We start from the raw sequence: 56,657 nt of genomic DNA on the forward strand, positions 1-56,657 counted from the left end.
CGTCAGCTCCGCGATCTGCTGCAACGTCGCACCGATGTCCGACGTACGCGTCGTCGTCATCGACTGCACCGACACCGGGGCCCCGCCCCCGACCGCCACGGATCCGACCTGGATCTGCCGGCTCTTGCGGCGCTCGGCGAGCTTGGTCGGAACGGACGGCATGCCGAGAGAAATCGCAGTCATCTGCTGTGCAACCCCAAGTCGTGGATCAGGATCCGGCCCCGTCAGCAGCGGGCTCCAGGCTCCGAGATTACGGCACGGCGGGTCGCCCGAGCACATCCCGCCCGGCAAACCCACTCAATGGAAGACGGCCGGGCAGGAACCCTGCCCGGCCGCCGTGAACTTCGCGTGACTACGAGATGCGCACGGGGTTCACCACGTCCGCGATCAGGACGAGGAGGGTGAAACAGACGAAGATCCCGGCCACCACGTAGGCCACCGGCATCAGCTTCGCCACGTCGAACGGGCCCGGGTCCGGGCGGCGCAGGACCCTGGCCACCTGCCGGCGCAGGGCCTCCCACACGGCGCCCGCGATGTGCCCGCCGTCGAGCGGGAGGAGCGGGAGCATGTTGAAGAGGAACAGGGAGAGGTTGAAGCCGGCGACCAGCATCACGGCCATCGCGAGCTGCTGGCTGGGCGGGATGTCCAGGGTGAAGATCTCACCGCCGACGCGGGCCGCGCCGACCACGCCCATCGGGGAGTCGGGCGCCCGGGGGGCGCCGTCGAAGACCGCGTTCCACAGGGCGGGGATCTTGGACGGCAGTGCCGCGAGGGAGTCCACGGCGTCGCCCACCCGGTCGGTCATCCAGGTCACGGACTGCCCGAAGTCCTGCTTGACCACGCCGGTGGCCGCGCTGAAGCCGAGGAAGCCCGCCTTGACGTACTGGCCCTGGACGTAGGCGCCGCTGGAGTCCTTCTTCGCCACCTGGTTGGTGGCGATCCTGGCGTGCAGGGTCAGCTCGCGGCCGTGGCGGTCGACGACGACCGGGACGTCCTTGCCCGCGCTGACGCGGATGCGGTCGGAGAGCGTGTTCCAGTCCTCGGTGCGCACCCCGTCGAAGGAGACGATCCTGTCCCCCGGCTTCATGCCGGCGGCAGCCGCCGGGGAGGCGGGGTCGGACTTCTTGCAGGTGTCGCGGTTCTGGCTCTGCGCGATGACGCACGGGGAGATGGAGCTGACCGTGGTGGTCTGCTGCTGGAGGCCGAAGCCCATGAGGACGGTGAGGAACAGCGCGACGGCGAGGATCAGGTTCATGAAGGGGCCCGCGAACATCACGATGATCCGCTTCCACGGAGCGCGTGTGTAGAACAGGCGGGACTCGTCGCCGGGCTGGAGCTCCTCGAAGGCCGCCGACCGGGCGTCCTCGATCATGCCGCGCCAGGGCGAGGTGGAGCGTGCGGTGATGCGCCCGTCCTCGCCCGGCGGGAACATGCCGATCATGCGGATGTAGCCGCCGAGCGGGACGGCCTTGACGCCGTACTCCGTCTCGCCCTTCTTCCGCGACCAGACGGTCGGGCCGAAGCCGACCATGTACTGGGGCACGCGGATGCCGAAGAGCTTGGCGGTGGACAGATGCCCCAGCTCGTGCCACGCGATGGAGACCAGCAGGCCGATCACGAAGACGACTATGCCGAGGATCATCATCAGGGACGTCATGCACGCGCCTCCGCGGTCGCCGTCTGCGCTGTCAGTTCACGGGCCCGGGCCCGGGCCCAGGTCTCCGCTTCGAGGACGTCCGGCACGGTCAGGGAAGTTCCCGTACGGGGTGTGCCGTGCTCCTCGACCACTCGTGTCACGGTGTCCATGATCCCGTTGAAGGGCAGCGCTCCGCGCAGGAACGCGTCGACGCATTCCTCGTTCGCCGCGTTGAACACGGCCGGGGCGGTGCCCCCGAGGCCGCCCACGTGCCGGGCGAGGCCGACCGAGGGGAAGGCCTCGGTGTCGAGGGGGAAGAACTCCCAGGTCGAAGCGGTGCTCCAGTCGAAGGCGGGCGCGGCGTCGGGGACGCGTTCGGGCCAGCCGAGGCCGATGGCGATGGGCCCGCTCATGTCGGGGGGCGTCGCCTGGGCGAGTGTCGATCCGTCGGTGAATTCAACCATCGAGTGGACATACGACTGCGGGTGCACGACGACCTCAATGCGGTCGAAGGGAATGTCGTACAGCAGGTGCGCCTCGATGACCTCCAGCCCCTTGTTGACGAGGGTGGCGGAGTTGATCGTGATCACCGGGCCCATGGCCCAGGTGGGGTGGGCGAGGGCGTCCTCGACGGTGACGTCCGCCAGCTCCTGCCTGGTCCGGCCGCGGAAGGGGCCGCCGGAGGCGGTGACGACGAGTTTGCGCACGTCGGCGCGGGTTCCGGCGGCGAGGGCCTGGAAGAGGGCGGCGTGCTCGGAGTCGACCGGGATGATCTGGCCGGGCTTGGCCACGGCCTTGACCAGCGGACCGCCGACGATGAGCGACTCCTTGTTGGCGAGCGCGAGGGTGCGGCCCGCCTCCAGGGCGGCGAGGGTCGGGGCGAGGCCGATGGAGCCGGTGATGCCGTTGAGGACCGTGTGGCAGTCGGAGGCGGCGAGCAGGGTCGCGGCGTCCGGTCCGGCGAGGATCTCGGGGAGCGGCTCCGTCGTCCCGTACTGCGCCCCCAGCGCCTCGCGCAGCGCCGGTACGACGTCCTCGCGGGCGACGGCGACGGTCCGCACGCGGAGCCGGTACGCCTGCTCGGCGAGGAGGCCGACCCGTCCGCCGTTGGCGGAGAGTCCGGTGACCCGGAAACGGTCCGGGTTGCGCAGCACGAGGTCGGTGGCCTGGGTGCCGATGGACCCGGTGGAACCCAGGATCACCACGTCCTTGGGGCCGTCTGCGGCGACGGGGTCGAAGACGAGGTGCGGGTCGGCGAGAGGGGATGGGCTGTCGCTCATCCCCCCATTGTGGCCGCATCCGCGGCCCGGGAGGACAGCGCGTCCCCCGGGAGGGTGGCGGGCGCCGCCGGTACCGGGCCGCACCCCCGGTGCCCGTGGCGGGGCGGCCCGGGGGCGGGGGCGGTGGTGACCGCGAGGGGACGGGGTGCGGGGCGGCTACGGGATGGGGCGGTGCAGGTTCTCGTGCCGGCTCGCGCCGGGGGTGGCGTCCGCGATCCAGGGGCCGTCGCCCGAGGGGTCGATGACGCCCTGCTCCAGCCACTCGTAGGCGCCGCCGAGGACTCCCTTGACGACCTTGCGGTCGACGTCGTCGGTGTTGGTCCACAGCCGGTCGAAGAGTTCCGCGACGCGGATGCGGGCCTGGCGGCAGAAGGCGTCGGCGAGCTGGTAGGCCTCGCGTCCGTGGTCGCCCTGACCGCGCAGGAGTTCGGCGCGGACGCAGGCGGCGCTCATCGCGAACAGCTCGGCGCCGATGTCGACGACCCGGCCCAGGAAGCCCTGCTTGGTCTCCATCCGGCCCTGCCAGCGGGACATGGCGTAGAAGGTGGAGCGGGCGAGTTTGCGGGCGTGACGCTCGACGTACCGCAGGTGCGTGGAGAGGTCGACGTGGCCCGCCGGGTGGAACTCGGCGTACGAGCGCGGGAGCTGGCCCGGGCCCGCGACCAGCTTCGGCAGCCACTTGGCGTAGAAGACACCGGCGTTGGCGCCGGCCCGCGCCTTGTCCGCCAGGGACTTGTCGGGGTCGATGAGGTCGCCGGCGACCGACAGGTGCGCGTCGACCGCCTCGCGCGCGATCAGCAGGTGCATGATCTCGGTGGAGCCCTCGAAGATGCGGTTGATGCGCAGGTCGCGCAGCATCTGCTCGGCGGGGACCGCGCGTTCGCCGCGGGCCGCGAGGGACTCGGCGGTCTCGAAGCCGCGGCCGCCGCGGATCTGGACCAGCTCGTCGGCCATCTTCCAGGCCATCTCGGAACCGTAGAGCTTGGCGAGGGCGGCCTCGATGCGGATGTCGTTGCGGTTCTCGTCGGCCATCTGCGAGGAGAGGTCGAGCACGGCCTCCAGCGCGAAGGTGGTGGCCGCGATGAAGGAGATCTTCGAGCCGACCGCCTCGTGCAGGGCGACCGGCCTGCCCCACTGCTCCCGGGCGGCGGACCACTCGCGGGCGATCTTCAGGCACCACTTGCCGGCGCCGGCGCACATCGCGGGCAGCGACAGCCGGCCGGTGTTCAGGGTGGTCAGGGCGATCTTCAGACCCTGCCCCTCCTCGCCGATGCGGTGCGCGGCCGGGACGCGCACCTGGTGGAAGCGGGTGACGCCGTTCTCGATGCCGCGCAGGCCCATGAAGGCGTTGCGATTCTCGACCGTGACGCCCTCGGAGGCGGCCTCGACGACGAAGGCGGTGATGCCGCCGCGGTGCCCCTCGGACTTCGGCACCCGCGCCATGACGACGAGGAGGTCGGCCACCACCCCGTTGGTCGTCCACAGCTTGACCCCGTCGAGGACGTAGTCGTCCCCGTCGGGGACCGCCGAGGTGGCCAGGCGTGCCGGGTCGGAGCCCACGTCGGGCTCGGTGAGGAGGAAGGCCGAGATGTCGGTGCGGGCGCAGCGCGGCAGGAAGGTGTCCTTCTGCTCCTGGGTGCCGAAGATCTTCAGCGGCTGCGGTACGCCGATCGACTGATGCGCGGAGAGCAGGGCGCCTATCGCGGGGCTCGCCGAGCCGGCCAGGGCGAGGGCCTTGTTGTAGTAGACCTGGGTCAGGCCGAGGCCGCCGTACTTGGTGTCGATCTTCATGCCGAGGGCGCCGAGCTCCTTGAGCCCGGTGATGACCTCGTCCGGGATCCGCGCGTCGCGTTCGATGCGGGCCGAGTCGATCTTCGTCTCGCAGAAGTCGCGCAGCTTCGCGAGGAACTCCTCGCCGCGCTGGGCGTCCTGGTCGGCGGGCAGCGGGTGCGGGTGGACGAGGTCCAGCCGCAGGCGGCCGAGGAAGAGTTCCTTGGCGAAGCTGGGCTTGCGCCAGTCCTGCTCCCGGGCGGCCTCCGCCACCTGGCGGGCCTCACGCTCGGTGACACTGGGCCGGTTGCTCGTTGGTGCGGGCATGAGGCTCACCTCGCCGCGAATAGGGATCTGGGGGCTGTACGTTACTGACCGGTCCTACTGGATCGTATGTACCCGATACCGGGTGGACCCACCACCCCTCGGGCGGGACGCTCGCGGTCGTCCGTCTGTTTCGGGGTGGTTTCACCCAGCATCACGTGACCGTGGCGTGAAGGCCAGTTGTGAACTTCTTCACCGGATTCCTATGAATTTCTCGAAAACGCCGGTGAGCGTGCGCAGTTGTGCCATAGGGTCCTCGATCACTTGGGCACGTCCGTTCGGTGGGGAACGGCAGGAGACGGACGGGCCCGTGACGGCGACGTATGGCTGGGGGGCACATGCGGGATGTCGGCGTGTCGGAGTCCGCCGGAGAACCGGGGGCTCAGGCGTCCGGGAACGGGACCGGGACGACGCGGACGGCCAGAACGGCCGGAACGGACGGACTCGACGGGGAAACGATTCGGCGAAGAGGCCGAACGGGTGACGGCACGGCCCACCGGCACCGGACGGGCGACGGTAGGGCCGACTGGGACCGAATGGGTGACGGCCCGGCCCGCGGGCACCGGCCGGGGGACGGCAAGGCCCGCTGGTACCGTCCGCTCGCCGTGCTCACCGACACCTGCGGGGTCGGAGGCCCACTGGCCGTGGCCCTGGACGCCGACGGCCGGGACCTGCCGCTCGTCGGCGGGCTGCTGGGCGCGGCCGTGTGGACGGCCATCCGGGCGATGCGGCGCCGCTACGCCGTCCAGCGCCTCGGGGAGTCGTGGGGCGTGCTGGCCGCCTTACGCGACTGGGTGCTGCTGGCCGGGGTCCTGGCGCTGGCGCTGATCCTCTCCGGCGTGGAGAACGGGCCGCGGCCGAGTCTGACGCTGGCCGCTCTGGTGCCGGGGCTCCTGACCGCGGCGGCGGTGGCACCGATGACGAAGCTCCATCTGAACCGGCAGCGGCGCGAGGCACGCGCGGTTCGCCGGGCGCTGGTGGTGGGCGAGCCGGCCGCCGTGGACCATGTGGTCGGACGGCTCGCCTCGCGTACCGACCACGCGTACGTGGTGGTGGGCGTGGTGCCGGTCGGCGACCGGGCCGTGCGGTGCGGGATGCCGGTCGCGGGCCGGCTGGCGGACACCGCCGAGGACGAGGTGCAGGACGCGGACGCGGTACTGCGGGCCGTGGCGGACTCCGGCGCGGACGTGGCCCTGGTCGCGCCGGGCCTGCGGATGACCGGCGAGCGGCTGCGGCACGTGGGCTGGGCGCTGCACGGCGCCGGGCTCCAGCTCGCGGTGGTGCCCGGTCTCACGGAGGTCGCCGAGGCGCGGGTGCGGCCCACCACGGCGGCCGGGTTGACGGTACTTCAGGTGACTCCGCCCGCCCAGCAGTTCGGGCAGCCGTGGCTGAAGTCGCTGCTCGACCGGCTCGGCGCCGCGCTCGGGCTGCTGGTGCTGTCCCCGGTGTTCGCGGCGCTGGCGCTGGCCGTGCGCGGCTCGTCGCCGGGGCCGGTCTTCCACCGGCAGACGCGCTGCGGAGCCGGCGGTCGGCCGTTCACCATGTGGAAGTTCCGCACCATGGTCGCCGACGCGGAGGCCCGCCGGGCCGAACTCGCGCGCTCCGGGGCCAACCAGCACGACGGACACATGTTCAAAATGCGGCGCGATCCCCGGGTCACCCCGCTCGGCGCCGTGCTGCGCCGGCTGTCCCTGGACGAGCTGCCGCAACTGCTCAACGTGCTTACGGGTGACATGTCCCTGATTGGGCCGCGTCCACCGCTGCCCGACGAGGTGGCCCACTACAGCCCGACGGAGCTGCGGCGGCTGGCCGTCAAGCCGGGCATGACCGGGTTGTGGCAGGTCAGCGGGCGCTCGGACCTGTCCTGGGACGAGACGGTCGCGCTCGACCTCTGGTACGTGGACAACTGGTCGGTCGCCACCGACGTGGAGATCATGACCCGTACCCTGCGCGCCGTCGTCGACGGCCGCGGGGCGTACTGAGGGGGCTGCCGGTGCCCCGCACCCTTTCCGGGCCGCCGCGCGCCTCGCGCACCGGCGCCGGGTCCCCGGGCACACGCCCGACCCGGCCCGCGGGGGCCGCGCGCCCAACGGGCGCTGATGTCAGGGCCGTAGGTCACTCCCGATCCGGCGCCACGGCCGTGCGCCCGGCCGACCCCGAGATCGCGGCCGCACGCCACACCCGCTCCGGGATCACCTCCACGAGCCGCACCCGCTCCGAGGTCACGGCCACGAGCCGCATCCGAACCGGAGCCACGGCCGCGCGCAGAAGTCCTGCCGGGGTCGGGGCCGCGCGTCGCCTCCATCTCCCGGTCGCGGCTCCTCGCAGCCGCTCCGGGGCCGCCGGGCGGAGCCCCGGGGCCGGGCGGTCAGGTGCCGTGCCGGTGCTCCAGCCACCACGCGTAGGTCGAGGCGATGCCGTCGCGCAGGGAGACGGCGGGCTTGAAGCCGAGGGCGGTCAGGCGGGAGACGTCCAGGAGCTTGCGCGGGGTGCCGTCGGGCTTGCCGGTGTCCCACACGATCTCGCCCTGGTACTCCGTCACCTTCCGAACAATTTCGGCCAGTTCGCTGATCGGCAGGTCCTCGCCGCAGCCGATGTTGACCGGGCTGTCGCCGTCGTAGCGCTCCAGGAGCAGCGCGCAGGCCGAGGCGACGTCGTCGACGTGCAGGAACTCGCGGCGCGGGGTTCCGGTGCCCCACAGCACGACCTCGGGGGCACCGGTCTCGCGGGCCTCGTGGAAGCGGCGGACGAGGGCCGGGAGCACGTGCGAGGTGGCCAGGTCGAAGTTGTCGCCGGGACCGTAGAGGTTGGTCGGCATGGCGCTGACGTACGCGGCGCCGTACTGGCGGCGGTAGGACTGGACCTGGGTGATGCCGGCGATCTTGGCGATGGCGTAGGCCTCGTTGGTCGGCTCCAGCGGGCCGGTGAGCAGCGACTCCTCGCGGATCGGCTGCTCGGCGAGCTTCGGGTAGATGCAGGACGAGCCGAGGAACAGCAGACGCGGCACCCCGGCGGCGTGCGCGCCGGCGACGACGCTCAGCTGTATGCGCAGGTTGTCCTCCAGGAACTGCACCGGAGAGGTGCTGTTGGCCATGATGCCGCCCACCTTGGCGGCGGCCAGCACGACGGCGTCCGGATGGACGTCGCGCAGGAAGGCCTCGGTGCGCGCCGCGTCGCGCAGATCGAGCTGCTCCCGGCCGCGGGTGACCACCTCGTGTCCGTCGGCCTGGAGCCGGCGGGTCACCGCGGACCCGACCAGGCCGCGGTGACCGGCAACGAAGACACGCGCCGAACGCGGGAGCAACGGGGTCGTGAGCTTGAGCGAAGCGTCAGCTGTCATGCGCGGATTGTGCCAGCGGCCGGCGGCTCCGGGGAACGTTCCACGGGAAGTCAGGTCAATTCATAGGAAAACGCGACCCGTCGGTCGCGTCTGAGGGGGTACTGCATGGGCAAGTCGGCACTCATCACCGGGGTGACCGGGCAGGACGGCTCTTATCTCGCGGAGCTGCTGCTGAGCAAGGGCTACACCGTGCACGGGCTGATCCGCCGTTCGTCGAGTTTCAACACCGAGCGGATCGACCACATCTACCAGGGCCCCGACGAGCCGGAACGGTCCTTCGTCCTGCACCACGCCGACCTCTCGGACGGGGTGGCGCTGGTGAACCTGCTGCGCGACCTCAGACCGGACGAGGTCTACAACCTGGGCGCGCAGTCCCACGTCCGCGTCTCCTTCGACGCGCCGCTCTACACGGGGGACGTCACGGGCCTCAGCACGATCCGGCTGCTGGAGGCGGTGCGCGCCAGCGGCATCGAGACCCGGCTCTATCAGGCCTCGTCGTCGGAGATGTTCGGCGCGACCCCTCCCCCGCAGAACGAGCGGACGCCGTTCCACCCGCGCAGCCCGTACGGCTGCGCGAAGGTCTTCGGCTACTGGGCGACCGTCAACTACCGCGAGGCGTACGACATGTTCGCGGTCAACGGCATCCTCTTCAACCACGAGTCCCCGCGCCGCGGCGAGACCTTCGTGACCCGCAAGATCACGCGTGCGGTGGCCCGGATCAAGGCCGGTCTGCAGGACCGTCTCTATCTCGGCAACCTCGACGCGGTGCGCGACTGGGGCTACGCGCCCGAGTACGTCGAGGCGATGTGGCGGATGCTCCAGCGCGACCAGCCCGACGACTACGTGGTGGCGACCGGCGAGGCGGCGAGCGTCCGGCAGTTCCTGGAAGTCGCCTTCTCCCACGCGGGCCTGGACTGGACGGAGTTCGTCCGTTACGACCCCAAGTACGAGCGCCCCAGCGAGGTCGACGCGCTGATCGGGGACGCCTCCAAGGCGGCCGAACTGCTCGGCTGGACGCCCGCGGTGAGGGTGCGGGAACTGGCCCGGATCATGGTCGACGCCGATGTGGCCCGGCTGGAGGACGAGTTGGCCGGCACCGCCGTCCGCGTGGACCGCTGAGGCACGACTGGCCGCCGCCCCACGTGCGCCACTTGCCCCACCCCACACCGCCCCACACACCCAGGGACGCCCCCCACGCAGCACCACGTACCACCCGCTCGCACCGCTAGGAGAAGGAATGCACCGCAGATCCAAACAGCCCGGACTCCCCGGCCGCAGGTCCAGACACCGCCGGAGCCTCACCGCGCTCGCCGTCGCGTGCGCCGCTCCGCTGCTCTGCCTGCCGCTCACCGCCACCGACGCCGGCGCGCTCACCCCGCCGGTCTCCCTGACCGCCGACGACCTCTCCACCTGGCAGACGAACGGCGTCGTGTACGCCCTCGCCCAGGCGGACGGCACCGTGTTCGCCGGCGGCACCTTCTCGGCGATCCGCCCCGAGGGCACCGGCGCCGGGGACGCCGCGGAGCGGTCGGCGGTGAACTTCGCCGCGTTCGACGCGGCGACCGGCGCGCCCACCGGCTGCTCGCTGTCCTTCACGGTCGGCAGCGGCACCGCCACGGTCCGGGCGCTCGCGGTGTCCCCCGACGGCAGAACTCTGTACGTCGGTGGGTACTTCGGCGCCGTCAACGGAGTCGGCGCGAGCAGCCTGGCCGCCATCGACATCGCCAGCTGCACGCCGCGCGCCGACTTCCGTCCCTCGGTGCCCGCGACCGTGCGGGCGCTCGCCGTGACCGGCTCGACGGTGTACTTCGGCGGCGACTTCACCAGCGTCAACGGCAGCACCCGGCAGCGGTTCGCCGCCGTCGACACCGGCGGCGACCTCACCTCCTGGACCGCGAACGCGGACGCTCCGGGGCGGGCGGTGGAGGTCACCGCGGACGGGCAGCACGTGGCGGTCGGCGGCGACTTCTTCACCGTCAACGGCAGCGACTCGCACGCCCTGGCCATCACCGACGCCACCAGCGGCGCGGTGACCCGGGCGTACCCGCGGGGCTTCTTCCCGGACACCTCCGTCGTCAAGGACATCACCGCCGACGCCACCGGTGTCTACACCGCCAACGAGGGCACCGGCGGCGGCGTGTTCGACGGGCGGACGGCGTTCGAGCCGGACACCTTCGCGCAGCGCTGGCGCGACACCTGCCTGGGCGCCACCCAGGCCCTGCAGCTCTACAAGGGCCTGGTCTACAGCGCCTCGCACGCGCACGACTGCTCCTCGATGGGCGAGTACCCGGACGGACAGCGCCGCCATCTGCTCGCCGAGGGCGTGAGCGACCCGCGCCTGGTGGGCTGGGCCCCGGACACCAACGACGGCATCGGAGAGGGCATCGGCCCGCGCGTGTTCGCCCTCGCCCCCAAGGGCGGGACGGACTACCTGTGGGTGGGCGGCGAGTTCACCACCGTCAACGGCACCGCCCAGCAGTCGCTGACCCGGGTCTCCTCCGGCCCGGACACCGGCGCGCCGACCGTGCCGCAGGTGCGGGTGGAGAGCCTCGATCCCGGCAGGGTCGCCGTCCACTGGCGCTCCAGCTACGACACCGACGACAGCGACCTGACGTACCGGATCTACAAGGACGGGGGCACCACCCCGGTCCAGGAGATCCCGGCGTCCTCGCTGCCGTGGTCGCGCCCGCAACTGACCTGGACGGACACGGACGTGTCGGCCGGGGAGACGCACTCGTACCGGATCAGCGCCTCCGACGGCACCAACACCTCCGGCAAGTCGGCCGCGCAGTCGGTGCAGGTGGCGTCCGCCGCTGCCGCGTACCCCTCGGCCGTCCGCGGTGACGGCGCCTCGCTGTACTGGCGCTTCAACGAGACGTCGGGCGCGTACGCGGCCGACAGCTCCAGCGGCGACGACAGCGGTGTGCACTGGAACGCGCCGAGCCAGGCGGTCGCCGACGCGGCGGCCGGGTCCGGCTCGTCGGTCGGCTACACGGGCTCGCAGAGCGAGTGGACCTACAGCGACAAGCTGCACGACGCTCCGTCGGCGTTCTCGCTGGAGCTGTGGTTCAAGACCACGTCCACCAACGGCGGCAAGCTCATCGGCTTCGCCAACAAGGTGCAGCTGGCCTCCACCCGCTACGACAAGCACGTCTACATGACCAACGGCGGGCAGCTCGTCTTCGGCGTCTACCCCGGGTCGGTCCGCACCATCAGCACCCTGCAGGGGTACAACGACGGCAAATGGCACCACGTGGTCGCCACCGAGGGCGGCGACGGCATGAAGCTGTACGTCGACGGCTCGCTGCGCGCCTCAAACTCCTTCGTCACGGGCAACCAGCCGGGCTCGGGCTACTGGCGGGTCGGCGGTGACAACCTGGACTCCTGGACGAGCAAGCCGACGAGCCGGTACTACACCGGCCTGATCGACGAGGTGGCCGTGTACGGCAAGGTCCTGTCGTCGAGTCAGGTGCTCGCCCACTACAAGCTCGGGACGGGCGCTTCATGAAGAGAAGTGCGCTCGCGGCACTTGCCCTCCTGCCGCTGCTAGCCGCCTGCGGCAGCTCGGGCGGAGGCGGGGCGCGCCCCGCGGCGGCCGGCAGCGGCACCCCGCTCCCGGCCGCTCCGGCGGTGTCCGCCCCGGCGGCCGACGCTCCCGCGGCGACGCCGTCCGGCAAGGCGCCGGCGGGCGGCGCCGCGCGGGGCCCGCGGCACACCGTGCCCGACGGGAAGATCACCCCGGCCACCGGGTCGTTCACGAAGAAGGAGAGGAAGTACCTGGCGGGCCGGGTGCCCGAGGGCACCGATCCGGCGGCGATCCTGCAGGCCGGGCAGGACACCTGCGACCGGCTCGCGTACACCGCCAGGATCGACCGGGACGCGGCCGTCGGCGCGGTCATCGCCGGTGACATCAAGGGGGCCGACGCCGCCGTGGACGGCCTCTGCCCGGACCTGAAGCCCCTCGTCGCGGCCACCCGGGGCGGCTATCCGGACGGCACCCACACCGCTCCGGCACCGGGCACCTACCGGGCGCTGACCCCGTCGAAGGACTGCTCCTGGTCCCTCGACGGCGCCGGCGGCAGCACGCACACGATCACCGTGCGCAAGGGCACCAGGACCTTCACGTCCACCGGGTGCTACGCCTGGGCCCGCGCCTGACCCGTCCCACCGCGGGGGCCGCCACCCGGCGGCCCCCGTATGACGGGCTTGCGGCGGTGCCCGCCGTCCCGTCACACCCGCTCGGGACGCGCGGACCGTGTCCTGCGGGTGTGGGCGTCAGGGGCGGGAGAGGGATCCGTACAACGTGTGGAGGCGGTCGGTGACCGCGTCCAGGGAGAAGGACGTGCGGGAGAGCTGCCAAGCCGCCTGCGAGGCACGGTCGTTGGCGTCCGGGTCCAGGAGGGAGAGGATCTCCGCCGCGAGGTGGTCCGGGGTGCGGGCGACGCGGCCGGCGCCGGAGCGGGCGAGGTCGTCGGCGAGCCCGTTGGTCGGGGTGACGACCGAGGGCACGCCCACCGACAGCGCCTCCAGCACCGACATCGGGAACGGCTCGTCGACCGAGGGCAGTACGTGCACATGGCTGCGGCGCAGTTCGCCGAGGACGGCGCCCGGGGCGAGGGTGCCGAGGTAGTCGACGGAGCCCGCGACGCCGAGGGACGCGGCCAGCTTCAGCGCCGTGTCCAGCTCGCCCTCGTCCGCCCCGGCCAGCACGAAGCGGGCGCCGGGGTGACGACGCAGCACCTCGGGGGCGGCGGCGACGAAGTCCGCGGGACGTTTGCGGGCCTGCATCCGGGCCAGGTAGAGCAGCCGGGGCGGCCCGTCCGGGCGGGGGCGGCGCTCCTGCGCCGGCACGCCGTTGACCAGCCGTACGTGGTTGCCGGGATCGGTGCCGCCCAGCACCGCGTCCAGGGCCTTGCGTTCGTACGACGTCAGGTGCAGGAGCGCGTCCGCGCGGCGCAGCACACGGCGCACCGCCACGGCGTCGAGCAGCCTGGCGAGGACCTTGTCGCTGGGGTCGACCATGCCGTGGGTCTGCACCACCAGCGGGCGGCCGGCGCTCAGCGCGGCCAGCGCGACCGGCAGGGTGACCAGGTCGCGGGCGAGGTGCACGTGGACGACGTCGGCGGCGCGCACCAGGCGGCGGGCGCCGGCCAGCAGCGCCGGCGAGGTGATGCCGCTGAACCCGGCGCCGGGCAGGACACGGCGGGCCGGGTAGAGGCGGGCGGGGCGGCCGTCCACGTCGGACGGGAGCGGCCCGTCGAAGCCGGAGCCGAGGGCGACGATACGGCTGTCGACGCCGCGGGCGGCGAGGCCCGCGGTGAGGTTGACGGCGACCCGGACCGGGCCGCCGAAGGCCTGCGTGGGCGTGTGCAGGGTGACGGCGTGCAGGGCTCTCACGGGGTGCGCTCCTTCGCGGCCGGTTCCCGCACGGGCTCCTTCAGCGGGCGGGTGCCCTGCGCCGTGTGGAGGGTCAGGTCGGGCAGGTCGCGGGAGAGGACCGTGCCCGCGGACACCACCGCGTGCCGTCCCACCGTCACGCCCGCGAGCACCGTGGCCCGCGCCGCGATCCATGCGCCGTCCTCGACGCGGATGGGCGCGTTGCGGTACCGGAAGTCGGTGGTGCGGTGGTCGTGGCTGCCCGTGCACAGCAGCGCCTCCTGGGAGACGCACACATGGGCGCCGATCGTGACCGGCTCCAGGTTGAGCAGCCAGGCGCCCTCCCCGATCCAGGTGTGGTCGCCGACGGTGAGCTTCCACGGCCACAGGACGCGGACCCGGTGCCGGATCAGCACGCCCTCGCCGATCCTCGCGCCGAAGGCCCGCAGCAGCGCGACGCGCAGCCGGGCCGGGCAGAACCAGGCCATGAAGAGCGTGTTCAGCACGCAGAACCACAGTGCCTGGGCGACGATCCCGCGCCCCTTGTCGTAGCCGGACAGTGTGAACGTTCGCAGATCGCGCAAGAGTTCCCCCTCCTCCGCGCTCCACCCTAGGCATTCCCCCCTCGGCTCGCACACAAATCCGTAGACTCTGTGAACGAAGGGCGGAGGGGGCTTATGTCGGCGGGAACACCGGCTGCCGGATCACCGGCTGCCGTACGGCCGTTGCGCACCGGCCCGGCCGAGGCGCGGCGCGGTTCACGGCGCGGGGCCCTCCGGCGGGTGCTGGCCCTGCCGCTGGTCCTGGGGCTGACCGTCCTGCTGCCCGCGTTCGTCACCCTGCGCCAGGGCGCGGGCCTGCGCGACCAGGCGTACTGGCTGCAACTGGTCCTCACCGTCTACGCGGGAGCCCGGCTGTCCGCGATGATCCTGGGCCGGCACCGCAAGCTGCTGCAAGGCACTTTCTGGCTGTTCGTCTACATGGCGATGGGCATCGCCCCGCTCGCCCAGGCCGTCATGGGCAAGTACCCGGTGCCGGTGGCCGGTTCGCGGTCGGACCTGGCGCTGGCCGTGGGGCTGGTGCTGGTGGCGTGCGCCGCGTTCGACGCCGGGGCGCTGCTGGTGCGGCCGGGGGTGCGCCCGACCGCGCGCACGGTGTTCCGGCCCGCCACGGTGGCGCGGCGGCGGCTGGCGGTCCTGGTGGCGCTGGCGTTCGCGGGCAGCGGGCTGTTCGTGGTCAAGCTCGGCGGGCTCGGGGTGTTCTTCGCCAGCCGGATGGAGATCACCCAGTCGATCGGCAACAGCGGGGTGGGCGACGGCGGTTCGCAGGCGGGCACGGCGATGCTGCGCGGCTTCGGCACGGTCCCGGCGCTCCTCGCGCTCATGGTGGTGACCCGCTGGCTGATCACCTCGCCGCGGGCCCGCCGGCGTCCGCTCCCCTGGCTCACGCTGGCCGCCCTGACCGCTCTGAACGCGATCGTCAACAACCCGATCTCCAACCCGCGTTACTGGTTCCTGACCGTCCTGCTGGCCCTGTTGTTCACCGTGTTCCCGCAGAGCCCCGCGATGTACCGGGCGGCCCTGTCGCTGGGTGTCGCCGCCGCCGTGCTGATCTTCCCGTTCGCCGACCGGTTCCGCTACGACAGCGCCAACACCCCCGCCGCCGCCAGGACGTCGTCGGTCCTCGACCCGCTGGTGCTCAAGGACTACGACCAGATGGCGATGTTCGCCAACACCATCACGTACGCCGACGCGGGCAACGGCCACACCTACGGGCGCCAGCTGACCGGTTCCGCCCTGTTCTTCGTGCCCCGGTCCGTGTGGACGGCGAAACCGCGGGACACCGGGGTCATGGTGAGCGAGTGGATGGCGGCGGCCAACACCAACCGCTCCTCCCCGCTGTGGGCCGAACTGTGGCTGGACTTCGGGGCGGTGGGCATGGTCGCCGGGTTCGGGCTGATCGGCTGGGTGGCGGCCCGGGTGGACCGGCGCTACGCGCACCGGGTGGTGCGGGCCGGACCGGCGAGCATCCTCACCCTCGCCGTCCCGCTGGTGGCCGGCTACTCCTTCATCCTGCTGCGCGGCCCACTGCTGCAGGCCTCCGGGCGGATCGCGATCGGGGTGCTGTGCCTGGCACTGATCACGACACTGCGTCCGGAGCGGTGGCGGCAACTGCACTGACGGCCGCGGCCCGGCCGGGCGCCCGCACGGCCCGCAGCCAGGCCGCCGCGCCCTTGAGCACCGAGCCCGCGCACAGGCCCCAGGCGGCGCCCGCGACCCCGGCCCAGGCGTACCCGCCGAGCAGCAGCCCGGCGGACACCGGCGAGAACACCAGCTGCACGGGCAGAGTGGTGCGGGGGGCGAGCACCCGCAGCGCGAGCAGCCCGCACACGCCGAACGCCATCGCCGCGTACTGGGCGCCGGTGGCCGGCAGGACCCGTGCCGCCGACTCCCAGGTGTCGCCGAGGAGTTGACGGCCGTAGCGGGTGGGCAGCGCGTACAGCACGGCCGCCCATCCGGCGGCAAGGGCGGCGAGCGCCCCGCCGGCGGCCAGCGCCGCGCGCCGGGGCGCGGGGTGCCGGCCGAGCAGCGGCGGGCCGAATCCGGTGGCCGCGTTGAAGGCCACGTTCAGCGGCCCGAACAGGGTGGTCGCGCCGCGCAGCGCGCCGACCGCGAGCGGGGTCGCGAACAGGCCGAGGGCGAGGACGGCGAGCTGGCTGGTGGCGTTGCCGACGCCGAACTCGACCAGGAAGCGGCGGCCGAGGTGGCCGCGGCCGACGTAGCGCCCGAGGTCGTTGCCGGCGCCCCGGACGTAGGGCCGCAGCAGGGCCAGGGCCAGCAGCAGGGCGGGCAGCGCGGACAGGCCCCACACGAGGGTGGCGCGGGCGGCGGAGGCGCCGCCCGGCTGCGCGGCCAGCAGCGGCAGCGCGGCGCCGAGCCGCAGCAGGTCCGTGGCCAGCGCCAGGTGCGGTCTGCGCAGCACGGAGAAGCAGTAGCGCAGGGTGTCCTGGGTGAGCGTCACCGGCAGCACGAGACCGAGCGCCCCGTACACCGCCGCGTCCGGGGACAGCAGGGCGGAGCCGGCCGCGAGCAGCGCGCCCAGCACGGCGGAGGCGCTCGCCGTGAACGCGGCCGCGCCGCGGCAGGCCCGCCCCAGCGTCTCCGGCTCGCCCCGGTGCAGCACCAGCTCCTGGCCGACGTACGCCCCGAAGGCGCCGAGCAGCACGGTGAAGACCACGTACGCCGTGGCGAACACGGCGAAGGTGCCGGCCTCGCTGTGCCGGGCGACCAGGACCAGGACGGCGATGTTGGTGAGCGCGCTCACCGCCTGGTCGAGGACCGAGCACAGGACGGCCGTGCGCGCCCTCACCGGGTGCCCGAGGACAGGGTGTCCCGGGTGACGGTCTCGGTGGGCAGTGCCCGCGCCCGGGCCGGGACGGCGGTGGCACCGGCGCCCCGGCGGCGGCCCCTGCGCGCGCTTCCGGCCGGGTGCAGCACGGCGCCGAGCACCTGGCCGCCGGCCCCGTCGATCAGCTCGCGGACGCGCTCCAGCGCGGTCCGCGCGGTGGTGCGCGGGTCGCACACGACGACGACTCCGTCGACGCGGTCGACGAGCGCGAGCGCGTCGGCGTAGGACAGCACGGGCGGGGCGAGGACGACGACCGTGGTGTTCGGGGCGTCGGCCTGGTCGATGAGGCGGGTGGTGGCCGCGGAGGTGAGCGTGCGGGCCACGTGCGGCACCCGGGTCCCTGGAACGAGTTCGAAGGTGCCGGACTCCCCGGCGTCCACCGTGATGTGCCGGCCCCCGGGCCACGGATTGCCCTCGGCGGTGCGCCCGTTGGCCCATCCGGCGCGCGCGCCGGGCGCCTCCGGCAGCCGCCCGTCGAGCCCGGGGCGGCGCAGGTCGGCCTCGACGAGCAGGGCCGACATGCCGGTCTCGGCGAAGCAGGCGGTGAGGTTGACCGCGACGGCGGCGGCGGTCGTGCCCTCGCCGTTCGGCTCGACCACCAGCAGCCGCCGGCGGTCGGCGAAGTGCCGGTCGTAGGCCAGCCGGAAGGCCACCGAGCGGTACTGCTCGGCGAGGGCGCCGTCCGGCGCGAGCAACGGCTCCTCGGGCGCCTTCGGCAGGGCGCCCAGCACGGGGGCGCGCAGCGCGCGGGCCACGGTCTCCGCGGACCGGGCCGCCGGGTCGAAGATCATCCGCAGCCAGGCGCCGAGCAGGCCGAGGGCGAGGCCGACCACCCCGCCCAGCGCGATCAGCAGCGGGGTGCCGAGGCCCTCCGCGCCGGTCGGCGGCTCGGCGGTGACGGTGACGTAACCGGGCGTGGTGTCCAGTGCCTTGAGCTCGCTGATGCTGTTGGTGAGCTGGGTGATCTGGCTGAGCAGATTGGCCTGGGCGGCCAGCACGGTGCTCTTCTCGGTGTCGCCCTGGAGCCGGTCGATCTGCTTCAGCAGGTCCTCGCGCTGCTTGGCGAGCGGGTTCAGCTGGTTCTGGTAGCCCTTGACCATCGTGGCGACGGTGCCGGCGGTCTGCTTCTCGCGGTAGTCGAGGTAGGCCTCGGCGAAGGCGTTGGCGCCCCGCGCGGCCGCCCGGGGGCTGCCGGCGACGTAGCTGAACTTCAGCACCAGGGTGTCCGGCGGGTTGGTGACCTGCAGGTGGCTCTGCAGGTCACCGACGTCCGCCGGGCCCCGGCCGAGCTTCAGCGCGGCGCGCGCGGCCACCGCGTTCCCGGCGGCCGTCTGCCGCTCGCTGCCGATGTTGACCTGCTTGTCGACGGAGATCCCGCTCGCCGCGTACGGGTTGATGGTGGCCGCCCGGACGAGTACCTCGCTGGAGGACTCGTACGTCGGTGCCGAGCCGAAGGCGAACCAGCCCCCGGCGAGCAGCCCCGCGATCAGGCCGCCGGCCACCAGGACGCGGTGCCGCAGGACCTGCTGCACCTGGTCGCGCAGGAGCTCCGGCTCGTCCTGCTGCCCGCGTGCCTCTTCGTTCATGCGCGTGCCGCTCCTTCGTGCGCGGTGGTGCCCTGTTCCAGTGCCTCGGCGAGCAGGCCGTCCAGGCGGCCGAGGCCGGCCGCGCGGCTGAGCCGTTCGTCCACGTACGCGGGGCCGCGGGCCCCCAGCCGGTCCGCGGCGGCGGCGTCCGCCGCGATGTCCCGCACCGCCTGCAGCAGGGCGGCGGGGTCCTCCGGCGGGACCAGCACCCCGGCTCCCGAGCGGCGCACCTCGTCGGCCGTGCCGCCCTCGGCCGCGACCGAGGCGAGGACCGGGCGCCCGGCGGCGAAGTAGGAGGTGAGCTTGGACGGCACGCTCATGTCGAGCACGGAGGCCCGCTGGGTGACCGCGAGGACGTCGGCGGCGGCGAGGACGTCGGTGAAGTCCGCCTCCTCCGCGGGCGGCAGGAAGCGCAGGTTGGGCAGGTCGCCGGCCCGCTCCCGGAGGACCGCGCGCTGGTTGCCTTCGCCCATGAGCACGAAGTCGACGCCGGGGTCCAGGCGGGCCGCGTCGACGAGGACCTCCAGGCCCTGCTTCAGGCCCATGTTGCCGGAGTGCAGCACCACCGGACGGTCGCCGGACCATCCGAGCCGGGCCCGCGTCTGGGCACGCGGGCGCGAAGGACGGGCCACGTGGGACCAGTTGGGCACCAGCCGGATGCGGGACGGGTCGACACCCATCGCCTCCACCCGGGGCCGGAAGCTGTCGTGGATCACGCCGACGAGGGTGGCGCGGCCCAGCGCGTACCGCTCGGCGCGGGCCGCCACCGCGGCCGCCCGGTCGCCGCCGCTGATGCCGCTCTGCGCGGCCGCGGCGCCCATCAGGTCCTGCACGACCGGCACGAAGGGAACCCCGTGGCGGCGCGCGATCCGCGCGGCGGCCACCGCGCCCGCCAGGCTGGGCATCTGCGCGACGACCGCGTGCGGGCGGGGCATGCGGGGCGGCGCGGCGAGCTGGTGGGCAAGCAGGGATGCCTCGAACAGGGCCCGGCGCACGGCGGTCTGCCGGGCGGGCACGGTGTGTCTGCGCCGGTGCACGGTGACCCCGCCGCGTCTCTCCGTGGTCCGCCAGAAGCCCGCGTACTCGGGGTCGAGCCGCCAGGACGGGTAGTGCGGCATGCCCGCGAGGACGTGGGTGTCGGCGCCGCGGGCCGCCCAGTGCTCGGCGAGCTGGGTGGCGTACGGGCCGATCCCGGTGTGCTCGGGCGCGTAGTTGGTGGACACCAGCAGCACACGGCGGCCGGTCAGGTGCGGGTGTTCGCCGTGCTCGGTACGGGCATGCTCGGGCTCGAATCCGGTCAACGCCGGTCCCCTTCCCCCCAGAAGCGATCCTCGCCCACCTTAACCGTTCACCGGATCTCCAGGTGGGCTTCACAGTAAGGTCGGTGGACCATCAACTGCCCGTTGGCGGATTGACGTTCACTGTGGGGGGAGAACGCATGGTCCATCGTGTCGGTTATGCACCCGGGGTCTACGACCTGTTCCACATCGGCCACTTGAACATCCTCCGGCACGCCCGCAGCCAGTGCGACTACCTGGTCGCCGGCGTGGTCTCGGACGAGATGGCCCGGCTCGCCAAGGGGCGCGCGCCGGTGGTCCCGCTGCCGGAGCGCCTGGAGATCGTGCGCAGCGTCCGGCACGTGGACGCCGCGTTCGTCGAGACCGTCCCCGACAAGCTGGAGACCTGGCAGCAGGTCCGCTTCGACGTCATCTTCAAGGGCGACGACTGGCGGGGCACCGAGAAGGGCGAGCGGCTGGAGCGCGACTTCGCGACCGTCGGCGTGGAGGTCGTCTACTTCCCGTACACCGTCCACACCTCCAGCACCCTGCTGTCCAGGGCCCTGGACGCGCTGGTCACGCCGGGTTCCGGGGAAGCGCGGACAGCTCCCTGAACCACTTGGCGAGGAACGCCACGAGGAACAGGGCGTGCACGGCGGCGAGGACGGCGTACGCCCCGCGAAACAGCGTCGGCTCGCCCAGCGTGAGGAACACCAGGCAGAACACCCCGTAGTCCACCGGCAGCAGGGCCACCGCCCGCAGCCGGGAGGGCGGAGCCGCCGGGGTGCCGACCGGGGTCCGGCCCCGCTTGAGCTGCTCGGTCAGCAGACCGGCGCAGAAGGTGAGCACGGCCGCGAGCTGGAAGGCGAGCGGCAGCAGCAGCCAGCCGGCGCCGGGAAGGCCGAAGAAGCGGTAGAAGGAGATCAGTACCGCGGAGTGCAGCGCGACCATCTTCGCGCAGTCCACCACGTGGTCCAGCCACTCCCCGGCCGGACCGCCCTTCCCGGTCAGCCGGGCGAGCTGCCCGTCGGCGGAGTCGAAGGCGAAGCCGACGACCAGGGCGGCGTACACCGCGAGCGCGAGCGGCCAGGAGGGGCGGACGAGCGCCACCGCGGCGATGCCGGTGAAGGTGAACGCCCCGCTGATCAGCGTGACCTGATTGGGCGTCAGGCCGAGCCGGTACGCCCCGGCCGCCAGATACCGGCCCGCGGGCCGGTTGACGTACCGCGAGTACAGCGACACGCCCTTCGCCGACTTCTGCGCCCCGCGCAGCTCCCCCAGCACCGTCGTCCCCACGAGCCCCCCTCGCGTCCCCGGCGTACCCCGGGCGCGGCACCGCCCCCGGCACCACGCGACCGTCATGATGACATCCGCGTCGGGGCGCCGGGGGCGGAAGGCGGGATCAGAGCGCGAGACCGGTCAGGACCAGGACCCGCTCGTAGGTGTAGTCGTCCATCGCGAACCGCACGCCCTCGCGGCCCACGCCGGACTGCTTGGCCCCGCCGTACGGCATCTGGTCGGCGCGGTAGGACGGGACGTCGCCGACGACCACGCCGCCGACCTCCAGGGCGCGGTGGGCGCGGAAGGCGGTCTGCAGGTCGTGGGTGAACACGCCCGCCTGCAGGCCGTACTTGGAGTCGTTGACCGCGGCGAACGCCTCGGCCTCGCCGTCCACCTTCTGCACGGTGAGGACGGGCCCGAAGACCTCCTCGCAGGAGATCGTCACCTCGGCCGGTACGTCGGTGAGGACGGTCGGCGCGTAGGTGGCGCCGTCGCGCTCGCCGCCGGTGAGCAGGATGGCGCCGGCCTCGACGGCCTCCGTCACCCAGGACTCCACGCGCCGGGCGGCCTCCTCGCTGACCAGCGGGCCGACGTCGGTCTTGTCGTCGGCGGGGTCACCGGTGACCTGCGCCTCGACGGCGGCGACGATGCGCGGCAGCAGCCGGTCGTACACGGCGGCGTCGGCGATCACGCGCTGCACCGAGATGCAGGACTGGCCGCCCTGGTAGTTGGAGAAGGTGGCGATGCGGGTCGCGGCCCCGTCGAGGTCCTCGTCACTCGCCCAGTCGGCAAGGACGACGGCCGCGCCGTTGCCGCCCAGCTCCAGCGTGCAGTGCTTGCGCGGCACCGAGTCCATGATCGCGTAGCCGACCTTCTCCGAGCCGGTGAAGGAGATGACCGGAAGGCGCTCGTCCTGCACCAGCGCGGGCATCCGGTCGTTGGCGACCGTCAGGATGCTCCAGGAGCCGGCCGGCAGGTCGGTCTCGGCGAGCAGCTCGCCGAGGATCAGGCCGGAGAGCGGGGTGGCCGGGGCCGGCTTGAGGATGATCGGGGCACCCGCGGCGATGGCCGGGGCGACCTTGTGGGCGCACAGGTTCAGCGGGAAGTTGAACGGCGCGATGCCGAGGACGACACCCTTCGGGAAGCGGCGGGTGAGCGCGAGGCGCCCCTGGCCGCCGGCGTCGGTGTCGAGGCGCTGGGCCTCGCCGCCGTTGAACCGCCGGGCCTCCTCGGCGGCGAACCGGAACACGGAGACGGCACGGCCGACCTCGCCCCGGGCCCACTTGATCGGCTTGCCGTTCTCGGCGGAGATCAGCTGCGCGATCTCCTCGGTGCGCTCGGCCAGCCGCGTGGCGACGTGGGTGAGGGCGGCGGCGCGCACGTGCGCCGGGGTGGCGGCGAACTCGTCCCGCACGGCGTACGCGGCGGCCACGGCCTCCTCGACCTGGGCGTCGGTGGGCACGCTCACCTCGCCGACCAGGCGCCCGTCCCACGGGTTGGTGACGTCGAAGGTGTCCTCGCCGGTGACCTGGCGGCCGGCGAGCCAGAAGGCGTGGGTGGAGGAAGTCATACGAGTCCCGGCCCTTCCGCGTTGAGTGGTGTGTTCTCGGCTTGCGGGCTCCACGGTAGGGCGGGCCGGGCCGGGGGTCGTTTGTCCGACCCGTAGCAGTGGCGGGCGGAGACGCTACGAATTGGCCTACGACCACCCGGGGGGCCGGTCACTCCGTGCGGCTGGGCTCACTCCGTCGAGGTCGCCTTCAGGGCCAGCCAGAGCTCCATCCGGACGTCCGGGTCGTCCAGGGAACGGCCGAGGATCTCCTCGACCCGGCGCATGCGGTACCGCAGGGTGTGGCGGTGGACGCCGAGGTCGGCGGCGGCCGCGTCCCACTGGCCGTGCCGGGAGAGCCACGCCCGCAGGGAGGCCACCAGGTCCCCGCGGCCCGTCGCGTCGTGCTCGTACAGCGCCCGCAGCAGCCCGTCCGCGAACGCGCGCACCGCGTCGTCGGCCAGCAGCGGGAGCACCGAGCCGGACGCGACCTGCTCGTGCTCCACGCACACCCGGCCGCGCCGCCGCGCCACCGACAGCGCCTGCTCGGCCTGCTTGTACGCCCCGGCGGCCGCGATGGGACCGGCCGGCGCCGACAGCCCCACGACGAGCTCGTCCTCGTCCCCGCCGCCCGACTGCTCCCGTACCGCCGCGGCCCGGGCGGCCTCCAGCGCCGCCGCGTACTCCGCGCAGGCCGCGACAGCCGCGCCGCCGTCGGCGGCCAGCACCACCAGCCGCTGTCCCTCGGGCACCACCAGCACCCTCTCACCGGACCGCGCGGCGGCCGCCTCCGCGACCTCGGCGAGTCCCGCGAGCGGGTCACCCGCCCCGCCCGCGACGGCGAGCAACCCGGCCGGGGCCGCCGGGGCCGACCCCGCCCGCGCGGAACGGGAGGAGGCGGAGGCGTCGGGCGCGGCCCCCGGCGCGGGGGCGGCGGCCCCCGCCGCCGAGGCGGAAGCGGCGGAGGACGGTGAGGACGGCACGCGCGCATGGGCGTCGGCGCGCGCCCGCGCGGCCGACGCCGAGGCGGACTCGGCGACGATCACCCGGAACGGCGCGTCCAGCAGACCGCCGTACAGGTCGCCGGCGACGGCGCGGGCGTGGTCCGGCTGCCCGGCGAGCAGCATCCGCAGCACCGCCGCGCCGATCCGCTGCTCGGCCGCGTGCAGGGAGCGCGACCGCTCGGTGGTGAGCGTCAGCAGCGCGATGGCGGAATGGACGGCGTAGCGCTCGGCGGTGCCGAGGGTCGCGGCCGTGCCGACGGCGAGCGCGGCGCGCGGGCGGCGCCCGGTGCCGATGGAGTGCAGCTCGACGCGGTCCTCCGTCTCGGGGCCGCCGACCACCGCGCTCGCGGGCGCGGGCCGGTCCCGCAGCCGCTCGACCTCCGCCGTGAGCCGGGCGGCCCGCCGCACCGCCCACTCCGGCGCGGTCGCGACGACGGCGCCGGAGGCGTCGTACAGCGCCGCCCAGCCGTCGACCTGGGCCGCGAGCGCGGCGAGCAGCCCCTCCGGCCCGGCGTTCAGCGCCTGCCGGGTCAGCTCGCGCTGGGCGGCGAACCCCGCCGTGACCGACCGGTACTGGTCGGCGGCGATGGCCGCGGAGACGGCCTTGCTGATCGCGAGGAAGGGGGTGCGGCGGGGCACCTCCAGCAGCGGCAGGCCCTCCTCCTCGGCCGCGGCGACGAGCGCCTCGGGGATCTCGTCGTAGTTGACGCCGACGGCGAAGCCGAGCCCGACGACTCCCGCGCCGGCCAGCCGCTTCACGTAGCGGCGCATGGCCTCCGGGTCCTCCGCGTCCAGCTTCAGCGCGGTGACCAGCAGCAACTCGCCGCCCTCCATGTACGGCACCGGGTCGGCGAGCTCGCTGACGTGGGCCCAGCGGACGGGGACGTCCAGGCGGTCCTCCCCCGCGCGCACGGTCAGTTTCAGCGCCGAGTGGTGCACGAGCGAGGCGAGCGTCGGGGGCATGAGGCCTTCAGGTCTGCGGAGATCGGGTGATCGTTGTGATCTTTTGGCCGTCACGTATGAACGACCCATGCCGATTCTGCCTCACCGTACGGTCCTCGTGTGACCCTACGTACAGATGTCCGGTTGAAAAACGCACGAGTTCAGATCCGGACCGTCTCGGAGCCGTACGCCCGCCGACGGACCGTCACCCCCGCAGATCCACCAGCAGCGGAGGCGCGTGCTCGCCCCGCACGCTCGTGAGCGACAGCACCGCGTGGCCCGGCGGCACCTCGTGGGCCAGTTCGGACGCGGACCAGCGCTCCCGCTCCACCTGCTTGGTGGTCACGGCGTCCGTGGTGACGGCCTTGCCGGTGACCAGCTTGCGCAGCGCGTGCAGGGCCCGGGTCATGGGCTGGTCGGCGAAGACGGTGTGCTTGGCGACCTCCTTCGTCTCCACCCACGCGGTGCCCCAGGCGTGCGCGAACCGGCTGCCGTCCCAGGTGGTGACACCGCACAGCGCCATGCGGCAGCCGACGGCGCCGAGCAGCGGGCCGTGCAGCGCCTCGGGCACGTCGGAGACGGTGCGCAGGGCGAGGACGACACCGGCGTTCTGGGAGCGCAGGCGCTGGATGCGGCGGACCGACTCCGGGGTCACGGTCCCGGTGGCGTCGTCGAGGACCAGGCAGGCGAAGTGCGGACGCCGCGCGTCCCGGACGACGCTGTGGAACTGCGCGAGGACGAGCCGGGTGATCAGCCGGCACGCCTCCTCGTGCCCGCGCTCGGGCAGGTCGATGCGGACCCGCAGCGGATGGTGGGCGACCGCCCGCAGCGAGAAGCACCGTCCCGCGCCCCCGACGCCGAAGAACTCGGCGAAGGCCGGCCTGTCCAGCAGCGCCAGCCGGCCGGCCAGCGCCGGGCCCACGTCCGCGGCGGTTCCGGCCTGCCGCATCCGGGCGTCGAGTTCGCGCCGCATCACGGTGTGCCCATCGTCCGCCAGCGCCGCGCGCAGGGCCGCGAGCGCCCCCGGCTCGCCCTCGAGGAGCTCGCGCAGCACCGGCAGCGGCGGGAAGTGCCCGTGCACCTCCCGGTAGGGGCCGAGCAGCTGGGCGAGCGCGGTGACGGCGGCCTGGGTGCTCACCGTGTCCAGGTCGCCCGCCAGGGCCTCGGCGAGGAAGTCCGCGGCCTCGTCCGGGTCGTCGGCCTCCGCGTAGGGGTCGAGGTCGTGGACGGAGGCGGGGTCACCGATCCGCACCACCACGTCGTACGCCGTGTCCGGGCCCAGCGGGGCCCCGGCGGCGGAGACCGCGACGACCGCGCACCGCCCGGTGAGGGCCTGCAGCGCGAGCCCTTCGGTCACCGGCTCGACGACCTGGCGGGTCTTCCCCGAACCGGGCGGCCCCACGAGCAGGAGGGAGGTGCCGAGGACGTCGGGGCCGAGGGCGGCGCCGGCACCGTGGTAGGCGCGCGGCGCCCGCTCCCCGGGCACCCACCGTCCGATGCGCACCTGTTCCGCGAGGAGGTCGTGCCGTGCCGTGCGGCCGGGCAGGTCCCGGCTTCCCGAGGGGTGGACCCAGGCCGCCGCGCCCTGCCGCAGCACCGTGTCCGTGAAGGCGGCCAGGTCGCCGTCGCGCCGGGCCCGGGTCCAGGCGTGCTCCACGCGGGCGCAGTCCACGTCGTTCATCCGGCCGCCGGCCACCTCGGCGGTCAGCACGTCGGCCGCCTCGTCCCGGCCTGCCCGCCTGAGCTCCGGCCACTGGGAGCAGGGCGGCTCCGCGGCCGGCGCCGCCGCCGGGTCCGCGGCGCTGCGCCGGCGTGCGGCGACCTCCTTGGCGTAGGCCCACCAGCCGCCGAGCCGCGCGAACGGCCACACCACCAGCAGCGTGACGGCCGTGTAGAGCCCGTCGGTGAACAGCTGCGAGGCGAACAGGTCGTAGCCGCCCGAGAGCAGGACCACGAGGGAGAACACCGGGTCGACGACCGGCAGGGGGTCCCAGCCGACGCCCGGGAAGGCCCCCGGGAAGACGAGGCTCAGCACGACCAGGGCGCCGGCCGCGGCGCACAGGGCTCGTGCGGGCTGCGGGCGACGGCCGACGAAGTGCCGCAGGACCTCGGCCCAGCTGCCCAGCCGGCCGACGGCGAGGACGAGCACGCCGAAGAAGACGCCGTCGTAGACGACCAGGGCCTCGCGGCCCTCCATGCCCTTGGGCGAGACGGTGCCGCCCCACCACCAGTCGGCCGGCGTGAACAGCTTCAGCACGGCCCACTCGTACGGCAGGGCGCCCTGCCGCCACAGCGACCACACGAACAGCGCCACGACCAGCGGGACCAGGAGGCCGACAACCGTGATCGCGGGGAGCCGGTCCGGCGTGCGCGCGCCCTTCGGGGGGCGGTAGCCGAAGCGCCAGACGCCGGTCGGGGCGTCGGGGCGGGACTCGTCCAGCCAGGCCGCCACGGCCGACACCGGGCCCGGGTGCCGCGCGGACCCGGCCGCGCCCGGGGCGTGCTCCTGCCCCGCCGTACCCGGGCCGTACGCCGGGTCCGGCGCGCCCGGGGGCCGCGGGGGCCGCGGCGGCGTCGCGGGAGCGTCCCGCGGCACCGCCGGGCGCGGCACGGGGTTCGCGTGCGTACCCCGGGCTTCCTGCGTCCCGTCGTCCATCGCCCTTGCCCCCTGACCTGCCGTTCCGTCCACCATCAGCGAGTCAATCTAACGCCCGGGCAAGGGGAGTTCACCGATTGCGCGGCAAGGGGCGCGACAATTCGTCCGGCCCGGGATCCCGCACCTCTATGTCCACGGCGGACAACCCCGGCCACCGACAACGCCCACATGGAGCATGCCCACCCCTCTTCCGCCCACCTAACCTGCGAGAAAAGAAGGTATGCGTCCGCAAAACGCCCCGCCCGAACGTCCCGGTCCGCCGGTGCCGGGCACGCCGGACCGTCCGGTACGCAAGATCATCAGGGAGTCCCCATGACCGCACTTCCGCAGGAGCGCCGCGTCGTCACCGCCATCCCCGGCCCGAAGTCGCAGGAGCTGCAGGCCCGCCGTCTCGCCGCGGTCGCGCAGGGCGTCGGCTCCACGCTGCCGGTCTTCGTCACCCGCGCGGGCGGCGGTGTCATCGAGGACGTCGACGGCAACAGCCTGATCGACTTCGGCTCCGGCATCGCGGTGACCTCCGTCGGCGCCTCCGCCGAGGCCGTCGTACGCCGTGCCTCCGCGCAGCTCGCCGACTTCACCCACACCTGTTTCATGGTCACGCCGTACGAGGGCTACGTGGCCGTCGCCGAGGCGCTGGCCGAGCTCACGCCCGGTGACCACGCCAAGAAGTCCGCGCTGTTCAACTCGGGCGCCGAGGCCGTCGAGAACGCCGTCAAGATCGCGCGTGCGTACACCAAGCGCCAGGCCGTCGTGGTGTTCGACCACGGCTACCACGGCCGGACGAACCTGACCATGGCGCTGACGGCCAAGAACATGCCGTACAAGCACGGCTTCGGCCCGTTCGCCCCCGAGGTCTACCGCGTCCCGGTCGCCTACGGCTACCGCTGGCCGACCGGCCCGGAGAACGCGGGCCCCGAGGCCGCCCAGCAGGCCATCGACCAGATCACCAAGCAGGTCGGTCCCGAGAACGTCGCCGCCATCATCATCGAGCCGGTGCTCGGCGAGGGCGGCTTCATCGAGCCGGCCAAGGGCTTCCTGCCCGCGATCCGCCGGTTCGCCGCCGACAACGGGATCGTCTTCGTCGCCGACGAGATCCAGTCCGGCTTCTGCCGCACCGGCCAGTGGTTCGCCTGCGAGGACGAGGGCATCGTCCCGGACCTGATCACCACCGCCAAGGGCATCGCGGGCGGTCTGCCGCTGGCCGCCGTCACCGGCCGCGCCGAGATCATGGACGCCGCGCACGCGGGCGGCCTCGGCGGCACCTACGGCGGCAACCCGGTGGCCTGCGCCGGCGCGCTCGGCGCGATCGAGACCATGAAGGAGCTCGACCTCAACGCCAGGGCGAAGAACATCGAGGCGATCATGAAGGCCCGCCTGGGCGCCATGGCCGAGAAGTTCGACATCATCGGCGAGGTCCGCGGCCGCGGCGCCATGATCGCCGTCGAGCTGGTCAAGGACCGCGACACCAAGGAGCCGAACCCGGAGGCGACCGGCGCGCTGGCCAAGGCCTGCCACCAGGAGGGCCTGCTGGTCCTGACCTGTGGCACCTACGGCAACGTGCTCCGCTTCCTGCCTCCGCTGGTGATCGGCGACGACCTCCTCAACGAGGGTCTCGACATCATCGAGCAGGCGTTCGGGCGCATCTGAGCTGCCCTGTCGCACGTCTGACGAGGCGAGCGGCAGAGCGTGTGAAGAAGGTGTGCGGGGTGGATGGCGGGAAGCGATTCCCGCTGTCCTCCGGCGATCCGCTGCCGTAGCTTCTACCCAGATGAGAGATACACCCCGCTCACAGGGGACTGTGGGCGGCCTCAGGCCGGGGCCTCCCCAGCTTCAGCCTGGTCGTGCCCTCGCGCACACAACCGGGGCCCCTGGCTCCGGGTCTCCTCACCGATCGGACAGTCGCCCGCCCCAGACCCCCCGGGGCGCGCGGCGTTCCGGTCAGAACGGCCGCCTCGGAACCACCCCCCCTGTTCCGGGGCGGCCGACCTTGCTCCCGGCGCTCTCCCTCTTCTTCCTTCTCGGCCTTCCGGCCGCCCTCTTCGCGCTGATCACCTGGCAGGTCCTCGCCGACGGCCCGCTGCTGCGCGTGGACGAGCGGGTCAGCCGGGCGCTGCTGCACCCGGACCGGCTCTCGGAACTCCTCGCGGACCTCGGCGGCGTCCAGGTGGCCGTCCCGGTCCTGGTGGCCGTCCTGGCGTACACGGCCTGGCGGGGCCGTGCCACGGGCGCGGACCGCTGGTGGGCTGCGCCCGCCGCGGCGGCCGCGCTGATGGCCCTGGTCCCGGCGTTCGTCGTCCCGCTCAAGGCCCTCACCGTCCGCCACGGCACCCCGGTCATGCCGCCCGGCGTCGGCTACTACCCCTCCGGGCACACGGCCACCGCCGTGGTGGCCTACGGGTCCGCGGTCCTGGTCCTCCTCCCCCGGCTGCGCACCCCGCTCGCCCGCCGCACCGCCGTCGCCGTCTGCGCCGTCCTCGTGCTCGGCGTCTCCTTCGGCCTGGTCCGGCGCGGCTACCACTGGCCCCTGGACGTGGTGGCCAGTTGGTGCCTGTGCACGGTGCTGCTGTCCCCGCTGTGGCTGCTCGTCGGCCGGAACCGCCGTGGCCCGTCCTGCGGCACCCTCCCCTCCCGCACCGGTCCGGGCCGGCCGGATGCGACCGACGCCCGCGTCGCCCGGCCCGAAGAGCGGTAGCGCGAGGGGGCCGTCGCGCTCACCGGTCCTCCCCCGCGGCCAGTCGGGCCGCCGCCTCGTGCACCGCCGGTTCCAGCAGTGCCGGACCGGTCAGGGTTCCCGAGCCGTCCGGCGGGACCGGCCGGCGCATGCCGCCGGTCGTCCTGCCCGGGTACGGCACCACGATCCAGGTCCCGGACCCCGCGGTGCGGATGCCCGTGCCCGGCCGGCGGACCGCGGTGCCCGGCGGCACCAGGAACCCCGCCCGCTCGTCGCCGGAGCCGGCCGGCACGGGGCCGAGCCGGTCCAGGACCCGGGTGAGGACGTCGAGCGTGGCGTGACCGAGCGGGCCGGGCAGGATCAGTACGTCCCAGCCCTTGCCGGCGGGCAGCAGCGCGACCCCGCGGGGGCCGCGTTCCCACTGCCGGCGGCAGGCGCGGGGATCCGGCGCGACCGATGCCGGCCACTGGACCGCCGTCTTCGCCCCAGTCATGAGAGGACCTCCCGTGCTCCCGTGGACGCGGTCGCGTCATGAGGGAGAGGGAGGTCCACGGCCCGCATTGCGCGGGTTCCGGCCGCTCGTGGGAGTGAACCGGACGCCGCCCGCCGCCGGGCTCCGGGCCCCTGCGCTCAGCTGTCGAAGCCGAGGCCCAGCCGGTCCATCGCCTTCAGCCACAGGTTGCGCCGCCCGTCGCGGGCGTCGGCGCGCGCCAGCGACCACTTGGTGAGCGCGATGCCGGTCCACGCGAAGGGCTCGGGCGGGAAGGGCAGCGGCTTTCTGCGGACCATCTCCAGCGCGGTGCGCTCGGTGCGCTTCCCGGCCAGGAGGTCGAGCATCACGTCCGCGCCGAAGCGGCTGGCGCCGACGCCCAGGCCCGTGTACCCGGCCGCGTACGCCACCTTCCCCCGGTGGGCGGTGCCGAAGAAGGCCGAGAAGCGCGAGCAGGTGTCGATCGCCCCGCCCCAGGCGTGCGTGAAGCGCAGCCCCTCCAGCTGCGGGAAGCAGGTGAAGAAGTGCCCGGCGAGCTTGGCGTAGGTCTCCGGGCGGTCGTCGTACTCGGCGCGCACCCGGCCGCCGTAGGGGTAGACGGCGTCGTAGCCGCCCCACAGGATGCGGTTGTCGGCGGACAGCCGGAAGTAGTGGAACTGGTTGGCGCTGTCGCCGAGCCCCTGGCGGTTCTTCCAGCCGATCGACGCCCTCTGCTCGGCGGTGAGCGGCTCGGTCATCAGGGCGTAGTCGTAGACCGGGACGGTGTACGAACGGACCCGTCGGACCAGGTTCGGGAAGACGTTGGTGCCGAGCGCGACCCGGCGGGCGCGCACCCGGCCGTACGGGGTGCGTACGGCCATGCCGGCGCCGTAGGGCTTCAGGGTGAGCGCCGGGGTGTGCTCGTAGATCCGCACACCGAGCCGCGCGCAGGCGCGTTTGAGTCCCCAGGCCAGTTTGGCCGGATGGACCATGGCGACACCGCGGCGGTCCCACAGGCCGGCCTCGAAGGTCGGTGAGGCGACCTGTGCGCGGACCGCGTCCCGGTCGAGGAACTCGACGCCCCCGTCGAGCCCCCGGCGCCGCAGTTCCGCGTGCCAGTCCCGCAGCTCCCGGGCCTGGTACGGCTCGGTCGCCACGTCGATCTCGCCGGTGCGCTCGAAGTCGCAGTCGATGCCGTGGCGGGCGACCGCCTCCTCGATGGCGTCGAGGTTGCGGGCGCCCAGCTCCTCCAGGGTGCGGATCTCGTCGGGCCAGCGGGTGAGTCCGTTGGCCAGGCCGTGCGTGAGGGAGGCGGCACAGAAGCCGCCGTTGCGGCCCGAGGCGGCCCAGCCCGCCTCGCGGGCCTCCACCAGCACCACGTCCGCGTGGGGGTCGCGCTCCTTGGCGAGGAGCGCGGTCCACAGTCCGCTGTAGCCGCCGCCGACGACCAGCAGGTCGCAGGTCTCGGTGGCGGTGAGCGCGGGCTCGGGGCGGGGCCGGCCGGGGTCGTCCAGCCAGTACGGGACCGGCTGGGCTTCGGAGAGAGAGGTGGTCCAGTCGTTGCTACGGCTCATGGCGCTCGGGGCCATGATGTCAACTCCCCACAGGGTTCCTTCCGCTCACGCCTTCTGCCGGGCGCGGCGGTTTCCGATGACCGTCGAGGCCAGGACGAACAGGACGGCGACGACGAACATCGCCGTACCGATGACATTGATCTGGACGGGCGTGCCGCGCTGTGCCGAGCCCCAGACGAACATGGGGAAGGTGACGGTCGAGCCCGCGTTGAAGTTGGTGATGATGAAGTCGTCGAAGGAGAGCGCGAAGGCGAGCAGCCCGCCGGCGGCGATGCCCGGTGCCGCGATCGGCAGGGTCACCCGGACAAAGGTCTGGAAGGGCCCCGCGTACAGGTCCTGCGCGGCCTGTTCCAGCCTCGGGTCCATCGACATCACGCGGGCCTTGACGGCGGTGACGACGAAGCTGAGGCAGAACATGATGTGGGCGATCAGGATCGTCCAGAAGCCCAGCTGGGCGCCCATGTTGAGGAACAGGGTGAGCAGCGAGGCGGCCATGACGACCTCGGGCATCGCCATCGGCAGGAAGATCAGCGAGTTCACGGCGCCGCGGGCGCGGAAGCGGTAGCGGACCAGCGCGAAGGCGATCATCGTGCCGAGGACGGTGGCGCCGATCGTCGCCCACACGGCGATCTGGAGGCTGATCGCCAGCGAGCCGCACAGATCGGCGACGCCGCACGGGTCCCGCCAGGCCGCGGTGGAGAACTGCTGCCACTCGTAGTTGAAGCGGCCCTTGGGCTTGTTGAAGGAGAACACCGTGACGACGACGTTCGGCAGGAGAAGATAACCGAGCGTCAGCAGTCCGGCGATGACGACGAGATGGCGCTTGAGCCAGTTGACGAAGGCCATTTAAACCAGATCCTCCGTGCCGGACTTGCGGATGTAGAGGGTGACCATGAGGAGGATCGCGGCCATCAGGATGAAGGAGAGGGCCGCGGCCGTCGGATAGTCGAGGATCCTCAGGAACTGCGTCTGGATGACGTTGCCGACCATGCGGGTGTCGGTGGAGCCGAGCAGGTCGGCGTTGACGTAGTCGCCGGCCGCCGGGATGAAGGTCAGCAGCGTGCCGGAGACCACGCCCGGCATCGACAGCGGGAAGGTGACCTTGCGGAAGACGGTGGACGGCTTGGCGTACAGGTCCCCCGCCGCCTCGTGCAGGCGCGGGTCGATGCGCTCCAGCGAGGTGTACAGCGGCAGGATCATGAACGGCAGGAAGTTGTACGTCAGACCGCAGACCACGGCGAGCGGGGTGGCCAGCACGCGGTCGCCCGCGGTCCAGTCGAGCCAGTTGGTGACGTCCAGGACGTGCAGCGCCCTGAGGGCGCCGACGACCGGGCCGCCGTCCGCGAGGATCGTCTTCCAGGCCAGGGTGCGGATCAGGAAGCTGGTGAAGAACGGCGCGATCACCAGGATCATGATCAGGTTCCGCCAGCGGCCGGCGCGGAAGGCGATCAGATAGGCGAGCGGGTAGCCGAGCAGCAGGCACAGGACCGTCGCGGAGGCCGCGTAGAGGACCGAGCGCACGAACTGCGGCCAGTACTGGGACAGCGCGTCCCAGTAGGTGGCGAAGTGCCAGGTGACCTTGTAGCCCTGCTCCAGGGAGCCCGTCTGCACGGACGTGGAGGCCTGGTAGATCATCGGCAGCGCGAAGAAGACCAGCAGCCAGAGGATGCCGGGCAGCAGCAGCCAGTACGGGGTCAGGCGGCCCCTCTTGCGCGGAGGCTTCTTGGCGGGGGCGGCCGGGGCCAGGGGCGGCGGCGCCTCGGTGACGGCGGCCATCAGGCGGCGTCCTCCTCGACCGTCTCGACGCCCGCGTCGATGTCCTGCGCCGCGTCGAGCCCGAAGGTGTGGGCCGGGTTCCAGTGCAGGACGACCTCGGCGCCGGGGACCAGCCGGGCGTCGCGGTCGATGTTCTGGGCGTAGACCTCGAACTCGGGGCAGACGGGGCTGTCGATCACGTACTGCGTGGAGACGCCGATGAAGCTGGAGTCGGCGATCCGGCCGGTGATGCGGTTGCGGCCGGTGGGGATCCCGCCCGCGTCGTCGGCGTGGGTGAGGGAGATCTTCTCCGGGCGGACGCCGACCAGCACCTTGCCGCCGGTGGACGTCGGCGCGGAACAGCGCGCCTCGGGCAGGGTCAGCTTGCCGCCGCCGGCCCTGAGGACGATCTCGTCGCCGCTCTTGGCGTCGACCTCGGCCTCGATGAGGTTGGAGGTGCCGAGGAAGTTGGCGACGAAGGTGGTCTGCGGGTTCTCGTAGAGGTCGTTGGGCGAGCCGAGCTGCTCGACGCGGCCCGCGTTCATCACGGCGACCGTGTCGGCCATCGTCATGGCCTCCTCCTGGTCGTGCGTGACGTGGATGAAGGTGATGCCGACCTCGGTCTGGATGCGCTTGAGCTCCAGCTGCATCTGGCGGCGCAGCTTGAGGTCCAGGGCGCCGAGCGGCTCGTCGAGGAGGAGCACCTTGGGGTGGTTGATCAGCGCGCGGGCCACGGCGACGCGCTGCTGCTGGCCGCCGGAGAGCTGGTGCGGCTTCTTGCGGGCCTGCTCGCCTAGCTGGACGAGCTCCAGCATCTCCTCGACCTGCTTCTTCACCGACTTGACGCCCCGGCGGCGCAGGCCGAAGGCGACGTTCTCGAAGATGTCGAGGTGCGGGAAGAGGGCGTAGGACTGGAAGACCGTGTTGACCGGCCGTTTGTACGGCGGCAGGTGGGTCACGTCCTGATCGCCGAGGTGCACGGTGCCGGAGGAAGGTTCCTCCAGGCCGGCGATCATGCGCAGGGTGGTGGTCTTGCCGCAGCCGGAGGCGCCGAGCAGGGCGAAGAAGGAGCCCTGCGGCACGGTGAGCTCCAGGGGGTGCACGGCGGTGAAGCTGCCGTAGGTCTTGCTGATCCCGGAGAGGCGGACGTCGCCGCTGGTGTCTGTCGTCATCATGGTCGTCACGCCCCTGTGAGCTTCGCGAACTTCTCTTCGTAGGCCGTCTCTTCCTTCTGCGTCAGTGAGCGGAAGGCGTGGGACTTGGCGGCCATGGCCTTGTCGGGAATGATCAGCGGGTTGTTCGCCGCGTCCTTGTCGATCTTCGCGAGGTAGGGCTTCACGCCGTCGACGGGAGACACGTAGTTGATGTAGGCGGCGAGGGCGGCTGCCTGCTCGGGCTCGTAGTAGAAGTCGATGAGCCGCTCGGCATTCGTCCTGTGGCGCGCCTTGTTGGGGACCAGCAGGTTGTCGGTCGACGTCATGTAGCCGCTGTCGGGGATGACGAAGTCGACGTCCGGGCTGTCCGCCTTGAGCTGTACGACGTCACCGGCCCAGGCGACGCAGGCGGCGAAGTCGCCCTTGGTGAGGTCGGACGTGTAGTCGTTGCCGGTGAAGCGGCGGATCTGGCCCTTGTCCACGGCCTTCTGCAGCCGGGCTATCACCGCGTCGAAGTCGTCGTCGGTGAACTTCGCCGGGTCCTTGCCCATGTCGAGCAGCGTCATGCCGATGCTGTCGCGCATCTCGGACAGGAAGCCGACGCGCCCCTTGAGCTTGGGGTTGTCGAGCAGGTCGGAGACGGACTTGACCTCGATGCCGTCGAGCGCCTTCTTGTTGTAGGCGATGACCGTGGAGATGCCCTGCCAGGGGTAGGAGTAGGCGCGGCCCGGGTCCCAGTCGGGATTGCGGAACTGGGCCGACAGGTTGCTGTAGGCGTGGGGCAGGTGCGACGGGTCCAGTTTCTGCACCCAGCCCAGGCGGATCAGGCGGGCCGCCAGCCAGTCGGTGAGGACGATGAGGTCGCGGCCGGGGTCCTGGCCCGCGGCGAGCTGCGGCTTGATCTTGCCGAAGAACTCGTTGTTGTCGTTGATGTCCTCGGTGTACTTGACCTGGATGCCGGTCCGCCGGGCGAACGTCTGCAGCGTCGGGTGGTGCTTGCCGCTGTCGTCGACGTCGATGTACTCGGTCCAGTTGGAGAAGTTGACGACCTTCTCCGCGGCCGAGTGGTCCTGGCTGGTGCCGCTGCCCTGCGTCTTGCCGGCCGCGGGGATGCCGCAGGCGCTCAGCGCCCCGATTCCGCCGGCCGTGAGCACGCCGCCCGCGGAGGCGCGCAGCAGCGAACGGCGGGTGAGGGAGGCCCGGCCGTTGCGGAAGCTGCGCCTTACGGCGGCCACTTGGGCCGGTGACAGGCGGTCCGGCTCGTACTGCTCCATGCGCGTGGTGCCCTTTCGAGAGGGTGGATCGAGTCGAGAGGGGTGGTTCGAGTTCGGCGGCCGGTCGTGCCACCCGGCGGCAGCCGGAAACCGGCTACGGCCGGTCCCCGAAGATCGTGCGGTGCCAGTCCTTCCTGGCCACCGCGGTGTTGTCGAACATCACGTGTTTGATCTGGGTGTACTCCTCGAACGAGTACGTTGACATGTCCTTGCCGAAGCCGGACTGCTTGTAGCCGCCGTGCGGCATCTCACTGATGATCGGGATGTGGTCGTTGACCCATACGCAGCCCGCCTTGATCTCCCGGGTCGCGCGGTTCGCCCGGTAGACGTCACGGCTCCACGCGGAGGCGGCCAGACCGTAGGGGGTGTCGTTGGCCAGCCGGATACCTTCATCATCACTGTCGAACGGCAGAACGACCAGCACAGGGCCGAAGATCTCGGCCTGGACGATCTCGCTGTCCTGGGCCGCGTCCGCGACCAGGGTGGGGCGGTAGTACGCGCCCTCCTTCAGCTCCCCCTGCGGGACCTCCCCGCCGGTGACCACGCGCGCGTAGGCGCGGGCCCGGTCGACGAAGCCGGCGACCCGGTCTCGCTGGACGTGCGAGATCAGCGGGCCGAGGTCGGTGCCGGGGGCGAAGGGGTCGCCGAGCCGGACGGTCTCCATGAGAACGGCCGTCCGTGCGACGAACTCCTCGTAGAGCGGCCGCTGCACATACGCACGCGTGGCGGCCGTGCAGTCCTGCCCGGTGTTGATGAGCGCGCCCGCGACCGCGCCGTGCACCGCGGCCTCCAGATCGGCGTCGTCGAAGACCACGAAGGGGGCCTTGCCGCCGAGCTCCAGGTGCAGGCGCTTGACGGAGGCGGTGGCGATCTCGGCGACGCGCCTGCCGACGGCCGTGGAGCCGGTGAACGAGGTCATGGCGACGTCGGGGTGGGCGACCAGACGCTCGCCGGCCTCCAGGCCGGTGCCGGTGACGATGTTGACGACGCCGTCCGGGATCCCGGCCTCGGTGGCGGCCTGGGCGAACATCAGCGAGGTCAGCGGGGTCAGCTCGGCGGGCTTCAGGACGATGGTGTTGCCCGCGGCGATCGCCGGGAGGATCTTCCAGGCGGCCATCTGGAGGGGGTAGTTCCAGGGGGCGATGGAGCCGACGACGCCGATGGGCTCGCGGCGGACGTAGGAGGTGTGGTCGCCGGAGTACTCACCGGCGGACTGGCCCGCCAGGTGCCGGGCCGCGCCCGCGAAGAAGGCCGTGTTGTCGACCGTGCCCGGGACGTCGAACTCCCGGGTCAGCTTCAGCGGCTTGCCGCACTGGAGGGACTCGGCGCGGGCGAGGTCCTCCCCGCGCTCGGCGAGCACGGCGGCGAAGCGGTGCAGCGCGTCCGAGCGCTCGCCGGGCGTGGCGCCCGACCAGCCGGGGAACGCCGCTCGGGCGGCGGCGACGGCGGCGTCCACGTCCGCCGTCCCGGCCAGCTCGTAGCCGAGGACCTCCGCGCCGGTGGCCGGGTCGACCACCGCGTGGGTGCGGCCCGAGGTGCCCTTGGTCAAGCGGCCCGCGATGTACTGCGCGCCCTCCGCGAATCGTTCCTGTGCCGGGAATCGGTCCGGGGTGGCGGTGCCCGGGTTGTGCATGTCGCTCTCCTCCGCCGTCGCCCCGCAGTCCACGGGGACGGCTGGCGTAGCTCCAGCTCGATTTGAGTGCCGATCCTGACAGAGCGATGGGACCTCAACAAGTGATTCCGTTGTTGCCTTTTGGTTACGCGACGGAATCTGTCGACCAGGTGTCGAGTCGAGCCGGGCAAGGCAGGACGGACTGACAGTGGCGCGTGCCACACTCGCGTGCATGGGGAGCATCGATTCCAGGGACGCCCTGATAAGGGCGGTCCGGACGGGGACGAGGGTCAGGTACCTGTACTTCTGGGGGCACCGGCCGCGGCACGACGGCCGGGTGGGCGCGAGCTGTCTGAGCCAGTGGTGGCCGGCGCCGTTCACGGTGGACGGCGTGGAGTACGCGACGGCGGAGCACTGGATGATGGCGTCGAAGGCACGGCTCTTCGGCGACGCGGAGGCGGAGCGGGAGGCCCTCGGGGCGCCGAACCCCGCGCTCGCCAAGAAGGCGGGCCGGCTGGTGCGCGGCTTCGACGAGGCGACATGGGAGCGCGAGCGGTTCCGGGTGGTGGCCGAGGGCAGCGCGCACAAGTTCGCCGCGCACCCCGAACTGCGGGCGTTCCTGCTGGGCACGGGCGACCGTGTGCTCGTCGAGGCCAGCCCCGTGGACCGGGTGTGGGGCATCGGGCTGGCCGCGGACGACGAGCGGGCGGCCGATCCGGAGCAGTGGCGGGGCCCCAACCTGCTGGGCTTCGCACTGATGCGGGCACGGGAACGGCTCGGCGCCGCTTGAGCCTGCTGGGCTCAGCCCGGTGCGGGGCTGAGCCGTGTTGCCGGGCTCAGCGGTGCTGCCGGGCTCAGCGGTCGGCCAGGGCGGTGGCGGCCGGGCGGTACGCACCGTAGTACGGGTCCGTGTCCGCGTGCTCCTTGTTGATGGCCCTGGTGATGCCGATGGCGATGAGGACGATCATCGCGATGCCGAGCAGGATGCCGATGATGCCCGTGATCAGGCCTGCCTGGGCCTGGCCGGGGTTGGTGGCCTCGCCCCGGTCGGCCTTTCGGCGGCCCTTGACTCCGAAGACGATGGCGAGGGTGCCGAGCACGACCGAGACCACGCCGTACAGGCAGAAGAGGCAGCAGGACAGGATGCCGAGCACCATGGCCGCGGTGCCGAGCCCGTTCTGCGGGGCCATGGGCACGCCGGGCCAGCCGTAACCGGGGTAGGCGGGGTAGCCGTAGCCGCCGGGGGCGTTGGGGCCCGAGGGCGCGAGGGGCGGCGGCGGTATCGGGGACTCGCCACCGGGGGCCGCGAAGGCGGACGGGGCGGGCGGGGTGGTCCCGGCGGCCGGCATCGAGACCATCGTGGCCTGGTCGTGCACGGACGGCGGCGGGTAGGAAGGCTGCCCGGACCGGGGCGGCTGACCGTAGGCCGAAGGCCACGCGGGCGGCGTCCCGTCCTGCGCCGGGGGCTGCTGGCCCTGCGCGGGCACGGGAGCCTGCTGGTGCGGGGCCCACGGCCCGGCCGCGGGAGCGGACGGCTGCGGCTGCGGCCGCTTCTCCAGCGAGGGTCCGTTCTCCGGCGGAGCCCAGGGATTGTGGTCGGCCCCGGCGCCCCCGCCCGGCCGCGTTCCGTCCGTCATGTCCCGCAGTCCCCCTCGCTCGATCGTCCCGCCATGCTACGGCCTCGCCCTGACACCCCGGACGGACGGGCCACGCCTCCCGCGAGAGGCGGGGCGGCGCCTCCCGGACGCAGGCCGGGCCTCCCCGGGACGAAGGCCCCGCGCCCGGACGAAGCCCCCCGGACGCGGGCTCCGCCCGCCGCACGCGGGCGCACCCGATCGCTCACCGATCGCTCACCGATCGCTCATCGATCGCTCACCCGATGCCTGCGCGATGACCGGCCCCCGCTCCCCCGGCGGTGGGCGCCTACGATGTGCGGTGCCGTTTGATCAGCCGATCACCCGCGCCGCGCCCCGGTGGCCCGCGGCGCCTTCCCCGGGGAGGGATCCCTTGACCGACCAGCGCGCACCCCGCGACCTGCACGCCTTCATCGCCGGACTGCCCAAGGCCGAGCTGCACGTGCACCACGTCGGCTCCGCCTCTCCCCGGATCGTCTCCGAGCTGGCCGCCCGCCACCCCGACTCCAGGGTGCCCACCGATCCGGAGGCCCTGGCCGACTACTTCACGTTCACGGACTTCGCCCACTTCATCGAGGTGTACCTGTCCGTCGTCGACCTCGTCCGCACCCCGGAGGACGTGCGGCTGCTGACGTACGAGGTGGCCCGCGAGCTGGCCCGCCAGCAGGTGCGCTACGCCGAGCTGACGATCACGCCGTTCTCGTCCACCCGCCGCGGCATCGACGAGCTGGCCTTCATGGAGGCGATCGAGGACGCCCGCAAGGCGGCCGAGTCCGAGCTGGGGACCGTGCTGCGCTGGTGCTTCGACATCCCGGGCGAGGCCGGCGCGGAGGCGGCCGAGGAGACCACCCGGCTCGCCACCGACGACCGGCTGCGCCCCGAGGGACTGGTCTCCTTCGGGCTCGGCGGCCCGGAGATCGGCGTACCGCGGCCGCAGTTCAAGCCGTACTTCGACCGGGCGATCGCCGCCGGGCTGCGGTCCGTCCCGCACGCGGGCGAGACCACCGGTCCGGAGACGGTGTGGGACGCCCTCACGGAGCTGCGCGCCGAACGCATCGGCCACGGCACCAGCTCCGCGCGGGACCCGAAGCTGCTGGCGCACCTCACCGAGCACGGGATCGCGCTGGAGGTGTGCCCCACCTCCAACATCGCCACCCGCGCGGTACGCGCCCTCGACGAGCACCCGATCAAGGAGTTCGCGCGCGCCGGGGTGCTGGTGACAGTCAACTCCGACGACCCGCCGATGTTCGGCACCGACCTCAACAACGAGTACGCGGTGGCCGCCCGTCTGCTCGACCTCGACGAGCGGGGCCTGGCCGAGCTCGCCAAGAACGCCGTGCGCGCGTCCTTCCTCGACCAGCCCGGCAAGGCCCGTGTCGCGCAGGAGATCGACACCTACACCTCGGCCTGGCTCGCGCCCTGACCCCGGCCGCCACCTGACCCCGGCCACAATGGGGTCATGCAGACCGTGACAGCCGTGGGCCACCGCGGCGACCCCTACCGCTTCCGCGAGAACACGATCGACTCACTGCGTTCCGCGCTCGACCAGGGCGCGGACGCGGTGGAGATCGACGTACGGCTCACCCGGGACGGCGTGCCCGTGCTGCTGCACGACGAGACGCTGAAGCGGCTGTGGGAGCACAACCGGCCACTGCGGGCGCTGTCGGCGGACGAGGTGCGCGGGCTGACCGCCACCCGGGTGCCGACGCTGGAGGACGCGCTCGGCGCGACGGACGGCAGCCGCGTGATGATCGACCTGCCCGGCGCGCCCGGCCCGCGGGCGGTGCGGCGGATCGTCGACGTGGTCCACGCGTGCGGAGCGGGGGACCGGGTGTACTACTGCGCGGGCGCCGAGGCGATGCTCGCGGTCCGCGCGGCCGACCGGTCGGCGGAGCTCGCCCTCACCTGGACGACCCTCGCCCCGCCGCGGGCCGGGCTCCTGGACGCGGTCCGACCGCGCTGGCTGAACTACCGCTTCGCCCTGGTGACCCGGGCCCTCGCGGCCCGGGTCCACCGCGACGGCTACCTGCTGTCGGCCTGGACCCCGGACACCCGCCGCTCCCTGCGCCGCCTCCTCGACGCCGGCGTCGACTCGATCACGACCAACCGCATCGACCTGCTGTGCACCCTGCGCGAGAGCGACGCCGCCGGGCCGCAGCGGCGGTAGCCGAGCCATCCCGGCGGCCGGCCGACGGCGACGGCGACGGCGACGGCGACGGCGACGGCCGAGGGGACGGCGACGGGCGGGGTCCCGTAGGGGGCGGCCCCCGACAACGCGCATGCCTCGTGAGGGGGTTCATGGGGGCTGTCTGGGGGGCCGGCGCCCTCCTCGCCGACGATCCGCGGGGACGCGTGGGCACCGAGGATGATCACCGACAGCCATTCGGACCACTCGGACCTCCCAAGGAGCAGCCGATGCGCGCCCGTACCACGACCCTGACCACTGCCGTCCTCGTCCTCGCCCTGACCGCCGCCGGGCCACTGGCCTCCGCCCCGGCCTTCGCCGCACCGGCCACGGAGCCGGGTACCTCGGCCTCTCCGCACGGGACGGTCAAGACGTCCGTGAGCGGCACGGCGCCCGGACCGGACACCGAGGCCCTCTCCGCCGCGATCGCCGGGCTGCCCGACCATGACGCCACCGCCGCCCTCATCCGCGTCGGCGGCGACGGCGGCTGGCGCGGGACCGCAGGGGTGAGGGACGTGCGCACCGGCGCGCCCGCCCTCGAGAACGGGCGGTTCCGGGCCGGTTCGGTGACGAAGGTGGTGACCGCGGCGATCGTGCTGCAACTGGCCGCGGAGAAGCGCATCGACCTCGACGGCACCGTGCAGCGGTATCTGCCCGGCCTGCTCACCGAGGAGTTCCGGCCCGTCACCGTACGGCAGTTGCTGAACTACACCAGCGGCCTGCAGTCGGGGCCGTCCCTCGGCGAGACGGTCGAGGAGGGGTACCCGCACCGCTTCGAGACGTTGACACCCCGCCAGGTCGTGGCCGGCGCCGTCGCCAAGGGCCCGGCGTACGCGCCCGGAACGCGGCAGACGTACGACAACATCCACTACACCGTCCTCGGGATGCTGATCGAGAAGGTGACCGGCGACTCCTACGCGCACCAGGCCCAGGTGCGGATCTTCCGGCCGCTCGGGATGCGCGCCACCTCGTTCCCCGCCGGTCCCGACCCCCGCGTCCACGGTCCGCACAACCGGGGGTACGACTGGATCGACGGCCGGTTGGTCGACGTCACCGACTGGAACATGTCGGACCGCTGGGCGGCCGGCGACCTGATCTCGACCACGGCCGACCTCGAACGCCTGCTGGTGGCCCTGTTCCGCGGCCGCGTGGTGCCCGCACCGCAACTGCGGGAGATGTTCACCCTTCCCGACGTCCCCGGGGCGCGCTATGCCGCGGCGCTGGAGCGGTTCGAGCTGAACGGCCGCGTGATCTGGGGAAAGACGGGGTCGCGCCCCGGGTACGCCACGGCGATCGCCGCGACCAGGGACCTGTCCCGCACGCTGGTCTACGACGTCAACTCCACCGACGCGAAAGGCGACGGCCTGGCCGTCGCCCAGCGCTTCGCCTACCCGGCCTTCAACCGCTGAGGGCCACCGCGGCGGTCGCCGGAGGGGCGGTCAGTGCCTCCAACCGCTTGATCCTCTTCCGCACGACGTTCAGCGGGACGATCCCGAGGACCCCGAACGACATGTCGACGACCGACCACCAGAAGGGGATGCCGCGAATCGGCCCGCAGATCAGCGCGAGCGGGATGATTCCGGCACAGGCGATCATCCCGAACTCGACGACCCAGATGTTGCGGACCGGGTCACGGTAGGGGCCGTAGAAGGCGACGGCGATGACGAGGTGCGCGAAGGCCAGCCAGTCCGTGCCGTACAGCACGAAGGGGTACCCGGCGTCGGTGGCGTCGAGTCCGCGCCGTACGCGCTCGATCCACTCCATGAGCCCCGGCAGGTGCTCCGGCACGGACAGGGTCCGCAACAGGCTCTCGATGCCCCGTAGTTCGTGGACCAACGGGAAGGCGGTGGCTCCGCTGAGCACCAGGCACACGACGAAGACGACCAACCAGGCGCGGATGCCCTTGAGGAGGGCTGCTCTGTCGCTCATGACCGGAGCGTACTCCGCGATTGAACACGTTCAAAAATCGCCCCTTCCATCCGGGGGCCGACGGGCCGGAAGCCCGCGCGCCACGGCATGCGACGCGACCGTGGCCGCGGCAGCCAGGCCCAGGCCGAGGACCAGGTCATTCGGACGGGTGGGGCGCAGGACGCCGGCACGGCGCAGCCGCCCGCGCGCCCAGAGGGTGAAGGGGAGGACCAGGACGGGGGAGGTCGCCGACCCCGGTGTGTAGCCGCGTACGGCGGCCGCCTGGGCCAGGTGCACCAGGCCGTGCAGTCCGAAGCCGCCCAGCGCGGCCTGGTACCCGGCCGAGCGTCCGCCGGTCGCGTGGCCCGCGGCCGACGCGGCGGCGACGATCGCCGCCATCACGCCTACGGCCACGGTGAATTCGCGTGCGTCGAGCGACTCGGCCCGCCGCCACACCGCGTCCGGCACCCTCGGGAACCGCTCCCGCAGCACGGGTACGTTCCGGCGCAGCCACCCCGGCAGCAGGGCCAACTCCTCGGCGTCGTGCAGGGCCCAGGCCGCCAGCAGCCCCAACGTGACGGCGGGACCCGGTCGTTCATCACTCGATGCGCGTGTCACACGGGCCGAGGATACCGACGGCGGCCGGGGACGTCTCTGGGCGAAGGGTGACGCGGGCGCGGTGCGTCCGCGGGCACCGGGCGGTGCCCGCGACTGTCAGCGGCCCGGGCCCGGCCGTTCGATGCGCTCCACGAGTTCGGCCGCCATCGACTTGATGGTCTCCAGGCCCTGCTGCCCCCAGGCGTGCGGGTCCTGGTCGACCACGCAGATCGTGCCCAGCACCATGCCCGTGTTGTCGATCAGCGGGGCGCCCAGGTAGGAGTGGATCCCGATGGCGTCGACGACGTGGTTCCCGGCGAAGCGCGGGAAGTCGCGGACGTCGTCCAGCACCAGGGCCTTGCGCCGCCGGACCACGTGCGGGCAGAAGCCGATGTCGAAGTCGCGCGGCATCACCCGGCCCGGGACGGGCTCCTCCAGCAGCGGGGACTCCAGCTCGACGGTGGTGTCCGAGGCCGCGCTGTACAGGCCCGCGTAGTACTGGCGGTTCTCGTCGAGGAAGAAGTTGACCCCCGCGTAGCACCCCCCGGTGCGCCGGGCCAGTTCCCGCGCGAACTCGTCGAACTCCGGGACCGGCCTGTCCCCGATGCCCAGTTCCCGAAGCCGGGCGGACCGGGCCGCCGCCTCAGGATCCTGCGGGGGCAGGAGCAGGTGACGCACGGCGATCCCGGTCTCCGCGCCGAAGGGGGTGTGGGGCGCCCTCGATGCCATGGGAACTCCTTGAAGTGATCAGATGCTGCACGAGTGAAAGCAGGACCCGGATGCCCGAGCTGGACAGGCGGGCGTCACACAGCACCACCGGCACCTCGGGCTTGAGGTCGAGCGCCGCCCGCACCTCTTCCGGCTCATAGGGGTGCGCCCCGTCGAACTCGTTGACCGCGACGACGAAGGGGATGCCCCGTGACTCGAAGAAGTCGACCGCCGGGAAGCAGTGCTCCAGACGGCGGGTGTCGGCGAGGACGACCGCGCCGAGCGCACCGGCCGACAGCTCGTTCCACAGGAACCAGAAGCGCTCCTGACCGGGCGTGCCGAACAGATAGAGCACGTGCTCGGGGCCGAGGGTGATCCGGCCGAAGTCCATGGCCACCGTGGTGGTGGCCTTCCTCTCCACCCCGTCGAGCCGGTCCGTGGCGGCGCTGACCTCGGTCAGCAGCTCCTCCGTGTTCAGCGGCTCGATCTCGCTGACCGCTCCCACGAACGTGGTCTTGCCCACCCCGAAGCCGCCGGCGACCAGGATTTTGATCCCCGTCGGAAGGGAGTCGGCGCCGAGTGCCTCAGAGTAGTTTGAGGAGCCCATCCCGCAAGGCCTCCAATAGATCCAGATCGGGGGCCGCAGTCGACCCGTCGGTTGCCAGGTTGAAGGGCCGTGCGACGACCGCGCCCCGCTCGACCAGGTCGGACAGCAGCACTTTGATCACCGTCGCCGGCATCCGGGTGCGCCCCGCGATCTCAGCGACCGCCACCGGCGCCCGGCACAGCTCCAGCACCCGGACGTGATCCAGTCCCAGGGTGCCGCGGAGCGTCGCGCCGGTGGCCACCACCATGGTCATCAGGTCGAAGTGGCAGGTGGGCCGGGTGCGTCCCTCGCTGACGGTGTACGGCCGGACCATCCGTCCGACGGCGTCGTCCAGCAGCGGCCGGTGGGCTCCACCCGGGTCGTCCGGCATCCCTCACTGCCCCACCGACTGGCGCGGGGAGGCTCCCAGGTGACGGCGGACGCCCTTGACCATCATGGTCATCTCGTAGCCCAGCACCGCCACGTCCGCCTCGTGCCCGGCGAGCACCGCCAGCAGGGCGCCCTGCCCGGCGGCGGAGACGAAGAGCAGCGAGTTGCTGAGTTCGGTGACGATCTGCCGTACGTCGCCGCCGTCGTCGAAACGTTTGCCGGCACTGCGGGCCAGCGAGTAGAGCCCGCTGGACAGGGCCGCCAGGTGGTCCGCCGCGTCCTTGTCCAGTCCGTCCTGGGCCATCACCAGACCGTCCGAGGACAACAGCAGTGCGCTGCGCGTGTGCGGCACACGCTGCAGAAGGCCGGTCAACAGCCAGGAAAGGTCTTCGCTCACCACGATCGCGTACTTCTCCTCAGTGATGTGTAACTGCTAGCCGGCCGGGTCCGGGGCTGGCATCGGCGCTTTCGCCGGCCCGGCTTCCTCGGTCTGCTCGGTTTCCTCGGCCCGGCGGACGCCGGTCCGGAAGGCGGCCATCAGACCCGGGTCGTGGTCGGCCTCCTCGGCCGCCGCGTCCGTGGGCGGGGCGTGCCTCAGTTCTGGGGCGAGGTGCTCCTGGCGGCGGCGCCTGGGCAGCGACGGACGTGCGGCCTCCGGCGCGAGCGTCTCGGAGTCCGCCGGGGCCTCATGGCCGTTGGGGACCGCGGGCTCGGCGGTCTGCGGGGATCGCTCCCGGGGCGCGGAGGACGAGGTCCGTGCGGCGAGCGCGACCGTCTCCCGTACCCGCTCCGCCGCACCCGCCGCGTCCGCCGCGCGGCCGTGGGCGGGTGGGGGCGTCGGGCCGTGCGGGTCCGGGGTGCCGCCCGCCGCCGGCTGCCGCTCCGGTTCCGGCGTCTCCTCCGGTCCGCCCAGCAGTTCGTGCGGCAGCACGACGACCGCCTGGGTACCGCCGTAGACGTTGTTCTGCAGCCGTACGGCGATGCCGTGCCGCCGGGCGAGCGCGGAGACCACGTAGAGGCCGATCCGGCCGTCGGTGAGCAGTTCGCCGAGCGTGACCGCGTCGGGCGAACCGAGCAGGGAGTTCATGCGGTTGCGCTCGGCGGAGTCCATGCCCAGGCCGCGGTCCTCGACCTCGATCGCGAGCCCGGCGGTGACGTGCTCGGCGCGCAGCAGCACCTGGGTGTGGGGAGGGGAGAACACGGTGGCGTTCTCGACCAGTTCGGCCAGCAGGTGGACCACGTCCACCACGGCGTGCCCGCGCACCGTCCCCTCCACCGGGGGGACCATCTTGACCCGCGCGTACTGCTCGATCTCGGCGGCCGCGGAGCGCATCACGTCGGCCATGCCGACCGGCTGGGTCCACAGGCGGTGGGAGACGGCCCCGCCGAGCACGGCCAGGTTCTCGGCGTAGCGGCGGATGCGGGTGGCCAGGTGGTCGACCCGGAACAGGCCCTTGAGCAGGGCCGGGTCCTCGACCTCGTTCTCCAGGTCGTCCAGCAGCCCGATCTCGCGGTGCACCAGCGACTCGAGTCGGCGGGCCATGTTGGCGAAGACCTCGAAGTGCGCGCCGCCGTCCGGCCGTTGTGCCGCTTCCCGCGCGGGCGACTCCGCGGCACGCGGGCCGGACGCGGCCCCTTCGCCGAGCCGGTCCAGCGCCTCGCCGGCCCGGTCCAGCGCGTCCGCCGCCCGGTCCGGCACCGGGGCGCCCTGGAGCCGCCACCGCTCCAGCAGCTCCTGGCCGCGCCGGAGTTCCGTGCGCAACCGCGCCAGCTCGGCCTGGCCGCGGGCCGCGAAGCCGCTCACCTCGGTGTAACGGCGTTCCAGGGTCCGGGCCTTCGCCGCAGCGGAGAGCCCGGCACCGAGGAGGATCGCGCACACGATCACCAGCGTGCCCGTGACCAGCCCCCAGAAGGCGGCCCGGTCGACGTGGCCCACGCCCGCGGTGTACAAGAGAGCGGCGGCCACGGCTCCGGTGGCGGTGACCAGCCCGGCGGGCAGCGTCGCCAGCAGCACCAGATGGCGCGCGAACGCCCTGCCGTGCCCGGCCGGGTTCATGTCCGGGACATGCCATGCCGGAGCATCGACGGCCGCCGCCTCCTGCGGGGCCTGGGCGGGCAGAGTGAAAGGTTCCTGCATCACGGTCCCTGGTCGCATATCGGCCAGCAGGCCGAAAGTGTACAAGGCACGTTACAGGGAACCGCCCCCCACGTCACTACTAGTTACCTCGTGGGCAATGTTTTTCGGGACAATACACGGCCCCGGACGGTCCGTCCTCCGTCCGGGGCCACGTCGTCCGGCGGGCGGTGCCCGCCGGTCCGGTCACGCGTCCAGCGACGTCATCACGTGCTTGATGCGGGTGTAGTCCTCGAAGCCGTAGCCCGACAGGTCCTTGCCGTAGCCGGACTTCTTGAACCCGCCGTGCGGCATCTCGGCGACCAGCGGGATGTGGGTGTTGATCCACACACAGCCGAAGTCGAGCTTCTTGGACATCCGCATGGCGCGGGCGTGGTCCTTGGTCCACACCGAGGAGGCCAGCGCGTACTCGACGCCGTTGGCGTACTCGACGGCCTGGTCCTCGTCGGTGAAGGACTGCACGGTGATGACCGGGCCGAAGACCTCCTTCTGGACGATCTCGTCGTCCTGGTTCAGGCCCGAGACGACGGTCGGGGCGAAGAAGTAGCCCTTGTCGCCGACCTGGTGGCCGCCGGCCTCGACCTTGGCGTGCGCGGGGAGGCGCTCGATGAAGCCCGCGACCTGCTTGAGCTGGTTGGGGTTGTTGAGCGGGCCGAAGAGGACGTCCTCGTCGTCCGGCTGCCCCGTCTTCGTCTCGGCGGCGGCCTTGGCCAGCGCGGAGACGAACTCGTCGTGGATGGACTCGTGGACGAGCACGCGGGTGGCAGCCGTGCAGTCCTGGCCGGCGTTGAAGAAGCCCGCGACCGAGATGTCCTCGACGGCCTTGGGGATGTCGGTGTCCTCGAACACCACGACCGGGGCCTTGCCGCCCAGCTCCAGGTGGACGCGCTTGAGGTCCTTGGACGCGGACTCGGCGACCGACATGCCGGCGCGCACGGAGCCGGTGATGGACGCCATCGCCGGGGTCGGGTGCTCGACCATCAGACGGCCGGTGTCGCGGTCGCCGCAGATGACGTTGAAGACGCCCTTGGGCAGGATCGAGCCGATGATGTCGGCGATCAGAACGGTGGAGGCCGGGGTGGTGTCCGACGGCTTCAGGACGACCGCGTTGCCCGCGGCGATCGCCGGGGCGAACTTCCACACGGCCATCATCATCGGGTAGTTCCACGGCGCGACCTGGGCGCAGACGCCGACCGGCTCACGGCGGACGATGGAGGTCAGCCCCTCCATGTACTCGCCGGCCGAGCGGCCCTCGAGCATGCGTGCCGCGCCCGCGAAGAAGCGGATCTGGTCGACCATCGGCGGGATCTCCTCGTCCCGCGTCAGCCCGATCGGCTTGCCGGTGTTCTCCACCTCGGCCGCGATGAGTTCCTCGGCGCGCTCCTCGAAGGCGTCCGCGATCTTCAGGAGGGCCTTCTGGCGCTCGGCGGGAGTGGTGTCGCGCCAGGCCGGGAAGGCCGCGGCGGCGGCCGCCATGGCGGCGTCCACGTCCGCCTGCCCGGACAGCGGCGCGGTCGCGTACGCCTCGCCCGTCGCGGGGTTGACCACCTCGGTGGTCCGTCCGTCGGCGGCGTCCCGGAACTCACCGTCGATGTAGTTGCGCAGACGACGCAGCTCGGTGCTCACTGCCGGCCCTCCTGTCAGGTCTTGGCTGCTTACGAAGGTCTCGGGGCGGGCCCTGGGGGTGTCCACGCACTGAGACATGCCCACCCTAGCCGGGAGGCCGACGTTTTCAACACCCCTGATCCCGCCACTGCTGCGAAATCCGCAGACCTCAGTCTCGTAAACAACGAATTTCATCGATACGGCCTTGCGGAACTGTCGAGACGTCGTGCACAGTGAGGTCGTGGCCAGTCGAAGCGCAGACCAGAGGGACCTCCGCGAGTCCAGGAACGGCAGCCCCCACCTGGACGCCGTCTCCCTCGCCATCATCGAGCAGCTCCAGGAGGACGGCCGCCGGCCGTACGCCGCGATCGGCAAGGCCGTCGGCCTGTCCGAGGCGGCGGTGCGCCAGCGCGTCCAGAAGCTGCTCGACCAGGGCGTGATGCAGATCGTCGCCGTCACGGACCCGCTCACCGTGGGTTTCCGCCGGCAGGCGATGGTCGGAGTCAATGTCCAGGGCGACGTGGAGGCCGTCGCGGACGCGCTGACCGACATGTCGGAAGTCGAGTACGTGGTGATGACCGCGGGCTCGTTCGACATCCTCGCGGAGATCGTCTGCGAGGACGACGACCACCTGCTGGACGTCATCAACAAACGCATCCGGACCATGCCCGGTGTGCGCTCCACCGAGAGCTTCGTCTACCTCAAGCTCAAGAAGCAGACCTACATGTGGGGAACCCGATAACCGTGAGCAAGGACCTCAGCCGATCCGCCTACGAGCACCTGTGGATGCACTTCACCCGCATGTCCTCGTACGAGAACTCCCCCGTGCCGACGATCGTGCGCGGCGAGGGCACGCACATCTACGACGACAAGGGCAAGCGCTACCTGGACGGTCTCGCGGGTCTGTTCGTGGTCCAGGCCGGGCACGGCCGCACGGAACTGGCCGAGACCGCCTTCAAGCAGGCGCAGGAGCTGGCGTTCTTCCCGGTGTGGTCCTACGCCCACCCCAAGGCCGTGGAACTGGCCGAGCGTCTCGCGCACCACGCGCCGGGCGACCTGAACAAGGTCTTCTTCACCACCGGCGGCGGTGAGGCGGTGGAGACCGCCTGGAAGCTCGCCAAGCAGTACTTCAAGCTGACCGGCAAGCCCACCAAGTACAAGGTGATCTCCCGCGCGGTCGCCTACCACGGCACCCCGCAGGGCGCGCTGTCCATCACCGGCCTGCCCGCCCTGAAGGCCCCCTTCGAGCCGCTGGTGCCGGGCGCGCACAAGGTCCCGAACACCAACATCTACCGCGCCCCGATCTTCGGCGACGACCCGGAGGCCTTCGGCCGCTGGGCCGCCGACCAGATAGAGCAGCAGATCCTCTTCGAGGGCCCGGACACGGTCGCCGCGGTCTTCCTGGAGCCGGTGCAGAACGCCGGTGGCTGCTTCCCGCCGCCGCCCGGCTACTTCCAGCGGGTCCGCGAGATCTGCGACAAGTACGACGTGCTGCTGGTGTCGGACGAGGTCATCTGCGCCTTCGGCCGGCTCGGCACGATGTTCGCCTGCGACAAGTTCGGCTACGTCCCGGACATGATCACCTGCGCCAAGGGCATGACCTCGGGCTACTCCCCGATCGGCGCCTGCATCGTCTCCGACCGCCTCGCCGAGCCGTTCTACAAGGGCGACAACACCTTCCTGCACGGCTACACCTTCGGCGGCCACCCGGTCTCCGCCGCGGTGGGCCTGGCCAACCTCGACCTGTTCGAGCGCGAGGGCCTGAACCAGCACGTGCTCGACAACGAGGCCGCGTTCCGCTCGACCCTGGAGAAGCTGCACGACCTGCCGATCGTCGGCGACGTCCGCGGCAACGGCTTCTTCTACGGCATCGAACTGGTGAAGGACAAGAACACCAAGGAGTCCTTCAACGAGGAGGAGACCGAGCGCGTCCTCTACGGCTTCCTCTCCAAGGCCCTGTTCGACAACGGCCTGTACTGCCGTGCCGACGACCGCGGCGACCCGGTGATCCAGCTCGCCCCGCCGCTGATCTCCAACCAGGAGACCTTCGACGAGATCGAGCAGATCCTGCGCGCCACGCTGACGGAGGCCTGGACCAAGCTGTGACGCGGGGCGGCCCCGCGGCCGCACCGGCGATCACGCGAGGCACATACCTCCGATCAGATGATCATCTCCGGCCCCGGCGCCGTCCGTTCGAGTGAGAAACGGCGGCCCGGGGCCGCGTACTGTCCGGCCTCCCGCCCTCGGCTGCCTAGCGTGCCAGTGACCGACCGGCTTCGCCTTCGTTCCCCCGGACGGGGGAAATCGCGGATCCCGCACGGCATTTCCGATGTGAACCGAGGTGTACGCCATGGTGGTGGCCCCGCCGGACAACGACGTGCTCTGGGCACGCGCACTGCACTTCACCCACGACGACGGCTCGCCCGCGCTCAGCGGTGTCTCGCTCGGCGTCCGTCAGGGCGAGATCCTCGCCGTGAGCGGCCCGAACGGCAGTGGCAAGACGACCCTGCTGCACTGCCTGTCGGGGCTGGTGCCCGCGCAGCGCGGCGAGGTCTGGTTCAACAGCACGCCCGTGCACACCATGGGCCCGCTGACCCGGGAGCGGATGCGCCGCGACCGGTTCGGCTGGATCGACCCGTCCCCCGTGCTCGTCCCGGAGCTGAACGTCTGGGAGAACACGGCGCTGCCCCTGATGCTGCGCGGCACCAGCCGGCGCCGCGCCAAGACGGCCGCGCTGGAGTGGCTGGAGCGACTCGACGTCGGGGAGCTCACCCGGAGGCGCCCGCACCAGCTGCGCCAGGCCGAGCGGCAGCGCGTGTGCATCGCCCGCGCGCTCGCGCCCGCGCCGACGGTGCTGTTCGCCGACGAGCCCACCGCGCCGCTGCACCGTGCCGACCGCGCCCATGTGCTGCGCACGCTCACCACGGCGGCCCGCTCGCACGGCATCACGGTCGTGCTCGCCACGCACGACACGGAGACCGCGGCCCTCGCCGACCGCACGGTGGCGCTGCTCGACGGGCGGTGCGTGAGGACCGTGCACCTGCCGCCCGTCGGCGAGACGGAGGGCAGGGCGGCGTGCTCGCTCTCCGTCTGACCCGCGCCGCCCGCCCGGCCGTGCAACTGCGCCGTCTGACGGTCGCGGCGGCGTCGGCGGGCACGGGCTTCCTCCTGCTGTGCACCCTCGGCTACGCGCTCGGCCGCCCCGAGCACTCCGCCGCCGCCGCGCTGCGGCTGTCCTGGTGCGCGGTGCCGCTGGCCGCCACGGTCCACCTCGCGGTGGCGGTCGCCCGCACCGACCCGGGCACGCGGCCCCGCCCCGGCCTGTCCGCGCTCGGCCTCGGGCCCGGCCGTCTGATGGCCCTCTCGGCGGCCACGACGGCCCTGTCCTGCACGCTCGGCTCGCTGCTCGCGCTGCTGGCCTTCGTGCTCCTGCGCGGCAACCTCACGACGCTGTCCTTCGGCGGCGCGGTCCAGGAGTTCCTCGCCGCGCACCAGCCGCTGCCGGTCCCGGCCGTGCTCACGCTGCTGGTGCTGGTTCCCGCGCTCGCGTCGGTGGCGGCGGCCCTGGTGCTGCGGCCGCGCGAGCGCGGGCGGACGGCCGGGGCACGGGGCGCGGTCCGGGGGTTCGGCCGGTTCGGGGCGTACGGGCGGGCGGGGGCACGGGAGACGTTCGGGGCGTACGGACGGTTCGGGGCCCGGCTGAGGGGCGGGGCGGGCGCGTCCGGAGCCGCGGCGGGCGCCGACCCGGCCACGCCCTCCGCGCCGCTCGCCGGCGGTCGTAGGGGCAGGGCGGCGCGGGTCCTCGCGGCGGCGGGCGCTCCGGCGGCCGAGGGCCGTGCGGCCGCGGCCGGACTGCCCGCCGCCGCGGACGGCTCCCCCGCGGCCGACGGCTCCCCCGTGTCGGCGGACGACTGGGCCGGCGCGCTCACCGGTGCGGAGCACGACGACGCCGACCCGCACCGCCCCCCGGCCCCGCGCCGGCCCCCCGCCGGCCTCCCCTGGGGCATCGCCGTACTCGCCGCCGGCCTGGCCGTGGAGGCGTACGCGAACCGGTTCGTCACCCTCTCCGGCCCCGTTCGGCCCGGCGACGGGGCGGCCGCCTCGGGGCCCACCCTGCCCGGCGGTCTCACCGCGGGCACCGCGCCCACCCTCGTCGGCTGGCTGCTGACCGCCCTGGGCCTCGCCCTGGCGGGTCCCGGCCTGACCCATCTGATGGGGTGGCTGCTCCAGGCCGTGCGCCCCGGTGCCGTGCGCCTGCTGGCCGGCCGGGTCCTGATGGAGGAGGCGGGCCGCATCGGCCGCCCGCTGGGCGTCGTCTGCGCGGTGGCCTCGGGGACGTACGCCATGATCGTGCTGTACCGCGAGGGCGCACCGGCCTTCGGGCCGCTCACCCTGCTCGGCACGCTGCTCGTGACGGGCTGCTCGGTGGCCACTTTGCTGATCGCGGCCGTCGAGGCGCGCCAGGCCCGCGCCGGCACCACCGCCGCGCTGCTGCGGCTCGGTGCGCCCGCCACGGCCCTGCGCGCGGCCGCCGCCCTGCGCGCCGCCGCACTGCTGGGCCTGTTCGCCCCGCTCACCCTGGCCGTCGCCGACCTCGCCGCCCTGCCGCTGGCCGCCTGAGCGGACGCGGAGGGCGGCGCGCGGCGAGCGGTCGGCGGCGGGTCGGGGACGGGACGGAGACGCGGGGCGGAGAGAGTTCTGCGCCCGCCGATGAGTTTCGTGCGGGTTCCCGGTCTACCCCCACCGAACGGCACGCACCCGATGGGAGACCTCGCATGTACCAGCAGATGATCTTCGTGAACCTGGCCACCGACGACGTCGAGGCGTCCGGGAAGTTCTTCACGGAGCTCGGATACACCATCAACCCGCAGTTCAGCACCGACGAGTGCGCCTGTGTCGTGATCAGCGACACCATCGTCGCGATGCTGCTCAGCAGGCAGCACTACGCGACCTTCACCCAGAAGGAGATCGTCGACTCGACCAAGGCCAGCGAGGTGCTGCTGTGCCTGAGCGCCGAGAGCCGCGAGAAGGTCGACGAGCTGGTCGACCGGGCGGTCGCGGCCGGCGGCCGGGCGACGGGCCGGACGCAGGACCACGGCTTCATGTACGGCCGCGCCTTCGACGACCTCGACGGACACACCTGGGAGGTCATGTGGATGGACCCGGCGGCCGTGCAGCGTTGAGGCCCCCAAGGCCTTGAAACATCGGGGTGGTTAATAAGCAGGCAAAGTCAACACCTCCGGGGCGCATATGCATTGACACTTGATGGGGCCCACCAATACACCTGTGAGCTCCTGGGGATGCCGGGGCGTCACCTAGCGGCCGCCTCAAGTCCCCTTCAACCCCCCTCAATTGCACATCCCCCGAAGGGCAAAGTGGCCATCTTGTCCATATCCCGACGCAGCGCACGCACCGTGCGCGCCCTCGGTGTCGCCTCCGTGTCCGCCGCCCTCGCACTCGGCGCGGCGGGCAACGCGCTCGCCTGCGACATCACCGAGTTCTCCGCCGAGGCCAAGTGCGAAGGCGGCAAGGGCGTCGTCGTCGTCACCGACAAGGACCCCTCCGGCACTCCGGCGGTCGTCTCCGTGTTCCTCGAGAACAACGGCGCGGACGCGAGGAAGGTCGGCGAGAAGCGGGTCGCCGGTTCGCTCAAGGGCACCGCGGTCACCTTCACGGAGAACTGGGAGCCGAACGCCATCTACCGCGTCCACGTCAAGGCCGGCAAGGGCGGCAAGAAGAAGGCGCTGGTCGACGCGGACATCACGCCGAACCTGACCACTCCGTCCACGGCCTGCGCGACGCAGGAGAGCAAGTCCCCGACCCCGTCGACGCCCACGAGCAGGCCCCCCTCCCCGACCGCTTCGGCGCCCGCGGCCGGCACCACGGCGCCGTCCGGTTCGCAGAGCAGCACCGCTCCGGCCGGCGCCGCGAGCAACGCTCCGTCGCCCGCGGCCGGTGACTCCAACCTCGCCGAGACCGGCGCGAGTTCGAACACCGGTCTGATCGCCGGGATCGCGGTGGCCCTGGTCGTCGTCGGCGGCGGTGCCGTCTTCCTCGGCCTGCGCCGGCGCGGGGCCAACAGCGGGCGCTGACGCCCCGCGCACCGACGGGCGGCGGACGCGTCGCCCGCCGCACACGCCGCCGGCCCGTCCCCTCGGTCGAGGAGGGGACGGGCCATCGGCGTTCCCGGTCACCCGGAGGTGGCCCGCTCCTCCAGCCAGAACTCCGCAGAGCGCGGTCCCCGACCACGTCCGACTCGGCGCCGCACGAGTCGCGTCGTGGGCCGCACCCTGCGGACGGCCGGTCAGCCGAGCACCACGGTTTCGACCGCGTCGAACTCCACCCCGACCTCGTCCCCGACCTCCGGCGCGTGCCGCAGTGCGCAGGCCGCCTCCAGCCTGGGCGCATCGTCCGGCTGGAGGTGCACCGCGACATGGGTGCCCCGGAAGGCGCGGGCGGTGACCGTGCAGCGCAGGCCCTGGTCGGCGGGGACGAGACGGACGCCGGCGGGCCGGACGAGGAGGGTGCGGGCACCCTGCGGCGCTCCCTCGGGCACGGGCACCTTGCCCCACGGGGTGACCGCGGCCTGGCCGCCGACGGTCGCGTCGACGACGTTGTCGAAGCCGAGGAAGCGCGCCACGAACGCGTCCGCCGGCCGCTGCCACACCTCGAGCGGCGTGCCGGACTGGGCGATCCGCCCGTCCCGCATCACCACCACCCGGTCGGCGAGCGCGAAGGCCTCGCCCTGGTCGTGGGTGACGGCGAGCACGGTGGTGCCCAACCGGTCGAACAGCTCGCGCAGTTCGACGACGAGCCGCTCACGCAGCGAGCGGTCGAGCTGGCCGAGCGGTTCGTCGAGCATGAGCAGCCGGGGCCGGGGCGCGAGCGCCCGGGCCAGCGCCACCCGCTGCTGCTCCCCGCCGGAGAGGGCGGACACCGCCCGCGACCCGGCGCCGGGCAGCCCGACCAGCTCCA

At 72.9% G+C, this 56,657-nt stretch carries 49 protein-coding genes (1 of these 49 running past the window's edge); 18 read left to right on the forward strand and 31 right to left on the reverse strand.

What is annotated here, in order from left to right; all coding sequences use genetic code 11:
• The 4 genes from ACF1A5_RS20620 to ACF1A5_RS20635 all read right to left on the reverse strand — a co-directional run.
• Positions 1–183, reverse strand: a 183-nt coding sequence (locus tag ACF1A5_RS20620) for a flavodoxin-dependent (E)-4-hydroxy-3-methylbut-2-enyl-diphosphate synthase (RefSeq protein WP_392194310.1), incomplete at its 3' end; no start/stop codon positions are given.
• Between the two features lie 169 nt (positions 184–352).
• On the reverse strand, positions 353–1,657 hold the full coding sequence (locus ACF1A5_RS20625) for a M50 family metallopeptidase (RefSeq protein WP_392194311.1): 1,305 nt from the start codon (positions 1,655–1,657) through the stop codon (positions 353–355).
• Positions 1,654–2,916: a 1-deoxy-D-xylulose-5-phosphate reductoisomerase gene (gene dxr / locus ACF1A5_RS20630; protein ID WP_392194312.1), complete on the reverse strand. Its 1,263-nt coding sequence runs from the start codon at positions 2,914–2,916 to the stop codon at positions 1,654–1,656. Before dxr ends, ACF1A5_RS20625 begins: the two co-directional genes overlap by 4 nt.
• 156 nt (positions 2,917–3,072) lie before the next feature.
• Positions 3,073–5,013 carry an acyl-CoA dehydrogenase family protein gene (locus ACF1A5_RS20635; RefSeq protein ID WP_392194313.1) on the reverse strand — a complete coding sequence of 647 codons (1,941 nt, stop codon included), beginning with the start codon at positions 5,011–5,013 and terminating at the stop codon, positions 3,073–3,075.
• A gap of 533 nt (positions 5,014–5,546) precedes the next feature.
• Between ACF1A5_RS20635 and ACF1A5_RS20640 the strand changes: the two genes are divergently transcribed.
• Complete coding sequence (locus ACF1A5_RS20640; protein ID WP_392194314.1) at positions 5,547–6,992, forward strand: sugar transferase; 1,446 nt, start codon at positions 5,547–5,549, stop codon at positions 6,990–6,992.
• A gap of 386 nt (positions 6,993–7,378) precedes the next feature.
• Here ACF1A5_RS20640 and ACF1A5_RS20645 read toward each other — a convergent pair whose 3' ends face one another.
• Positions 7,379–8,350 (reverse strand): GDP-L-fucose synthase family protein, encoded by a 972-nt coding sequence (locus ACF1A5_RS20645; protein ID WP_392194315.1) that lies wholly within the window; start codon positions 8,348–8,350, stop codon positions 7,379–7,381.
• 105 nt (positions 8,351–8,455) lie between these two features.
• Here ACF1A5_RS20645 and gmd point away from each other — a divergent pair, with 105 nt between their 5' ends.
• From gmd to ACF1A5_RS20660, 3 genes are all read left to right on the forward strand, one after another.
• On the forward strand, positions 8,456–9,469 hold the full coding sequence (gene gmd, locus ACF1A5_RS20650; RefSeq protein WP_392194316.1) for a GDP-mannose 4,6-dehydratase: 1,014 nt from the start codon (positions 8,456–8,458) through the stop codon (positions 9,467–9,469).
• A gap of 118 nt (positions 9,470–9,587) precedes the next feature.
• Positions 9,588–11,858: a LamG-like jellyroll fold domain-containing protein gene (locus ACF1A5_RS20655; protein WP_392194317.1), complete on the forward strand. Its 2,271-nt coding sequence runs from the start codon at positions 9,588–9,590 to the stop codon at positions 11,856–11,858.
• Positions 11,855–12,508, forward strand: a complete 654-nt coding sequence (locus tag ACF1A5_RS20660; protein ID WP_392194318.1) for a hypothetical protein — start codon at positions 11,855–11,857, stop codon at positions 12,506–12,508. The genes ACF1A5_RS20655 and ACF1A5_RS20660 overlap by 4 nt, the downstream gene beginning before the upstream one ends.
• Positions 12,509–12,625: 117 nt before the next feature.
• On the opposite strand, the gene ACF1A5_RS20665 is transcribed toward ACF1A5_RS20660, so the two are convergent.
• Complete coding sequence (locus ACF1A5_RS20665) at positions 12,626–13,747, reverse strand: glycosyltransferase (RefSeq protein WP_392194319.1); 1,122 nt, start codon at positions 13,745–13,747, stop codon at positions 12,626–12,628.
• A complete protein-coding gene (locus ACF1A5_RS20670; protein ID WP_392194320.1) occupies positions 13,744–14,310 on the reverse strand; it encodes a WcaF family extracellular polysaccharide biosynthesis acetyltransferase in 567 nt (188 codons plus the stop codon). Before ACF1A5_RS20670 ends, ACF1A5_RS20665 begins: the two co-directional genes overlap by 4 nt.
• A 93-nt stretch (positions 14,311–14,403) precedes the next feature.
• On the opposite strand from ACF1A5_RS20670, the gene ACF1A5_RS20675 reads away from it, so the two are divergent.
• The gene (locus ACF1A5_RS20675) at positions 14,404–15,906 is read left to right on the forward strand and encodes a hypothetical protein (protein ID WP_392194321.1); all 1,503 of its coding nucleotides are present in this window, start codon (positions 14,404–14,406) and stop codon (positions 15,904–15,906) included.
• On the opposite strand, the gene ACF1A5_RS20680 is transcribed toward ACF1A5_RS20675, so the two are convergent.
• Genes ACF1A5_RS20680 through ACF1A5_RS20690 form a run of 3 tightly spaced genes read right to left on the reverse strand, consistent with a single transcriptional unit; the run spans position 15,866 to position 19,946 of the window.
• The gene (locus ACF1A5_RS20680) at positions 15,866–17,095 is read right to left on the reverse strand and encodes a hypothetical protein (RefSeq protein WP_392194322.1); all 1,230 of its coding nucleotides are present in this window, start codon (positions 17,093–17,095) and stop codon (positions 15,866–15,868) included. The genes ACF1A5_RS20675 and ACF1A5_RS20680 overlap by 41 nt on opposite strands.
• The gene (locus ACF1A5_RS20685; RefSeq protein WP_392194323.1) at positions 17,092–18,720 is read right to left on the reverse strand and encodes a lipopolysaccharide biosynthesis protein; all 1,629 of its coding nucleotides are present in this window, start codon (positions 18,718–18,720) and stop codon (positions 17,092–17,094) included. Before ACF1A5_RS20685 ends, ACF1A5_RS20680 begins: the two co-directional genes overlap by 4 nt.
• Positions 18,717–19,946, reverse strand: coding sequence for a glycosyltransferase (locus ACF1A5_RS20690; protein ID WP_392194493.1), 1,230 nt, complete (start codon positions 19,944–19,946; stop codon positions 18,717–18,719). The genes ACF1A5_RS20685 and ACF1A5_RS20690 overlap by 4 nt, the downstream gene beginning before the upstream one ends.
• Positions 19,947–20,158: 212 nt before the next feature.
• On the opposite strand from ACF1A5_RS20690, the gene ACF1A5_RS20695 reads away from it, so the two are divergent.
• Positions 20,159–20,611 carry an adenylyltransferase/cytidyltransferase family protein gene (locus tag ACF1A5_RS20695; RefSeq protein ID WP_356191283.1) on the forward strand — a complete coding sequence of 151 codons (453 nt, stop codon included), beginning with the start codon at positions 20,159–20,161 and terminating at the stop codon, positions 20,609–20,611.
• Here the strand turns inward: ACF1A5_RS20695 and ACF1A5_RS20700 are convergent.
• From ACF1A5_RS20700 to ACF1A5_RS20715, 4 genes are all read right to left on the reverse strand, one after another.
• On the reverse strand, positions 20,574–21,281 hold the full coding sequence (locus tag ACF1A5_RS20700) for a CDP-alcohol phosphatidyltransferase family protein (protein ID WP_392194494.1): 708 nt from the start codon (positions 21,279–21,281) through the stop codon (positions 20,574–20,576). The two genes, ACF1A5_RS20695 and ACF1A5_RS20700, sit on opposite strands and share 38 nt — an antisense overlap.
• A gap of 118 nt (positions 21,282–21,399) precedes the next feature.
• The gene (locus tag ACF1A5_RS20705; protein WP_392194324.1) at positions 21,400–22,848 is read right to left on the reverse strand and encodes an aldehyde dehydrogenase family protein; all 1,449 of its coding nucleotides are present in this window, start codon (positions 22,846–22,848) and stop codon (positions 21,400–21,402) included.
• 167 nt (positions 22,849–23,015) lie between these two features.
• A complete protein-coding gene (locus ACF1A5_RS20710; RefSeq protein WP_392194325.1) occupies positions 23,016–24,791 on the reverse strand; it encodes a PucR family transcriptional regulator in 1,776 nt (591 codons plus the stop codon).
• 184 nt (positions 24,792–24,975) lie between these two features.
• Positions 24,976–27,426, reverse strand: a complete 2,451-nt coding sequence (locus tag ACF1A5_RS20715) for an ATP/GTP-binding protein (protein WP_392194326.1) — start codon at positions 27,424–27,426, stop codon at positions 24,976–24,978.
• A gap of 312 nt (positions 27,427–27,738) precedes the next feature.
• Here ACF1A5_RS20715 and gabT point away from each other — a divergent pair, with 312 nt between their 5' ends.
• Positions 27,739–29,073: a 4-aminobutyrate--2-oxoglutarate transaminase gene (gene gabT, locus ACF1A5_RS20720; protein WP_392194327.1), complete on the forward strand. Its 1,335-nt coding sequence runs from the start codon at positions 27,739–27,741 to the stop codon at positions 29,071–29,073.
• 151 nt (positions 29,074–29,224) lie between these two features.
• Complete coding sequence (locus ACF1A5_RS20725; RefSeq protein WP_392194495.1) at positions 29,225–30,118, forward strand: phosphatase PAP2 family protein; 894 nt, start codon at positions 29,225–29,227, stop codon at positions 30,116–30,118.
• Between the two features lie 19 nt (positions 30,119–30,137).
• On the opposite strand, the gene ACF1A5_RS20730 is transcribed toward ACF1A5_RS20725, so the two are convergent.
• From ACF1A5_RS20730 to ACF1A5_RS20760, 7 genes are all read right to left on the reverse strand, one after another.
• Entirely contained in the window at positions 30,138–30,590 is a 453-nt protein-coding gene (locus ACF1A5_RS20730; protein WP_392194328.1) for a hypothetical protein, read from the reverse strand.
• 137 nt (positions 30,591–30,727) lie between these two features.
• A complete protein-coding gene (locus ACF1A5_RS20735) occupies positions 30,728–32,155 on the reverse strand; it encodes an NAD(P)/FAD-dependent oxidoreductase (RefSeq protein ID WP_392194329.1) in 1,428 nt (475 codons plus the stop codon).
• Between the two features lie 30 nt (positions 32,156–32,185).
• Positions 32,186–32,986 carry an ABC transporter permease gene (locus tag ACF1A5_RS20740; protein WP_392194330.1) on the reverse strand — a complete coding sequence of 267 codons (801 nt, stop codon included), beginning with the start codon at positions 32,984–32,986 and terminating at the stop codon, positions 32,186–32,188.
• Positions 32,987–33,916, reverse strand: a complete 930-nt coding sequence (locus tag ACF1A5_RS20745) for an ABC transporter permease (RefSeq protein WP_392194331.1) — start codon at positions 33,914–33,916, stop codon at positions 32,987–32,989.
• On the reverse strand, positions 33,916–35,079 hold the full coding sequence (locus tag ACF1A5_RS20750) for an ABC transporter ATP-binding protein (RefSeq protein WP_392194332.1): 1,164 nt from the start codon (positions 35,077–35,079) through the stop codon (positions 33,916–33,918). Before ACF1A5_RS20750 ends, ACF1A5_RS20745 begins: the two co-directional genes overlap by 1 nt.
• Entirely contained in the window at positions 35,076–36,323 is a 1,248-nt protein-coding gene (locus ACF1A5_RS20755) for a PotD/PotF family extracellular solute-binding protein (protein WP_392194333.1), read from the reverse strand. Before ACF1A5_RS20755 ends, ACF1A5_RS20750 begins: the two co-directional genes overlap by 4 nt.
• A 94-nt stretch (positions 36,324–36,417) precedes the next feature.
• Positions 36,418–37,956 carry a gamma-aminobutyraldehyde dehydrogenase gene (locus ACF1A5_RS20760; RefSeq protein WP_392194334.1) on the reverse strand — a complete coding sequence of 513 codons (1,539 nt, stop codon included), beginning with the start codon at positions 37,954–37,956 and terminating at the stop codon, positions 36,418–36,420.
• Between the two features lie 211 nt (positions 37,957–38,167).
• On the opposite strand from ACF1A5_RS20760, the gene ACF1A5_RS20765 reads away from it, so the two are divergent.
• On the forward strand, positions 38,168–38,725 hold the full coding sequence (locus ACF1A5_RS20765; protein WP_392194335.1) for an NADAR family protein: 558 nt from the start codon (positions 38,168–38,170) through the stop codon (positions 38,723–38,725).
• Between the two features lie 64 nt (positions 38,726–38,789).
• Here ACF1A5_RS20765 and ACF1A5_RS20770 read toward each other — a convergent pair whose 3' ends face one another.
• The gene (locus ACF1A5_RS20770) at positions 38,790–39,572 is read right to left on the reverse strand and encodes a DUF4190 domain-containing protein (protein WP_392194336.1); all 783 of its coding nucleotides are present in this window, start codon (positions 39,570–39,572) and stop codon (positions 38,790–38,792) included.
• Between the two features lie 253 nt (positions 39,573–39,825).
• Here ACF1A5_RS20770 and ACF1A5_RS20775 point away from each other — a divergent pair, with 253 nt between their 5' ends.
• The 3 genes from ACF1A5_RS20775 (at position 39,826) to ACF1A5_RS20785 (ending at position 43,163) form a co-directional block, all read left to right on the forward strand.
• On the forward strand, positions 39,826–40,992 hold the full coding sequence (locus tag ACF1A5_RS20775; RefSeq protein WP_392194337.1) for an adenosine deaminase: 1,167 nt from the start codon (positions 39,826–39,828) through the stop codon (positions 40,990–40,992).
• Between the two features lie 36 nt (positions 40,993–41,028).
• On the forward strand, positions 41,029–41,736 hold the full coding sequence (locus ACF1A5_RS20780; RefSeq protein ID WP_392194338.1) for a glycerophosphodiester phosphodiesterase: 708 nt from the start codon (positions 41,029–41,031) through the stop codon (positions 41,734–41,736).
• 248 nt (positions 41,737–41,984) lie between these two features.
• Entirely contained in the window at positions 41,985–43,163 is a 1,179-nt protein-coding gene (locus tag ACF1A5_RS20785) for a serine hydrolase domain-containing protein (protein ID WP_392194339.1), read from the forward strand.
• Here the strand turns inward: ACF1A5_RS20785 and ACF1A5_RS20790 are convergent.
• The 8 genes from ACF1A5_RS20790 to ACF1A5_RS20825 all read right to left on the reverse strand — a co-directional run bounded on the left by ACF1A5_RS20790 (position 43,153) and on the right by ACF1A5_RS20825 (position 49,703).
• Entirely contained in the window at positions 43,153–43,683 is a 531-nt protein-coding gene (locus ACF1A5_RS20790) for a hypothetical protein (RefSeq protein WP_392194340.1), read from the reverse strand. The two genes, ACF1A5_RS20785 and ACF1A5_RS20790, sit on opposite strands and share 11 nt — an antisense overlap.
• A 30-nt stretch (positions 43,684–43,713) precedes the next feature.
• On the reverse strand, positions 43,714–44,280 hold the full coding sequence (locus ACF1A5_RS20795) for an HXXEE domain-containing protein (RefSeq protein ID WP_392194341.1): 567 nt from the start codon (positions 44,278–44,280) through the stop codon (positions 43,714–43,716).
• A gap of 96 nt (positions 44,281–44,376) precedes the next feature.
• Complete coding sequence (locus ACF1A5_RS20800) at positions 44,377–44,988, reverse strand: GAF domain-containing protein (RefSeq protein WP_392194342.1); 612 nt, start codon at positions 44,986–44,988, stop codon at positions 44,377–44,379.
• The gene (locus tag ACF1A5_RS20805; RefSeq protein WP_392194343.1) at positions 44,903–45,574 is read right to left on the reverse strand and encodes an ATP/GTP-binding protein; all 672 of its coding nucleotides are present in this window, start codon (positions 45,572–45,574) and stop codon (positions 44,903–44,905) included. The genes ACF1A5_RS20800 and ACF1A5_RS20805 overlap by 86 nt, the downstream gene beginning before the upstream one ends.
• The gene (locus ACF1A5_RS20810) at positions 45,552–45,944 is read right to left on the reverse strand and encodes a DUF742 domain-containing protein (RefSeq protein ID WP_392194344.1); all 393 of its coding nucleotides are present in this window, start codon (positions 45,942–45,944) and stop codon (positions 45,552–45,554) included. Before ACF1A5_RS20810 ends, ACF1A5_RS20805 begins: the two co-directional genes overlap by 23 nt.
• A 3-nt stretch (positions 45,945–45,947) precedes the next feature.
• The gene (locus ACF1A5_RS20815) at positions 45,948–46,343 is read right to left on the reverse strand and encodes a roadblock/LC7 domain-containing protein (RefSeq protein WP_356191224.1); all 396 of its coding nucleotides are present in this window, start codon (positions 46,341–46,343) and stop codon (positions 45,948–45,950) included.
• A gap of 33 nt (positions 46,344–46,376) precedes the next feature.
• On the reverse strand, positions 46,377–48,080 hold the full coding sequence (locus ACF1A5_RS20820; protein ID WP_392194345.1) for an ATP-binding protein: 1,704 nt from the start codon (positions 48,078–48,080) through the stop codon (positions 46,377–46,379).
• Between the two features lie 183 nt (positions 48,081–48,263).
• Positions 48,264–49,703, reverse strand: a complete 1,440-nt coding sequence (locus tag ACF1A5_RS20825) for a gamma-aminobutyraldehyde dehydrogenase (RefSeq protein ID WP_392194346.1) — start codon at positions 49,701–49,703, stop codon at positions 48,264–48,266.
• Positions 49,704–49,908: 205 nt separating this feature from the next.
• Here ACF1A5_RS20825 and ACF1A5_RS20830 point away from each other — a divergent pair, with 205 nt between their 5' ends.
• The 6 genes from ACF1A5_RS20830 to ACF1A5_RS20855 all read left to right on the forward strand — a co-directional run bounded on the left by ACF1A5_RS20830 (position 49,909) and on the right by ACF1A5_RS20855 (position 55,774).
• Positions 49,909–50,424 (forward strand): Lrp/AsnC family transcriptional regulator, encoded by a 516-nt coding sequence (locus ACF1A5_RS20830; RefSeq protein WP_356191216.1) that lies wholly within the window; start codon positions 49,909–49,911, stop codon positions 50,422–50,424.
• Complete coding sequence (locus ACF1A5_RS20835; RefSeq protein WP_392194347.1) at positions 50,409–51,788, forward strand: aspartate aminotransferase family protein; 1,380 nt, start codon at positions 50,409–50,411, stop codon at positions 51,786–51,788. Before ACF1A5_RS20830 ends, ACF1A5_RS20835 begins: the two co-directional genes overlap by 16 nt.
• A gap of 247 nt (positions 51,789–52,035) precedes the next feature.
• Positions 52,036–52,776: an ABC transporter ATP-binding protein gene (locus ACF1A5_RS20840; protein WP_392194496.1), complete on the forward strand. Its 741-nt coding sequence runs from the start codon at positions 52,036–52,038 to the stop codon at positions 52,774–52,776.
• Entirely contained in the window at positions 52,758–54,302 is a 1,545-nt protein-coding gene (locus ACF1A5_RS20845) for a hypothetical protein (RefSeq protein ID WP_392194348.1), read from the forward strand. The genes ACF1A5_RS20840 and ACF1A5_RS20845 overlap by 19 nt, the downstream gene beginning before the upstream one ends.
• 155 nt (positions 54,303–54,457) lie before the next feature.
• Positions 54,458–54,865, forward strand: a complete 408-nt coding sequence (locus ACF1A5_RS20850) for a VOC family protein (protein ID WP_392194349.1) — start codon at positions 54,458–54,460, stop codon at positions 54,863–54,865.
• Between the two features lie 201 nt (positions 54,866–55,066).
• Positions 55,067–55,774, forward strand: a complete 708-nt coding sequence (locus ACF1A5_RS20855; RefSeq protein WP_392194350.1) for an LAETG motif-containing sortase-dependent surface protein — start codon at positions 55,067–55,069, stop codon at positions 55,772–55,774.
• A gap of 212 nt (positions 55,775–55,986) precedes the next feature.
• Here the strand turns inward: ACF1A5_RS20855 and ACF1A5_RS20860 are convergent, their stop codons facing one another.
• Positions 55,987–56,657 carry the 3' portion of an ABC transporter ATP-binding protein gene (locus tag ACF1A5_RS20860; RefSeq protein ID WP_392194351.1) on the reverse strand. Its footprint extends 349 nt past the window's final position, so the window shows 671 of its 1,020 coding nt (coding positions 350–1,020); the start codon falls outside the window, past its right edge; the stop codon is at positions 55,987–55,989.

The sequence above is a fragment of the Streptomyces sp. NPDC014864 genome (genome assembly GCF_043081525.1).
In the GTDB taxonomy this organism is placed as follows: domain Bacteria; phylum Actinomycetota; class Actinomycetes; order Streptomycetales; family Streptomycetaceae; genus Streptomyces.

What these genes read in the sequence shown, in the direction of transcription:
- ACF1A5_RS20625 (WP_392194311.1), bottom strand. Translation starts at nt 1,657, where the DNA reads ATGACGTCCCTGATGATGATCCTCGGCATAGTCGTCTTCGTGATCGGC.
- dxr (WP_392194312.1), bottom strand. Translation starts at nt 2,916, where the DNA reads ATGAGCGACAGCCCATCCCCTCTCGCCGACCCGCACCTCGTCTTCGAC.
- ACF1A5_RS20635 (WP_392194313.1), bottom strand. Translation starts at nt 5,013, where the DNA reads ATGCCCGCACCAACGAGCAACCGGCCCAGTGTCACCGAGCGTGAGGCC.
- ACF1A5_RS20640 (WP_392194314.1), top strand. Translation starts at nt 5,547, where the DNA reads ATGGGTGACGGCCCGGCCCGCGGGCACCGGCCGGGGGACGGCAAGGCC.
- ACF1A5_RS20645 (WP_392194315.1), bottom strand. Translation starts at nt 8,350, where the DNA reads ATGACAGCTGACGCTTCGCTCAAGCTCACGACCCCGTTGCTCCCGCGT.
- gmd (WP_392194316.1), top strand. Translation starts at nt 8,456, where the DNA reads ATGGGCAAGTCGGCACTCATCACCGGGGTGACCGGGCAGGACGGCTCT.
- ACF1A5_RS20655 (WP_392194317.1), top strand. Translation starts at nt 9,588, where the DNA reads ATGCACCGCAGATCCAAACAGCCCGGACTCCCCGGCCGCAGGTCCAGA.
- ACF1A5_RS20660 (WP_392194318.1), top strand. Translation starts at nt 11,855, where the DNA reads ATGAAGAGAAGTGCGCTCGCGGCACTTGCCCTCCTGCCGCTGCTAGCC.
- ACF1A5_RS20675 (WP_392194321.1), top strand. Translation starts at nt 14,404, where the DNA reads ATGTCGGCGGGAACACCGGCTGCCGGATCACCGGCTGCCGTACGGCCG.
- ACF1A5_RS20685 (WP_392194323.1), bottom strand. Translation starts at nt 18,720, where the DNA reads ATGAACGAAGAGGCACGCGGGCAGCAGGACGAGCCGGAGCTCCTGCGC.
- ACF1A5_RS20695 (WP_356191283.1), top strand. Translation starts at nt 20,159, where the DNA reads ATGGTCCATCGTGTCGGTTATGCACCCGGGGTCTACGACCTGTTCCAC.
- ACF1A5_RS20705 (WP_392194324.1), bottom strand. Translation starts at nt 22,848, where the DNA reads ATGACTTCCTCCACCCACGCCTTCTGGCTCGCCGGCCGCCAGGTCACC.
- ACF1A5_RS20710 (WP_392194325.1), bottom strand. Translation starts at nt 24,791, where the DNA reads ATGCCCCCGACGCTCGCCTCGCTCGTGCACCACTCGGCGCTGAAACTG.
- ACF1A5_RS20715 (WP_392194326.1), bottom strand. Translation starts at nt 27,426, where the DNA reads ATGGACGACGGGACGCAGGAAGCCCGGGGTACGCACGCGAACCCCGTG.
- gabT (WP_392194327.1), top strand. Translation starts at nt 27,739, where the DNA reads ATGACCGCACTTCCGCAGGAGCGCCGCGTCGTCACCGCCATCCCCGGC.
- ACF1A5_RS20730 (WP_392194328.1), bottom strand. Translation starts at nt 30,590, where the DNA reads ATGACTGGGGCGAAGACGGCGGTCCAGTGGCCGGCATCGGTCGCGCCG.
- ACF1A5_RS20735 (WP_392194329.1), bottom strand. Translation starts at nt 32,155, where the DNA reads ATGGCCCCGAGCGCCATGAGCCGTAGCAACGACTGGACCACCTCTCTC.
- ACF1A5_RS20740 (WP_392194330.1), bottom strand. Translation starts at nt 32,986, where the DNA reads ATGGCCTTCGTCAACTGGCTCAAGCGCCATCTCGTCGTCATCGCCGGA.
- ACF1A5_RS20745 (WP_392194331.1), bottom strand. Translation starts at nt 33,916, where the DNA reads ATGGCCGCCGTCACCGAGGCGCCGCCGCCCCTGGCCCCGGCCGCCCCC.
- ACF1A5_RS20755 (WP_392194333.1), bottom strand. Translation starts at nt 36,323, where the DNA reads ATGGAGCAGTACGAGCCGGACCGCCTGTCACCGGCCCAAGTGGCCGCC.
- ACF1A5_RS20760 (WP_392194334.1), bottom strand. Translation starts at nt 37,956, where the DNA reads ATGCACAACCCGGGCACCGCCACCCCGGACCGATTCCCGGCACAGGAA.
- ACF1A5_RS20765 (WP_392194335.1), top strand. Translation starts at nt 38,168, where the DNA reads ATGGGGAGCATCGATTCCAGGGACGCCCTGATAAGGGCGGTCCGGACG.
- ACF1A5_RS20770 (WP_392194336.1), bottom strand. Translation starts at nt 39,572, where the DNA reads ATGACGGACGGAACGCGGCCGGGCGGGGGCGCCGGGGCCGACCACAAT.
- ACF1A5_RS20775 (WP_392194337.1), top strand. Translation starts at nt 39,826, where the DNA reads ATGACCGGCCCCCGCTCCCCCGGCGGTGGGCGCCTACGATGTGCGGTG.
- ACF1A5_RS20780 (WP_392194338.1), top strand. Translation starts at nt 41,029, where the DNA reads ATGCAGACCGTGACAGCCGTGGGCCACCGCGGCGACCCCTACCGCTTC.
- ACF1A5_RS20785 (WP_392194339.1), top strand. Translation starts at nt 41,985, where the DNA reads ATGCGCGCCCGTACCACGACCCTGACCACTGCCGTCCTCGTCCTCGCC.
- ACF1A5_RS20790 (WP_392194340.1), bottom strand. Translation starts at nt 43,683, where the DNA reads ATGAGCGACAGAGCAGCCCTCCTCAAGGGCATCCGCGCCTGGTTGGTC.
- ACF1A5_RS20800 (WP_392194342.1), bottom strand. Translation starts at nt 44,988, where the DNA reads ATGGCATCGAGGGCGCCCCACACCCCCTTCGGCGCGGAGACCGGGATC.
- ACF1A5_RS20805 (WP_392194343.1), bottom strand. Translation starts at nt 45,574, where the DNA reads ATGGGCTCCTCAAACTACTCTGAGGCACTCGGCGCCGACTCCCTTCCG.
- ACF1A5_RS20810 (WP_392194344.1), bottom strand. Translation starts at nt 45,944, where the DNA reads ATGCCGGACGACCCGGGTGGAGCCCACCGGCCGCTGCTGGACGACGCC.
- ACF1A5_RS20820 (WP_392194345.1), bottom strand. Translation starts at nt 48,080, where the DNA reads ATGCAGGAACCTTTCACTCTGCCCGCCCAGGCCCCGCAGGAGGCGGCG.
- ACF1A5_RS20850 (WP_392194349.1), top strand. Translation starts at nt 54,458, where the DNA reads ATGTACCAGCAGATGATCTTCGTGAACCTGGCCACCGACGACGTCGAG.